This window comes from Thioalkalivibrio sp. AKL9 (assembly GCF_000377825.1).
GTDB classification, from domain to species: domain Bacteria; phylum Pseudomonadota; class Gammaproteobacteria; order Ectothiorhodospirales; family Ectothiorhodospiraceae; genus Thioalkalivibrio; species Thioalkalivibrio versutus.
The window spans coordinates 246883-303665 of sequence record NZ_KB905103.1; the positions used below are offsets into that span (position 1 = coordinate 246883).

A 56783-nucleotide genomic window follows, 5' to 3' on the forward strand; every position below is an offset into this window, starting at 1 on the left:
TCGGTCACTTTGACTCCGAGATCGCCGTGGCCGCGATGCGCAAGTACGAGTGGGAGAACATCAAGCCGCAGGTTGACCACATCATCCTGCCGAATGGCAACCGGATCATCATGCTGGCCGAAGGCCGCCTGGTGAACCTGGGCTGCGGTACCGGCCATCCGAGCTTCGTGATGTCCAACTCCTTCACCAACCAGACCCTGGCTCAGATCGAGCTGTGGACCAAGGGTGACCAGTACGACAAGAACGTCTTCGTGCTGCCGAAGCACCTGGACGAGAAGGTCGCACAGCTGCACCTGTTCAAGCTGGGCGCCAACCTGACCCGTCTTACCGACGATCAGGCGAAGTACCTGGGTATGTCGGCGGATGGCCCGTTCAAGCCGGAACACTACCGCTACTGATCGGCCAGCCTCACATTTCAATTCGTTGGTAATGTGAACGCCGAGGCGGGCCGCATGTTCGTGCGGTCCGCCTTCTTTTTGTCTGGAGGACAAACATGTCTGCACAAGAACGCGTCTACAGCGTTGAATTTTTCCCGCCCAAGGACGAGGCCGGAGCCGAACGCCTGGCCAAGGCCCGCAAGCGTCTGGGCGCACTGAATCCCGAGTTCTATTCCGTCACCTTCGGCGCCGGGGGATCCACCCGCGACCGCACCCTGGAGACGGTCCGGGACATCATCGACAACGATGGCATCCCCGCCGCCCCGCATGTCTCCTGCATTTCGTCGACCAAGGACGAGCTGCGGGACCTGCTGTCGACCTACCGCGATTCCGGGGTCAAGCGCATTGTGGCGCTGCGCGGCGACCTGCCGTCCGGCACCAAGCATTCCGGCGGTGATTTCCGTTATGCCTCCGAGCTGGTGGAGTTCGTCCGCGCCGAGTTCGGCGACCAGTTCAAGATCGAGGTCGCGGCCTATCCGGAGTTCCATCCGCAGGCACCGAATGCCGAGAAGGACCTGGAGAACTTCAAGACCAAGGTGGATGCTGGCGCCGACGCCGCGATCACCCAGTACTTCTACAATCCGGACGCCTACGTGGCCTTCATGGAACGGGTAGAGAAGATGGGCATCACAATCCCGATCATTGCCGGGATCATGCCGATCACCAACTACACCCAGATCGTGCGCTTCTCCGAGATGTGCGGCGCCGAGATCCCGCGCTACATCCGCAAGCGGATGGAGGCCTATGGCGACGACAAGGAATCGATCCGCAAATTCGGGATCGAGGTCGCCACGCGTCTGACCGACGACCTGCTCGATAACGGCGCGCCTGGAATCCACTTCTATTCGATGAACCAGGCCGGACCAACCGAACAGATCTGGAAGGCCCTGGACCTCGACAACCGGAAGTAGACGGCATGCGCTGCCCCCGGCTGCTGCTCGAATCCGAGGCACTGGCCGCGGGGCAGTCGCTCCCCGCCCCACAGGACCGGCTGCATTACGCCACCACCGTCCTGCGTCTAAAAAGCGGTGCCCCCTGCCGCGTCTTCGACGGCCTCGGCAACGAATTCGACGCGACCCTCGAACTCACCGACCGACGCCACGGCACCTTCCATCTGGGCGAACGTGCCGCCGCCCCGACCCATCCCGCGTTTCCGATCCACCTGCTGCAGGGCGTGGCCCGCGGCGACCATATGGACCTGGCCATTCAGAAGGCCGTGGAGCTCGGCGTTCAGTCCATCCGCCCGGTGCTGTGCGAGCGCTCGCGTTCGGCTGCCGCCCACAAGGGACTGGAGAAGCGCCAGCGGCACTGGCAGGGCATCCTGCAGGCCGCTGTGGAGCAATGCGGCCGCAATGAACTGCCCGCGCTACATCAACCGGCCCTGCCCGCGGCCGCACTCGCGGAATGCCCGGACAGCCTCGGGCTGCTCGCCGAGGAAGGCGCGCCCGGGCTGGACGACCGCCTGGTCGCACGCGGGCACCCGCCCGGCGCAGTGGCGCTGTATATCGGACCGGAAGGGGGGCTAACGCCTGCGGAGCGCGAGCAGGCCCGGGCAGGCGGATTTCTGGGCGTCGGCATGGGCCCGCGGACCCTGCGCACCGAGACGGCCGCAATGGCCCTGATCACCCTGGTACAGGCGCGTCTCGGGGACCTTCGAGGCTAGTCACAACAGGCGGGAACCGCCCCGGTGGGGTCGCCTCGAGTCGCCGCCACATGATCAGGCTGGCTGCGTCTCCGCAAGCTCGAGCAGACGCTGCTCGAGGGTATCCAGTCGAAGCAAGTGCGTCGTCACGCCCGAGGCCTTCACCCGCCAGGACCACGGAGTGGCGTCGACGTCCTCCAGCGCATAGATATTCTGCGCGGTGATCTGCACCGGATGCGGCGTACCGCGCACCTCCAGGGCATAAAACGGCAGGTGATCCGGCTGCATCACCGCCTGCATCACCAGAAGGCGGGTGAACCGCCGGCGATCCTCGCCGCTGTCGCGGCCCGGATCCAGCAACTGGTTCACGTTGATCACCGGCACCTGCACGTCCTGCCAGACCAGGCTGGGCTGCAGCCAGGGGACATCCGGATGCTCGGATTCCTGCTGGACGGCCCCGGCGCGGGTGGTCACCTCGAGAAAGGCGCTGCGGGGCAGCAGGATGGAGCCGCTATCCAGCTGAACGATCACCGCCTCGACGGCCTGACCCTGTGCTTCCTCGCTCATGCCAGTATCCCTTCGAGTTGCTCGCGGATCGCGTTCAGCAGGTCATTCTCCAGATACGGTTTCCCGAGATAACCGTTGACCCCGAGACGGTTGGCTCGCTCGCGGTGCTTGGTCCCGCTGCGCGAGGTGATCATGATGATGGGCACCCCCCCGAAGTCCGGATGATCGCGCACGTGGGCGGCGAACTCGAAGCCGTCCATGCGCGGCATCTCCACGTCCAGCAGGATCAGCTGCGGGGGCCGCTCGTCCAGCAGGCCCACCGCATCGAGACCGTCACGGGCCGTGACCACGTCGTAGCCGTGGCGCGTCAGCAGGCGCGCGGTGACCTTGCGAATGGTAATCGAGTCATCCACCACCATGATCCGTTTCGCGCTCGCCGTCTCGACAACAGCCTGCGGCGCCTCCGCCAGGGACGCCGTCGCGGAGGCAAACCGCACCAACATGCTCAGATCAAGAATCAGCATGACCGAACCATCGCCCTGGAGGGTGGCACCGGCCACACCCGGGATACGACTGAGGACCGGGCCCACCGACTTCACCACAACCTCCTGACTACCCAGCAGGCCGTCAATGCGCAACGCGATACGCTGATCATCGGCGCGCACGAGCAACAACGGGAACGGATGATCCGGCAAGTGTTCGACGCCCGCCTGACTCTCCACACCCATCAAGTCACCGAGCCCGCGCACTGCGTAGTCCTGACCGATGTAGTTGTAGATTGCCTCGTCGTCCCGGCGATCGATCTCCTCGGCTCGCGCGCGAACCACGCCCTCCACCGAGGCCATCGGGACGGCAAAGGTTTCTTCGCCCACCTGCACCAGCAAGGCCTGCGAGATCGCCAGGGTGAACGGCAGGCGCATGATGAAACGCGAGCCCTTGCCTGGCGTCGACTGGATCTCCAGCGTGCCGCCCAGCTGTTTCACGTCGCTGTTCACCACGTCCAGGCCAACGCCGCGCCCCGCCACCTGCGAGACTTCGGCGGCGGTGGAGAAACCGGACTGCAGGATGAGCTGCAGGGCCTGGGCATCCGTGACCTCGGCATCCGCCGCGATGAGCCCGCGCTCCGCCGCGCGCGCCCGGATCGCCTCGGCATCGATGCCCCGACCGTCATCCGTGACCTGCAACCGGATCTCGCTGCCGGACTGCTCCAGACTGACATCGATCTGGCCCTGCGCCGGCTTGTGTGCCTGTTCCCGCTCGGCAGCGCCTTCGATACCGTGCGCAATGGCATTGCGCAGCAGGTGCTCCAACGGCGACACCAGGCGTTCCAGCAGGGCACGGTCCAGCTCGGCCCCCTGGCCGGTGAACTCGACGCGGACCTGTTTGCCCAGGTCCTCGCCCGCCTGGCGTACCACCCGTCGTAGCCGCGGCGCCATACGCGCGAAACGCACCATGCGCTGACGCATCAACTGGTCCTGCAGATCGGTTCCCACGCGCCGCTGCTGCAGAAGGATGCCCCCGGCATTCTGCAACTCGTCACCGACTTCCTGCTTCAGGGCCTCGAGGTCACTGACACTCTCGGCGAGCGCGCGGGACAGCTGCTGGATGCCGGAATAGCGGTCCATTTCCAGCGGATCGAAGTCGAGGGCGTCCTCCCCACTCTCCTCCTCCACCCGGAACAGGATCTGGGTCTCGGTTTCGATCTCGAGCTTGCGCAGCTGGTCGCGCAGACGGGCGATGGTGCGCTCCAGTTCGTCGACCTGGCTCTCGACCCGCCCAACCGTCTGTTCGAAGCGGCGATGGAAGGTCGCCAGCTCGCCGGCATTGTTCACCAGGCTGTCGAGGACCTCGGCATCCATGCGCACCTGGTCCTGGATCCGCCGGCCCTCGGTCTCCGGCGTCTCGTGGCTGCGCCGGTCCGTCTCCGCTCGGGCCTCCTCGACCACCAGATCCTTCCCGGAGGTGGCTTCGGCTTCGGAGTCGTCGCTCTCAAACGTATCCGTCTCGGGCTCCGCTTCGGTCGATTCGGCGTCCGCTTCACCCCCGGCCCAGGCGCGCAGCGCGGGCAGCGATTCGCTGGCCGATTCGTCCATCTGCCAGGCCCCGACCCCGCGCTCGACCAGGCGCTGTACGTCGCTCAAGGCCCGCTCGGTAAGCTGGAAGAAGCCGTCGCGCGGCTCCAGACCGGTCTCGGTCTCCACACTCAACGCACTTTCCAGGGCGTGCGCAATGGCTCCGACCACGGTGAAACCGGCCATGCGGGCGCTGCCCTTCAGGGTGTGCACTTCGCGCTGGAAGGCATTCTGATCGGGCCCCGGGCGCCCCCCAGTCTCGCGCCAGCCATTCAGGGCCGTGAACGCAGACTCGAGGATATCGCGCGCCTCCTCGATGAAGACCTCGGCAAACTCCCAGTCGATCTCCGGTTCCGGTTCCGGCTCTGCGGTCGACTCGGCGACATCGAGGTCGTCGAAGTCGGGCGACTCTTCCTCGCTGGCATCATCTTCTGTTCGCAGCAGCTGTTCCGCGGTCGCATTATCCAGCAGGGCATAGACCTCGGGGGCCCAGGGCGGCGGGTCCAGGACCTTGAGCGGGTCCGGTGCCTCGTCGCCGACTGCATCGGCCACGTACGTCTCCAGCTGCCGCAGCAACTCGATGGCCTGCGGCAGCAGCGCCCATTCCATGTCGCGATGGATCCGGATCAGCCGTTCGAACGGTCCGCACACCGAATAAATGCCACGAATATCGGCGGTCCGGGCGCTGCCGTTCAGGGTATGCAGCGCCCGCTCGAGGTCATGATTCGGGACCCGGTCCGGGCGCCACTGGGACTCGTCCAGCCAACCACGCAGCGCGAGCAGATGGACCTGCGCCTCAGCGGCAAACACCTGCCACAGCTGGGGATCCGTGTCCATGCGAGCGGCCACAGGCTCGGACGGGAGCTCCGGCTCTTCAGCCTCGGCCTCTCCGTCGACAGGACCTTCGAGGGCGCCCTCCTCGACGGCGCCGGAATCCTCCCCGACCTCGACCCCAACATCCGGGGCCATCGTGTCGCCCTCGGTCAGCGCCTCTTCGGTCACCTCGAAGGCATCGGCGGGAAGCTCCAGGGCGTCAAGATCCAGCGGTTCAGCAGACCGCTCAGCCGCCGGCGGCTCTTCCGTCTGCCACGGCGAATCCAGGGTTCCGCCGTACTCGGACTCGGCGGATTCCGTTCTATCGGTCGCCGCTGCAAGGGCATCCGGCGGCAGATCGGGCACAAAGGCGCCCGGCTCCTGCAGGAGCTCGTCGACCGCCTCGTCCTGGTCGGGGGCTGCCGTCTCGGCGCCTGCGAACGAATCCGGTGCGTCCAGTTCGTCGAGGGTGCGCGCCAGGGCCTCGAACTCCGCGTCCGCCCCCGGCGGCGCAGCGCGCACAGCCGCCTCGTCATCTTCCGTTTCGGCCTCGTCGGGTTCCGGCTCGCCGGCGGCCAGAGCCCGCAGACGCAGGGCAATGTCCAGAACCGGCGTAACCGGCCCGGTATCGTCACGCACCTCCGCGACCAGTCCGGGCAGGACGCCGATGCCATCCTCGATGACCTGCAACGTGGCGTGGTCCGCCTCCTGGCCGGAATCCAGCTGGCGGTTGAGGAACGACTCCACGGCCCAGGCGAATTCGCCCAGACGCAAGGCGCCGGCCAACCGGCCCGACCCTTTCAGCGTGTGGAAGGAACGGCGAATGACCGAGAGGCTGTCGAGATCGGCCGGGTTGGCCTGCCAGCGCGGGAAGTGTTCGCCCAGACTGGCTACCTCCTCGTCCGCCTCCTCGAGGAAGATTTCCAGGATTTCCAGGTCCACATCGGGACCGCGGACCTGCTCCGCCAGCACGGTGTCGTCGAAAGGCAATGAATCGCGGCCGGCCGCGGGCAGCGGGCTCGCCGGCTGCACGACAGGCGCCGCAGCGGCATCGGCATCGGCATCGGCATCGGCATCGGCATCGGCATCGGCATCGGCGGCGAGCGTGTCCAATGGATCTTCGTCAGGTTCATCGCCGGGTGTGCCGAGATCGAAAACCGGAGGCTCGGCGAGGCCGGCGGGGTCCGCTTCAGCCCCGGTGTCTGCCGCCGGCGCATCCGGGGCCGCAGCCAGACGGACGGCGGCGACATCGCCGCCGCCGGAGATCGCACCAATGCGCTGCAGGGCCGCAATCCCCCGCTCGTGAACACTGTCCAGCTCACGCCAGGGCTGTCCGGAAGACTCCAGGGCGACCTCGATACTGCTAAGGACCTCGGCAAGGGCGTCGATCTCGCCTTCGTCGAGTTCGGCCGCTGCCATGCCGGCGCGGGAATCGAGATGACGGATCAGCGGGCCCAGCAGGGCGTGCAGGGCCTCGAAGCCGGACATCGACATCGCGCCCTCGATCCGGCGCAGCCCCTCGCGGGCCTCGTCGAGTCCATCGCCAGAGGCGTCCGCGCCGGCATCAAGGAATCCGAGGAAGATGTCGCGGACCCGGCGCACATCCACCAGGGCCTCCTTGTAGACGGCCGCCGCCAGCGCGCGATCGAATTCGGCCTGGGGCGAGGGGCTGGCGCTCTTGCGGCGCAGACCCGATTCCAGCAGGGACTCCAGCGCCAGCAGGTGCTCCGCCAGCACCATGTCGACCTGTTCATCCGCCGCGCCCGCGCGCTCGGGAGTAAGCGATGCCATCAGGGCGTCGGTGTGGTCCTGTCCGGCATCCAGCCCGAGAAGACTGAGTGTCGAGCCAATACGCTCGACCTGCCCGCGCAGGCTCTCGAGGTCGTCGACACCCCGCACCTGTGACCGCATCAAGACATCCAGCCGCTCGCGGACCTCGGCAAGGTCGTCTTCCAGGGCCTGGCGCAGGTTGTCGTAGACCGAACGGCCCACCCCGGTACCACCTTCCACGAGGCTCAACTGGTCGAGCCCGAATACCTCGCGCACGGCGAGGGTCTGTTCACCCTCGGAGGTTGCACAGGCAACGTGGAACAGAAGGGTCTTGATCAGGTCGGGCGATGCCTCGTATTCCGGTTCCGATCCGGCATTACCGGCCTCCACATGGGCCGACAAGGCGTTCAGATAGCGTCCGAGTTCGCGATCGACCCGGCCGACCAGTCGGCGCACGTCGGTATCGGCTTCAACACCGCCCTCGGCGACCGCCTCGAGCATCGCACCGGCGACCCAGAACAAGCGCCGGGCCTCGCCCGCCGGAACGGCCTCCTCCACCACGCGGGCAGTCGCCTGCATTCGGGCGGCTGGTTCGGTCGCATCTTCGCCGCGCACCAATTCCAGCAGATCGCGCTGAAAGCGCCGACGCGCCTGTTGCAGCAGCGGGACGCGAGATGCCGGATCGAGCACATCGCCACCCGAGCCTACACGCTCGTCGTCCACTGTCTGCGGGTCCGGCATCAATGCCGCGACATCCAGCAGCAACGAAGCGCCGCGACTGGTGCGCAACTCATTCAGCAGAGGGACAAGGATCATGGGCGACGGCAATTCGCCATCGCCCTCGTTCTCGAGGTAGTCGGGCAGCTGCAGGGCGGCCCGCAGCAGCGGCTCGGTGGCGGCCACATTCGGCTCGTCAGCGCGTTCGATCTGCCCCAGGACCTGCAACATCTCGTCGCAGATCAGGACCACGCTGTCGACCTGGACCATGACCAGGGTGTTGCGGATCTGTTCGACACGACTGCGCGCCTCGGCCAGACAATCGCTACAGCCCGGATCGTCGGAGTACCGTCGCAACGCGTCCTGGACCTCGACAAACAGCTTGTCGAGTTCGTCGCGGACCCAGTTCAGTGCGCTGGATGCCATCGGCCGCGTCCGCCGTCAGGCTCGTTGTTCGTCGGAAGAGGTCGGATCGGGGTCGGAAGCCGGCTCCCCCTCGATCGCAGCATCGACGCGTTCGGTGGTGCCGCCCGGCTCCGGCAGCTTGAAGTCCGATACCGAGGACTGCAGCTGGGCCGAGAGCTGGGCCAGGTCGCCGATCGCCGCCGCGGTGGACTGGGTCCCCTGCGTGGTCTCGGAGGTAATCTCGCGGATCTGGGCCATGATGGAGGTCACGTCCTGCGCCATCTCGGACTGCTTGCGCGCCGACGAGGAGATCCCGTCGATCAGATCCGCCAGATCACTGGAGACCTGCTCGATCTCGGACAGCGCCTCGCCCGCGGCCTGGGCCAGTTCGGCCCCCTGCACCACGTTGGCGGTACTTTGTTCCATGGAGCTCACGGCCTCGCTGGTATCGGCCTGGATGGCCTTGACCAGCCCCTCCACCTGACGGGTTGCACTGGAGGAGCGCTCCGCAAGGCGCTGGACCTCATCCGCCACCACCGCGAAGCCGCGACCGGCCTCGCCCGCGGCGGAGGCCTGGATCGCGGCATTCAGTGCGAGCACGTTGGTCTGTTCGGCGATGTCGTTGATCAGGCCGATGATGTCGCCAATCTCCTGCGACGATTCACCCAGGCGCTTGATCCGTTTCGCCGTCTCCTGGATTTGTTCGCGGATGTTGTCCATGCCCTCGATGGAACGGCGCACGGTGCCCGCCCCGCGGGATGCAATCTCCACCGAGTTACGTGCCACGGAGGCCGACTGTTCGGCATCCTGGGCGACCTTGTCGACCGAGCCCGACACCTCCTCGATCGCGTCGTCCGCGCGCTGGATCTCGCGGGCCTGTTCTTCCGACTTCTCGGCCAGCCCCAGCACCTGGGACCGCGTGGAAGCCGAGGATTCGCTGATATCGGCCGCCACCGTGTTGATGGTCGCGACCAGGGTGCGCAGGTTCTCGATCGCGTAATTCATCGAGTCCGCGATGGCCCCGGTGAAGTCCTCGGTCACCGTCGCGTTGACCGTGAGGTCGCCATCCGCAAGGTTCATCATTTCATCGAGCAGGCGCAGGATTGCCTGCTGGTTGCGTTCATTCTGCGCCTCGGTCTCGGCCAGCTCGCGCTTGGTATCGCGGTAGAGGAACAGACCCATCGCGATCAGCAGCAGCAGCGCGAGGCCACCGAAGCCGAACCCGATGAGCGCGACCAAGCCCGCGCGTTCGGCCTCAACGGTGATGGCGTTTTCGAAGTCCCCGGTGGTCTCCAGCATCGCGCCACTGCTGGCCTCGACATTGGAGGCCGCCGCATTGACCTCGAACACCTGGGTGGAGGTATCCAGAACGCCTTCCACGGCCTCGCTAAAGGCGACGAACAGCGTGGCGATCTCCATCAGCAAGGCACGCGCTTGCGGGTCATCGACCGGTTCGACCCCCAGCGGGGCGAACCCCTCGATCAGGCCGTCCAGCACGCGGCCGTACAACGTTGCATCACGCTCGAAGCGCTCGATCGCGGGGGCCGCCTCGGCGCCCCCCTGGAGCACGCGACCCAGGCTGTTGGCAATACGCTGAATCAGCATGGTCTGGCGCGCCGCCACATAGACCTGCTCCGGCGGCTCGCCGATCCGGGTCATGCGCCGCACCACATCGTCGGACAGGCGCGAGAGCTCCGGCGAAAACGCGCCCACCGCATCAGAAAATTCCGTGATCAACTGGATATCCGAACGCCCGAGGATGACGGTGTTGATGTTGTCCCGGTACGCCGACCATTCGCGATCCACTGCAGCGATATCCTCTTGCAAGGGTTCCGGAAGTGGCTGCAGACCGTCACCCCCCTGGCGGATTCGATCCAGGCGGGCCTCGAAGTCATCGCGCAGGGACTGCAGATCGCGGAATCCCTGCTCGGAGCCGGCGGCCGCCTCCAGCGAGCTGGTGGCGAGACGCTGCGACAACAGACGCAAGTCATTGGCCAGCGCGATCCGGTCACGGTACTGACTCTGCTCGTACTCGTGGTAGGTAAAGGCCCCGCCTGTCGCGACCAGGGCCAGCACCAGCAAGCCCCCGAGGACGAAGTTACGTGCGCGACGACTCGATCCCATCAGTTCATACTCCCTGTCGCAGCACCGCGAACCCCGTCATCAGACGGTAGCTGCGGACTGTTCGCTATTGGATGCACCGGCCAAACCCGTGCCGGTAAAGCGATTGTTGTCATTGAGTAGCAGGTCCAGATCCAGCACCGGGTGCAACCGGTGCCCGAGATCGAATCCGCCAGTAATAAAGGGCCGGACGGCCTCGGGTACCGAGACCTCCAGGCGCCGCTGGGAGGGGATGCAGCGGCGCATCCCCTCGACCTGGCTGACCAGAAGCCCGGCCATGCCCTGGCCCTGAGGCGCCACCACGATGCGCTGCCCGGTCGCGTCGTCCGGCAATGGCCGGTCCAGCAGCAGCCTGCCCATGTCGAAGACCGGCAGCACCAGCCCCCGCAGATTGCCCACGCCGAGCACTGCGGAATCCGCCAGCGGCACGCGGGTCAGCGCCATCGGGTCGGCGACCTCCGCGATCGAATCCATATCGACCAGGAAGCGGAAATCGCCAACCCGCAACAGGACGCCGCGCCAGCCGGTGCCGATGTCCCGCCGCAATTCGCGATTGACGCGGCGCCCTTCACGATCAAGGCTCGCAATCAGCGCAAACGGCGAGGACAGGTCGGTCTTCATGCCGACAGATATTTCCCGATGGTGGCCAGCAGGTCCTTCTCGACCACTGGCTTGGTGATGTAGTCGCGAGCCCCCTGACGCATCGCCCAGACCCGGTCGGTGGCCTGATCCTTGGTGCTGACCACAACCACCGGGACATGCGCGGTTTCATCCGCCTGGGAAAGCTGACGCGTGGCCTGGAAGCCATTCAGGCCCGGCATCACCACATCCATCAGGACCAGATCCGGCACCTGCGACTTGGCGGCGGCCACCCCATCCTCGCCACTTTCGGCGGTGGTCACCGAGTGCCCGTTTTTCTCGAGCATCGTGCGCAGGACATGGATTTCGGTCGGCGAATCGTCAACGATCAGAATGCGGGCCATGGGGTTCGTCTTTCCTTGGTTGGTGTGCAGTGGCGACGCTGTGCATCACGCCGCAGGACTGGCGTATCGGCGCATGGCGCCCAGGAGGTCATCCCGGGTAAACGGCTTGGTGAGGTAGTCTTCCGACCCCACAACGCGCCCCTTCGCCTTGTCGAACACGCTGTCCTTGCTCGACAGCATGATGATCGGCGTGGCACGGAATTCCCTGTTGTTCTTGATCAGTGCGCAGGTCTGGTAGCCATCCAGACGCGGCATCATGACGTCGATGAAGATAATGTCCGGGCGCGACTGCGCGACCTTGGACAGCGCTTCGAAGCCGTCCACGGCGGTGATGACTTCGGCCCCGTGCTTCTGCAGCAAGGATTCGGCGGTACGCCGAATGGTCTTGCTGTCATCGATCACCATGACCTTGAGCCCCTGAAACTCGGTGGCCGAGTCCGCTTCGGCAAGCGCGTTAGACACCTTTTCCCCCTGAGGTCATTTCGCCCCGAATCTAGCGGAACCGGGGCTCTGTGACAAACAGCACACAATGATATTGCATACCGGGGGCCGCAACGCGCGCGGCGCTGATCCAGCTTGCGGGGTCACCGACAGCCCCGGCGGGCATGGCATACTCCCCGGAACATCCCGTTCGTGCGAGGCAACGTGGCCCAGAACATCGCCATCCTGATGGACCCGATCGCGGGTATCAAACCGTGGAAGGACACCACCTTCGCCATGATGCTGGCAGCACAGGCCCGCGGCCATCGCCTGCACTACCTGGAGCCGGCCGACCTGTGGATCGAAGAGGGCCGGGCGGCGGCCCGGAGCCGCCCGATCGACGTGCACGACCGGCACGAGGACTTCTTCACCCTGGGCGAGCCCGTGACGGGTCCGGCGGCGCGCTTCGACCTGCTGCTGATGCGCAAGGACCCGCCGTTCGATCTGGAGTACATCTACGCGACCTACGCGCTCGAGCTCGCCGAGCGCGACGGCGTACGGGTATCGAACCGCCCGCAGGCCCTGCGCGACGTCAACGAGAAGGCCTTTACCGTCCACTTCCCCCAGTGCTGCCCGCCCACCTTGATTACCCGTGACCGGGGCCGGATCCGCGCCTTCCTCGAGGCGCAGGGAGACATCGTGGTCAAGCCACTGGACGGCATGGGCGGGGCCTCGATATTCCGTGTCCGCGAGGGCGACCCGAACACCTCGGTGATCCTCGAGACCATCACCGAGTTCGACCAGCGCAGCGTGGTCGCGCAGCGCTTCCTGCCGGAGTTCACTGCTGGGGACAAGCGCATCATCCTGATCGGTGGCGAGCCCTACGACCACGCCCTGGCCCGCATCCCGGCCGCGGGCGAAAGTCGCGCCAACCTGGCCGCCGGCGGCCGGGGCGAGGCCGTGCCCCTGACCGAACGCGATCGCTGGATCTGCCACGAAATCGCCCCGGAGCTGAAGGCCCGCGGGCTGGACTTCGTCGGCATCGACGTCATCGGGGACTCCCTGACCGAGATCAACGTCACCAGCCCCACCGGTGTCCGCGAACTGGACGCGGCAGGCGGCGACGACCTGGCCGGCCAGTACATCGACTACCTCACTCGCCCGATCGAAGGATGAGCGGCATGCGCTCCATATTGATTCGAACCCTGCCCCTGCTGCTCGCGGCCGCCCTGCTGGCCGCCTGCGGCCGCGAGGAACCGGATACGGAACAGCTTGGCTTTTACGCCTTCGGCACGCTGGTGGACCTCAGCCTTTACCCGGCCGGCGAATACGACGTGGAGGCGATCGGGACCGCAGTTCAGGAGGAACTGGAAATCCTGCATACCTCTTGGCATGCATGGGAACCCGGGTCGCTCGGGCGCACCAACGAGCTACTCGCCCTGCAGGGCGAGTTCAGCGCCCCACCCTCGGTGCTGCCGCTAATCGAGCACGGCCGCGAGATGGAGACGTTGAGCGACGGTCTGTTCAACCCCGCACTGGGCAAGCTGGTCGCCGCCTGGGGCTTCCATCAGGACGAACCCGCCGGCCCACCCCCGGACGAGGCCACCCTGGCCGAGCTGCTGGACGACCCGCCCCGCATGCAGGACATCGAACGCAACGGCGTACGCCTGCGCGGGACGCACCCGGACCTGCAGCTCGACTTCGGCGGGCTGGCCAAGGGCCTGGCGGTGGAGCGCGTACTGGAGCTGCTGGCGGAACACGGCGTCGAGGCCGCGATCTTCAACGCCGGCGGCGACCTGATGACCCTGGGCCGACCCAGCGAACGGCCCTGGCGGGTGGGCATCCGTCATCCGCATGGCGGCGTGCTTGGCAGCATCGAACTGGACGCCGGCGAGGCCCTGTTCACCTCCGGCGACTACGAGCGCGGCTACGAGTGGGAAGGCGAGCGCATCCACCACGTCATCGACCCACGCAGCGGCCGGCCGAGCCAGGGAATCGACAGCGCCACGGTGCTCCACCACGACCCGGCGCTGGCCGATGCCGCCGCCACCACGCTGATGATCGCCGGGCCCGACGCCTGGCCGGAGTACGCCCGCAAGATGGGCGTCGAGCAGGCCCTGGTGGTTCTCGGCGACCGCATCGAGGCCACGCCGGCGCTCGCCGAGCGCGTGCAACCCGGCCCCGACCGGGAGCCGTTCGTGGTGCGCGAACTGCCGTGAACCACAGGCTGCTGCGCTGGGGCGACACCCTGATCGGGGCTCTGGCTGCGGGGGTCGTAGTCGCGGCCTTCGTTTTCGCCTACAGCCCTTCGGGAGAGGCCCGGGTACTGATCATCAGCCAGGCCGGGGCCACCCCGCAGCACGAGCCACTGGATCGGGCCCGGGTCCTCGAGATCCACGGTCCGGCCGGGATCACCCACATCGAGATCGAACCGGGCCGGGCCCGCTGCGCCGACTCCCCCGGGCGCCAGAACATCTGCGAGGCCAGCGGCTGGCTGCAGGCCCACGGCGAGGTCGCCGTGAGCCTGCCCAACCGGCTGACCCTCCAGGTCCTCGGCACGGAACCGGGCTTCGACAGCCTGCATTACTGATGCGCCCACGATGACCGGCGCCCCGCAGGCCGGGACCGACACCCGCGACCGCGCGATCGCCGCGCTGGCCGCCATTGCCATCGGGATCCAGATCCTCGAGGCCGCCATCCCCAGCCCGGTCCCGGGCATCAAGCCGGGCCTGGCCAACATCGTCACCCTGATCACCCTGCTGGTCCTCGGCTGGCGCGCGGCCGTCGCGGTCACCCTGATCCGGGTGGTCGGCAGCAGCCTGCTGCTGGGGACCCTGCTGAGCCCGGCATTCTGGCTGTCGCTGGCCGGCGCCCTGGCGAGCCTCGTCCTGCTGGCCGCCCTGCGCCCCTTCGCCCCCCGGCATGTCGGCCCGGTGGGCCTGGCCATCGCCGCCGCGATGGCTCACATCACCGGGCAGTTTCTGCTCGCCTGGGCAATCATCATCCCGCACCCCAACCTGCCGCTGGTGCTACCGCCACTGTTGCTCGCCGCCCTGATCACCGGCGGCCTGACCGGTATACTGACCGCCCACGTACTCGCCGACCCGCGAATCCAGCGCCATGTCCACAACCCCACGCCCAATGATTAGCGCCAGTCCGGCCTGCCCCACGGGCCCCGGGGCCGTGTGCGTCCGCTGTGGGCCGGAGGGGTCATGACGGCGAATACCGCTTCGAACGCCCTCGCCGGACGGCCAGCCGGCACGCCCCCACCGGAGGCGCCCCGCGTACAGGACCACCTGGGGACCATGATCTTCCTCGCGGTGGTCGCGCACGCGCTGATCATCCTGGGGATCGGCTTCGCGGTCGATCCGATCGAGGCACCCACCCGCGAGCCCCTGGACATTACCTGGGTCACCGATCCCGATGCCCCGCCACCAGAACTGGACGACGAGGTCGAGCACATCGCCACCCGCGACCAGGCTGCGAGCGGTGAAGGCGAGGAGGTCCGCGAGGCGCAGGCCCCGGATGCAGAGGATGCCGGCATCGGCGAGCCCGAGCCGGAGGGCCTCGACGCACCCTTGCCGGAGGCCGGCCCGCTGATCATGGACCCGGCGCTCCCGGAGCCCGAGCCGGAACCGGAGCAGGTCACCGCCGACACTCCGGACGAGCGCGCCACGCCCCCCGAGGTCGCCGACCCCGAGCCGCTGGAAGCCCCCGATGCCGAGGACCGGCCCTCCGCCGCGACCCTGATGAACCGAGGCCTGGAGAGCGCGCGGGCGGCACCGGCGGAAGAGCGCCAGACATTCTCCACCCGCGCCAGCCGCACCCGCTATCTAGACAGCCTGGCCGCGCGCAGCGCCCCCGAAGCCGCCTATCTGCAGGCCTGGATCAACAAGGTGGAACGCCTGGGCAACGTGAACTATCCGGACGAGGCGCGGCGCCGCGGTCTCTCCGGGACCCTGGTCCTGTCGGTCCGCCTGAACCCGGAGGGCGAACTGATCAACATCGAGGTCGCCCGCAGCTCGGGCGAGCCGGTCCTGGACCAGGCCGCCATCCGCATCGTGGAGCTGGCGGCCCCGTACGCGCCGTTCACCGAGGCGATGCGCGAGGAATACGACGAACTGGTGATTACCCGCACCTGGGCCTTCCGCCGCGACCAGATAGAACAGATCCGCTAGGGAGACACGAATTAACGGCGCCGCACACGGGATCGGGAAAACCGGCCCGGCCTTCCTTGCGACCTGCAGAGTCAGCATCGATACTGGTGGCATGAAGCCGACGCCCGCCCGTCACGAGCCCGACTGCCTGCGCGATCACTTCCTGATCGCCATGCCGAGCCTGAACGATGGCTATTTCAGCCATGCGGTCACCTATATCTGCGATCACGACGAACAAGGTGCGCTGGGCCTGGTCATCAATCAGCCCACCGAGTTCTCCCTGCGCGAGCTGCTGGAACATGTGGAGCTGGAACCCGGCGAGGATCTGCCGGAGATGCCGGTCTATCGCGGCGGCCCGGTGCAGCCGGAACACGGTTTCGTTCTGCACTCCGCCGAGCAGACCTGGCGCGGCAGCCAGCCCATCACCGACTCCATCGTGCTGACCACCTCGCGCGACATCCTCGAGGCGATCAACGCGGGCCAGGGGCCGCGCCGGGTTCTGGTCGCATTGGGGCACGCTGGCTGGGGCCCCGGCCAACTGGAAAGCGAGCTGGCCGATAACGCTTGGCTCACCGCTCGCGCCGACGCGGACATCCTGTTTGATCGCGCCAGCGCCGAGCGCTGGCGCGCCGCCGCGGAACTGATCGGCATCGACGTCAACCTGATCAGTTCGGCCTCCGGCCACGCCTGACGGTGGGACTGCTGGCCTTCGACTACGGGCGGCGCCGCATCGGGGTCGCGGTGGGCGAGGAGATCATGGGCTCGGCCCGCGGCCTGCGCACGCTCACCAGCGATGCGCCCGATCTTTGGCCCGCGATTGACACCCTGGTCGCGGAATGGGGCCCGGAGGGGTTCGTAGTCGGCTGGCCAACCCAGGCCGACGGCAAGCCCACACCACTGGCCCGACGTATCCGCGCCTTTGCCCGCACGCTCGAAGAGCGCTACGGGCAACCGGTATACTGGTGCGACGAGCACCTGACATCTCATCTGGCCCGCGAGCGACGCCGGCCGGGACGCCATGACCCGGGGCTGGACGCCCACGCCGCCGCGGTCATCCTCGAAGGCTGGTTTCTGGAGAATGCATCATGACGACACCGGACGTCCCGACCCTGCTCGACGACATGGCCGAGCAGGCCCGCCACTACCTGAAGACCCACGGGATCGCCGCACCCATCGTGGTCGGCATCCATTCCGGCGGGGTCTGGATCGCGGAGCACCTGCGCGAACGCCTGGGGGTGGAGCGCCCACTGGGCAAGCTGGACATCAGCTTCTACCGCGACGACTTCTCGCGTATAGGCATGCACCCGCAGGTGCGCCCGTCGGAACTGCCGGAAGATCTCGACGGGGAACACGTGCTGCTGGTGGATGACGTCCTGTACTCCGGCCGCACCATCCGCGCGGCGCTGAACGAGCTGTTCGACTATGGCCGCCCGGCCTCGGTGACCCTCGCGGTGCTGGTCGAGCGCGACGGGCGCGAGCTGCCGATCGCGGCGGCGATCGTTGGCGCCCACATGGAGCTCGGCAAGACCGAACAGATCAAGCTGCGCGGCCCCGAGCCACTGCGCCTGGAACGGGTGACGATCGATCCCGAGGACCTGAAGGCCTGACCCGCCGGATGCACAACGGATGACCGAGACCCAGATCGCCCACCCCGGCGCGCGGCTGCCCGAACCGGGCCCGCTGCCCAACCGCCTGCAGCTGACCGATGACGGCCAGCTGCGCCACATGCTGACCATCGAAGGGCTGAACCGGGAGCTCCTGACCGAGATCCTGGACACCGCCGAATCGTTCGCCAACATGAACGAGAAGGCGGTGAAGAAGGTCCCGCTGCTGCGCGGCAAGACCATCGTCAACCTGTTCTTCGAGGCCAGCACCCGCACCCGCACCACCTTCGAGCTGGCCGCCAAGCGCCTGTCCGCCGATGTATTGAACGTGAACATCAACACCTCTTCGGCAGTGAAGGGTGAGAGCCTGCTGGACACCCTGCGCAACATCGAGGCGATGAATGTCGACATGTTCGTCGTGCGCCACGAGGAGAGCGGGGCCGCCCATTTCATCGCTCGCCACGTAGCCCCGGGGATCAGCGTGCTGAACGCTGGCGACGGCCGCCACGCGCACCCGACCCAGGCGCTGCTGGACATGTTCACCATCCGTCGCCACAAGGGCGACTTCACCAAGCTCAAGGTCGCGATCGTCGGCGATATCCTGCATTCGCGGGTCGCGCGCTCGCAGATCCACGCGCTGAACATCCTGCAGACCGGCGAGGTCCGCGTGGTCGCGCCCTGCTCGCTGCTGCCGGCGGATGTCGACCAGCTGGGCGTACACGTCTACAACGACCTCGACGCCGGCCTGAAAGACGTCGATGTGATCATCATGCTGCGCCTGCAGCGCGAGCGCATGGAACACGCCCACCTGCCCTCCGAACACGAGTACTACCAGCTGTTCGGCCTGACCTCGCGGCGGCTTCAACTGGCGCACCCGACCTGCCTGGTCATGCACCCCGGCCCCGCCAACCGCGGGGTGGAGATCGAATCCGCCGTGGCCGACGGACCGCACTCGGTGATCCTCGAACAGGTGACCTACGGGATCTCGGTGCGCATGGCGGTGATGTCCATGGTCATGGGGGCCCACCAGGCATGAGCGTGCTGATCGAGAACGCCCGCATCCTCGATCCGGTGGACGGCTTCGACACGGTCGGGGCGCTGTGCGTGCAGGGCAGCGAGATCCTCGCCCGCGGCCAGATCCCGGACGGCTTCGAGCCGCGCCGGCGCATCGACGGCAGCGGGCTCTGGCTGATCCCCGGCCTGATCGACCTGGCCGCGCGCCTGCGCGAACCGGGCCAGGAACACAAGGCCACCGTCGCCAGCGAGACCCTGGCCGCGGCCCGCGGCGGCATTACCAGCGTGGTCGTCCCCCCGGATACCGAGCCGCCGATCGACTCGCCCGCCGAGATCGAGCTGATCAATCGCCGCGCCCGCCAGGCCTGCGGCGTACGCGTGTACGTACTCGGCGCGCTGACCCATCAGCTGGAGGGCCAGCAGCTGGCCGAGATGGCCGCCCTGATGCAAGCCGGCGCACGCGGAGTCAGCAACGCGAGCAAACCACTGGCCAGCCTGCTGGTACTGCGCCGGGCACTGGAATACGCCACCACCTTCGGGCTGACCATCGTGCTCTCGGCGCAGGACCCGGCCCTCACCGGCTCCGGTTGCATGCACGAGGGCGCAGTCTCCACCCGCCTGGGGCTGGCCGGCATTCCCGAGGCCGCCGAGACCGCGGCGCTGGGCGCCATCCTGGCGCTGGTGGAGCAGACCGGGGCGCGGGTCCACGTGGCCCGGCTGTCGACCCGCCGCGGCGCGGAGATGATCGCCAAGGCGCGTGCCGACGGTCTGCCGGTGAGCGCAGACGTGGCCGCCCACCAGCTGTTCCTGACCGAGGTCGACGTCGCCGAATACGACCCGAACTGCCACGTGATCCCGCCACTGCGCGGCCAGCGCGACCGCGACGGCCTGCGCGCGGCCGTCGCGCGCGGCGACATCAGCGCGATCTGCTCCGACCACCAGCCACATGAACCGGATGGCAAGCTGGGCCCATTCGCCAGCACCGAACCCGGCATCTCGGCGCTGGAGACCCTCCTGCCGCTGACGCTGCGCCTGGTCGAGGACGGACTCCTGAGCCTGCACGACGCACTGGCCCGGGTCACCACCGGGCCGGCGGATATCCTCGGCTTTGCCCAGGGACACCTGAGCGCGGGCGCGCGCGCCGACTTCGTGCTGTGGGACCCGGCCGCAATGCACGAGGTCCGCCGCAAAGACTGGCTGAGCGCAGGCCACAACACGCCCTTCTTCAACTGGACCTTCGCCGGACAGGTCCGCGAGACCTGGGTCGCCGGGCGCCCGGTCTGGACCCGCCCCGCCGAGGACACCGCATGAGCACGACCCAAACTGCCGACCGGAACCACCGAGGCACGATCTTCCAGGAGGAAGGCCGCATCCTGGACCACCATGACGCCGGTGCGGACCAGTGGATCCTCCGTGTCCTTGCGCCCGAGTGCGCCCGTGCGGCACAGCCCGGGCAGTTTGCCCATCTGCAATGCGCCCCGCGCCTGCTGATGCGCCGCCCGCTGTCGATCCAGCGCGTGGACCGCGAGGCCGGCTGGGTGGAGTTCCTCTACAAGGTGGTCGGTGACGGCACGCGCGCCCTGTCGCAGCAGGCAAAGGGCGACACCCTCAGCGTGCTGGGCCCGATTGGCCAGCCATTTCGCCTGAATCCGGAACGTCCGAGGCGCCTGCTGCTGGGGGGCGGGGTCGGCATCCCGCCGATGATCTTCCTCGCCCACCGCCTGCATCTTCAGGGCGAGGCGGGGAAGACCCATGCGGTGCTGGGCTCCGAGGTGCCGTTTCCCTTTCATGCCCGCCCGTCGGAGATCCTCTGGCAGGGCCTGCCGGACGGGGCAATCGCGACCCTGCCGCTGCTGGAAGACTGGGGGGTCGCCTGCCGCCTGACCTCCAAGGCCGGGCTGCCGGGCGCCTATGACGGTTTCGTCACGGACCTGGGGCGCGCCTGGCTCGCCGGACTCGCACCCGAGGAGCGCGCCCAAGTGGAAATCTTCGCCTGCGGCCCCCATCCGATGCTCGCCGCCTGTGCCGAACTGGCCGCGGAGTTCGATCTCCCCTGCCAGGTTTCGCTGGAGGAGTTCATGGCCTGCGCGGTAGGCGGCTGTGCCGGCTGCACGGTACCGGTGCGCACTCCGAATGGGGTAGCGATGAAACGGGTCTGTGTGGACGGTCCGGTGTTCGCGGCCGAGGATGTGTTCCCCGAACCGTCGCGCGCCTGAGGGGAAGGCCCGGGCTGGAAGACCCTGGCCCGGCTTTGGCAGGGGCTTCGCCGGCAAGCCGGCTCCTACTTGTCCGGCATCTTCAGTTCTTCCTCGGTCTCGTCGGCGGAGGCGACCCCGCCCCCGAAGTTCAGGCGCCACTCGAGATCGGCGCGCGAATCCGCCTTGTTCAGGGCCTCGTCCAGCATGACGTCGCCGGTCTTGAACAGCTTGACGATCGCCTGATCGAAGGTCTGCATGCCCACGGAGCTCCCCTTGGCCATGATCTCCTTGATCTCGCTGATCTTCTCGTCGCGGATCAGCTCGGAGATGTAAGGCGTGTTGACCAGGATTTCCAGCGCGGCAACGCGTCGCCCGTCCTTGGTCTGCAGCAGGCGCTGGGCGACGATCGCACGCAGGTTCAGTGACAGGTCCGACAGGATCTGCGGGCGGTTGTCCTCGGGGAACAGGTTGATCACTCGATCCAGGGCCTGGGTGGCATTGGTCGCGTGCAGGGTGGTCAGGACCAGGTGCCCGGTATCGGCATAGGTCAGCGCCGCGCGCATGGTCTCGCGCGAGCGGACCTCGCCGACCATGATCACGTCCGGGGCCTCGCGCATGCCCTCCTGCAGGGCGTGGTCGTAGCTGGGGGTATCGATCCCGACCTCGCGTTGACCGACGATGGAGCGCTTGTGGCTGAACAGAAACTCGATCGGGTCCTCGACCGTCAGGATATGCCCACTCTGGTTCGTGTTGCGGTGATCGATCATCGACGCCAGGGTGGTCGACTTCCCGGTGCCGGTGGCCCCGACAATCAGGATCAGCCCGTCGTTGTAGGCCACAAACTGCTTGAGCACCTCGGGCAACCCGAGCTGCTCGATGGTCGGGATGGAGACCCGGATGAAGCGGATCACCATCGCGACCTCGCCGCGCTGGCGATAGACGTTCACGCGAAAGCGTCCCAGGCCCTCCCGCGACAGGCCGAAGTTGACGGCCGTCTCGCGGTCGAAGATCTCCGCCTGATGCTCGCTCATCAGCTCGCGCGCAATGCTCTCGGCCTGACCGGGCGCCAGCGCCTTGCGCGAGATTGGCTGCAGCGCGCCGTCGACCTTGATACTGGCCGGCGCGCCGGTCAGAAAAAACAGGTCCGAGGCGGCCTTCTGGGCCATCAACTTCAGGTAGGGCTCGATCTGCAACTGGCTCATGTTTTCTGTTTCCCCAACGACTAGCGCAGGTTGAAGTCCTCGGCGCGCTCGTCCACGGACAGGCCTTCGCCCTCATCCGTTACGGCGGGGGCTCCGTCGTCCTGGGCTCGCTGGCTGTCGAGCTTGATGCGCAGGCGCAAGTCGTTCACCGAGTCGGCGTTGCGCAGGGCCTCGTCGTAGCTGATGTGGCGATGCTCGTAGAGGTCGAACAGGGCCTGGTCGAAGGTCTGCATGCCCTGCTCGCGGGAACGGGACATCAGCTCCTTGATCTCGTGCACCTGGCCCTTCAGGATCAGGTCGGCCATCAGCGGGGTGTTGATCAGGATCTCCACCGCCGGCACCCGGCCCTCGCCGCCTTCCTTGCGTACCAGGCGTTGCGAAATCACGGCCTTCAGGTTCAGCGACAGGTCCATCAGGAGCTGTTCGCGCCGGTCCTCGGGGAAGAAGTTAATGATGCGGTCCAGTGCCTGGTTGGTGCTGTTCGCATGCAGCGTGGACAGGCACAGATGCCCGGTCTCCGCGAAGGCGACGCCGTAGTCCATGGTCTCGCGGTCGCGGATCTCGCCGATCAGGATCACGTCCGGCGCCTGGCGCAGGGTGTTCTTCAGCGCGATCTCGTAGCTCTCGGTGTCCACCCCGACTTCACGCTGAGTGACGATGCTCATCGCGTGCTCGTGAACGAACTCGATAGGGTCCTCGATGGTGACGATGTGGTCGGCTGTCGTGCGGTTGCGATAGCCGATCATGGCCGCCAGCGAGGTCGACTTGCCCGAGCCGGTGCCGCCGACAAAGATCACCAGGCCACGACGCTCCTGGGTGATCTTCTCCAGCTGCGGCGGCATCTGGATGTCCTCGAACTTCGGGATCACGGAATTGATGGTTCGCAGCACCATGCCCGGGCTGCCACGCTGGGTGAAGACGTTTACGCGAAAACGCGACACGCCCTGCAAGCCAATCGCGAAGTTGCACTCCTGGTGGCGCTCGAACTCGGCCGACTGCTTGTCGTTCATCATCGAGCGAACCAGCGCCTGGGTATGCGAGGCCGTCAGGTTCTGTTCGGTCATCCGCACCACGCGGCCGTCGATCTTCGCCGCCGGCGGCATGCCCACCGTGATGAACAGATCCGACCCGTCCCGGTCCACCAGGGCCCGTAGCAGGTCGTGCATGTACTTGATCGCCTTGTCACGATCCATGGCGTTCTCCCTTGGTACCCGGTCCGACGGTCAAGCGCATCGGCGGCATAGTGGTCAGATGGAATCCGGGTTGCTGGCCTTGCGGCGAGCGTCCTCGCGGCTGATCACGCCCTGTGCGAGCATGTCCTTCAGGCACTGGTCCAGCGTCTGCATGCCGGAGCCGGAACTGGTCTGGATGGTCGAGTACATCTGCGCGATCTTGTTTTCGCGGATGAGGTTCCGGATCGCCGGCGTGCCAAGCATGATCTCGTGCGCCGCGACGCGCCCGCCGCCTATCTTCTTCATCAGGGTCTGAGCGATGACCGCACGCAGCGACTCCGACAGCATGGCCCGCACCATATCCTTCTCGGCCGCCGGGAACACGTCGACGATGCGGTCGATCGTCTTGGCCGCCGAACTGGTGTGCAGGGTGCCGAACACCAGGTGGCCGGTTTCGGCCGCGGTCAGGGCCAGGCGAATGGTCTCGAGATCACGCAGTTCGCCGACCAGGATGGTGTCCGGGTCCTCGCGCAGGGCCGAGCGCAGGGCCTCGCTGAAGCCGTGGGTGTCGCGGTGTACCTCGCGCTGGTTGATCAGGGACTTCTTCGATTCGTGCACGAACTCGATCGGGTCCTCGATGGTGAGAATATGCCCGTAGTCGTTTTCGTTGCGGTGGTTGACCATGCCCGCCAGCGTGGTGGACTTGCCCGAACCGGTCGGGCCGGTCACCAGCACGATGCCGCGCGGATAGTCCGAGATCTCCTCGAAGATGCGCGGGGCACCCAGCTCTTCCAGCGTCAGGACCTTGGAGGGGATGGTACGGAAGACCGCCGCTGCGCCACGGTCCTGGTTAAAGGCGTTGACACGAAAACGCGCCAGCCCCGAGATTTCGAACGAAAAGTCTGTCTCCAGGAACTCTTCGTAGTCCTTGCGCTGGCGGTCGTTCATGATGTCGTAGATCAGGCCCTGGACCTCCTTGTGGTCCATGACCGGCACGTTCACCCGGCGCATGTCGCCGTCGATACGTACCATCGGCGGCATGCCCGCGGAGATGTGCAGGTCCGAGGCCCCGTTCTTGACCGAAAAGGCCAGCAACTGCGTGATATCCATGCATCCCCCTGTTGTCGGGCGTAAGGCCGACCCGCGCCAACGCCCTGGTGGCAGCCACGACCACCACCCCCTGTCGCTTATGAAGGCCCGCGCGAAAATCCGCGGTGACCTTGTGTTCTTCCGGACTATATCATAGGGAAATGACCACACCAGACCATGCCCTGAGCACCGTTCGAGCCCGTATCGAGGCCGCCTGCCGCGAGGCCGGACGCGACCCGGATTCGGTCCGTCTATTGGCCGTCAGCAAGACCCGCGGTGCGGACGAGATCCGTGCCCTGCATGCGCTGGGACAGTCCGCCTTCGGCGAGAATTACGCCCCGGAGCTGGTGGACAAGTACGACACCCTGGAGGCCGCACCCGCGCCGCTCGGCCTCGAGTGGCACTTCATCGGCGCGCTGCAAGGCAACAAGACCCGCGCGGTGGCCGAACGCGCCGCCTGGGTGCATACCGTCGACCGCGAGCGTATCGCCCGGCGCCTGTCGGATCAGCGTCCGGAGGGCATGCCGCCGCTGCAGGTATGCCTGCAGGTCAACATCAGCGAGGAACCGCAAAAGGCCGGCGTCGCACCCGGGGAGGTCGCCGCCCTGGCCGCCGCAGTGCAGGACCTGCCCGGCCTCGCGTTGCGCGGACTGATGGCCATTCCGGCCACCGCCGACGACATCCCGCTACAGCGGGAACCCTTCGCGCGCCTGCGCGCCCTGCGCGATACCCTGAACGCACGGGGCCATTCGCTGGATACACTGTCCATGGGGATGTCGGGCGATCTCGAGGCCGCCATTCTCGAGGGGGCAACCATCGTGCGCATCGGCACCGCCCTGTTCGGCCCGCGCCAACCCAAATCCAAGGAATCCACATGACGGAACACCGCTTCGAGGTCGGCTTCGTCGGGGCCGGCAACATGGGCGAGGCCCTGCTTCAGGGGCTGGTCCAGTCCGGCCATGCCGCCGAACGCATCGCCATCGCCGACAAGGGCGCCGAGCGCGTACGCGATCTGCAGGCGCGTTACCCGGGGCTCGCCAGTGGTAGCGCCACCGAACTGGCGGCCCAGAGCGCCACCCTGGTGCTTGCGGTGAAGCCACAGACCCTGCCGGAGCTCGCCCCGACGCTGCGCGATGCGGTGCAGCAGGGTCAACCGCTGGTGATCTCGGTAGCCGCGGGCACCACCACCACCCAGCTGGCCGGGTGGCTGGGCGACGCCACACACCTGGTCCGCGCGATGCCAAACACCCCGGCCCTGGTCGGCGCCGGGGTCACCGGACTCTACGCCGCCCCCACCGCAAGCCCCGAGGATCGCGCCACGGCCACCCGGCTGCTGGAGGCGGTGGGCCGCGCGATCTGGGTGGAGGACGAAGAGCAGATGCACGCCGTGACCGCCACCTCCGGCAGCGGACCGGCCTACGTCTTCCTGATGATCGAGGCGATGCAGGAGGCCGCGAAGTCACTGGGGCTGCCGGCGGATACCGCACTGGAACTGACCCTGGGCACCCTGGCCGGGGCCACCCGTCTGGCCGCAGAGGGCGACGAGAGCGCCGCGGAGCTGCGCCATCGCGTCACCTCCCCGGGCGGCACCACCGAACGCGCCCTGCAGGTCCTGGAGGACGGCGACCTGCGCGACCTGATGCGCCGCGCCATGACCGCAGCCGCCGAACGCTCGCGCGAACTCGGCCGCTGAAACCCTGAGTCACCACGAAACGCACGAAGGAGGGCCCGGTCAAGAGCGGTTGGTGGTGGGGCAATCAGCGCAGTTCGGCCAGCAGCTGGCGGATCATGCGCTCGGCCTGGGCGCCGTAGCCGCCGCCGAACAGGTGGTCGTGGTTGAGGATGTGGTAGAGGTTGTAGAGTGTGCGCCGCACGCCATAGCCGGGGTCGATGGGCAGGATCTCCTCGTAGGCGGCGACGAAGTCCTGGCCCGGGTGACCGAACAGTTCCATCATCGCCAGATCCGCCTCGCGGTCGCCGTAGTACACCGCCGGATCGAAGATCGTCACGCTGCCATCCGCCAGGAACCCCCAGTTGCCGCTCCACAGGTCGCCGTGCAGCAGGGAGGGTACCGGCTGATAGTCGCTAAAGAAGCCGCCCAGCGAGGACTCCAGCTCCTCCAGCGCCCCGAGTAGCGATCCCGCCGCCCCACGCTCCCGCGCCAGCCGACGCTGGAAGCCCAGACGTTCATCACGGTAGAACGCCGCCCAGTCGTCGTGCTCGGTATTCGGTTGCGGCGTACTACCAATGAAATTGTCGTGATCCAGCCCGAAGCGCGGACGGGTCTTCTGGTGCATGTCGGCAATCCCGTGCCCCAGAGCCACGCCGTCGCGGGGGCCGCCCAGCGCCAGGTTCTCCAGCACCAGAAAGTGCGTGCCGCCCGCCGATCCGGTGCCGACGACAGCGGGGATTTTCAGGCGTTCGCAGCGCGCGAGTTCTTCCAGGCCGCGCGCCTCGACCGCGAACATCGCAGCGCCGTCGCCCCCACTCAGCTTGACGAAGAACGCCCGCCCGTCGCTTCCGGTGAAACGCTGCGCCTGATTGATGGAGCCCCCGGAACAGGCCTGGCTTCCTGTTGGCTCGAAGGGCGTTCCGGTATGGTCGGCAATACACTGGGCCACCGCAGCCGTCACGGCATCGGGGCCCGTTGAATCGAATTGGTTCATCCTTGGCATCCGGGTTCCATGTCAGTGTGCAGGTTACCGGCTGTCGCAGGATCCGTCAGGAGACCCCCATGGCCTTTCGCAAGCTCGAACCTCTGTGCGACAAGATCGGCGCCGAGCGCATCCGTACGGTGATCGACGACTTTTACCGCCGCCTGTCGGCCGACCCCCAGATCGGCCATCACTTCGAGCGCATTCAGGATTTTCCGGATCACGTGAAGCGCATCGCCGATTTCTGGTACATGAACCTGGGCGGGCGCCTGGAACAGCCGCCGACCATCGACATGGTCGGCAAGCACGCACCGCTGAATCTGACCGAGGCCGACCTGGCCGTCTGGATGCGCCACTTCAAGGCCACCACCGAGGAGCACCTGGAGCCACCACTGGCGGCCGAATGGCAGCAATTGGCCGACGGCATCGCCAGTCGCATGCGCGAGGACATCATCCGCGGCTGACCCGCCTTTGTTTGCACCACGAAGCACACGAAGGCACGAAGAAGGGCCAGGTTCAGGGGAAGCCGGGAGCATTGTGGCGTGGCGACGGGCGAGCCCCGTGCCTGGAGCCTTTGCGATCGCCGTTGGCGATGCCCTGCGGCGAGGGCCCGTGGCGGATGTCCGTCACCAAATCGGCTCCTGACAGGCCGTCGCGCCAGGGGTCGGCAGAGGCCTCGGCCCTCCGGGCGATCGGCCGCCTGCCGCTCTTCAAGCCTTCCGGTTGCAAACCGCCCTTGGCCTTCTTCGTGGCTTTGTGCGCTTCGCGGTCGGCGGACTAGCAGGCGTTTTCGGTGTAGCCCGGGGCGTCGCAGAAGGCGCGGCTGAGGGTGATGCCCGCCTCGCCAGGCAGGGTGGCCAGGTGGCGTTCGCGGCTCGCGGCGAGGCCATCCTGCGGCGTGACCGGATACAGCAGGGTGGCCAGCGACGGCGGCTCCTGCCCCAGGCGGACCGCGTACAGGATGCGGTAGGCAAACACACGGCGGATGTAGTCGCGGGTCTCGGAGAACGGGATCAGTTCGGCCCAGATATCCGGATCCATCGCGCGGTCCTCCGGCAGCCAGGAACTCACACGGTGGGCGCCGGCATTGTAGGCCGCGGAGGACAGCATGCTGTGGCCTCCGAAACGATCGAGATTGCGCCGCAGGTAGTAGGTGCCAAGCCGGGCATTGGTCGCCGGGTCGAGGATGTCCCAGTCGGAGTTCACGCGCACACCCGCCGCCGAGGCGATCGACCGACCCGTCGCGGGCATGACCTGCATGATACCCAGCGCCCCGGCACCGGAACGGACGTCGTAGAGGAAGGCACTCTCCTGGCGTGCGATCGCCATGGCCCAGGCCGGGTCGATACCCTGTTCACGGGCGCCGGCCACGATCAGGTCATCAAAGGCGAGCGGGAAGCGCAGCTCGATGTCGTCCCAGTTGCGGGCGCGCGCCGCGGTGAAGATCGCGCGGTCGTGCCAGCCCCAGTCGGCGAAGGTGCGCGCCGCCGCCTCCAGCTCTGCAGTATCCATGTCGGCCACGGCGTGCGTCCATTCGCGGCGGGCCTCGGCGTTACGGTCCAGGCGGACCAGTTCGCGCATGCGCTGCATGCCGGCGTGCGTGCGCATGGCGGCACGCTGCCCGTCTTCCAGCACCAGGGGCTGATGCCCGATGCGATAGGGCTGCCCCAGGCGGTCGGCCGCCAGGAAGCCGTAGAAGTTGCGTTCGCGGGCCGCGCGCTCGTAGAAGCCGCGTGCGGCCTCCAACGACTCGATCTGTTCCAGGGCACGGGCATACCAGTACTGCCACGCCGCCTCGTCGCGCACGTCGCGATCCATGGCGCGGATCGCGTCCATCACCACCTCCCAGTCGCGCTCGTACAATGCCGCGCGCACCTGCCACTGGCGCAACTGGGTGTCGAACACCTCGGGCTCCAGGGCCGCCATGAAGTCCAGCGCCTCGGGGCGATAGCGCAGCGCGAGGCGCAGGGCCAGGGCATGCTGCACGCGCCCGGCCGATTCGGAAGACAGTCCGAGATCACGCCCGTCCTTCTCCCAGCCTTCCAGGGCGGCATCCAGGTCCTGGCGGATCCAGCGGGTGAAGGCCCGCTCCATCAGCGCCTCGGCCGAGCGGTGAGCACCGGCGTCGAAGTCGGCCTCCACAACCCGTGCGGGCTGGCTGGCCAGATCCAGCCAGCGCTCCGCCCACGGGCGGTCATCGCGGTCAAGGTAGCGGCGCAAGTAACGAGCCAGACCCGTCTGTCCCGCCTCGACGGCCAGCACGAATCGATCCCAGGCGAGTTCACCGGTCAGCCCACCGGCATCGCGCCAGGCCTTCAGGGCCGGGTCGCAGGCCGAAGGGCGCGACTGCCCGTGCAGCCAGATGGACTCCACGTCCTCCAGGGCCGCATTGCGTTCTCCCGTCTCCAACAGCGCCTGGCGGCGATTGCAGTCCTGCTCGACGGACAGCGAACGGTCCGAATCGAGGAATTCGAGATACGCCCCCCACTGCTCTTCGCGCGCGAGATGCGTCAGATAGCTCCCGTGCAGCCGGGCTGCCAGCGGGGTGTCGTCATGCTCGCGTACAAAGCGGCGCACGGCATCCGGGTCGGCGCGATTGAGATTGCGCGCCAGATCGCGGTAATCCAGGTAAGGGGTCAGTGGGTAGCCGGTCAGGGTGCTGCGCGCGGCGCGGTAGGCCGTCATGTCGCCGCGGTTCAGGGCGCGCTCGGCGAGCAGGTACAGGCTGCGCTCGAAGACATAAAGGTCTTCTTCGCCAGCGGCCGCCGGCAGCGCCGCGGCCAGGACCAGCAACAGGCCGGCCAGCCCGGCGATTACGTTCCTGGATTGGAGCATGTCCCGCCCTCGTATCAATGGTTTCCTATCATCGGCCTGCACCGGGGCGCTTGCAATGAGGATCCTCCGGTTTCGCGCGACGCGGGCGGCAGTTCCGGGATTCCGGGGTTTCAAGAGCCCCTTAACCCGTCTGCAGGGTGCGAAACTCGCCCCGTGCGAGGCCATCAAGGGTCCAGGAGGCGACCCGGTAGCGCACCAGGCGCAAGGTCGGGTGACCCACCGCCGCGGTCATTCGGCGAACCTGGCGGTTGCGCCCCTCGCACAGGGTGAGCGCCAGCCAGCGGGTCGGGATATGGCGCCGAAAACGCACGGGTGGGTCGCGCTCCGGGATGTCCGGCGGGTCCATGCGCTCCACCTGCGCCGGGCGGGTCAGGCCATCCTTCAACTCGACACCCTCGCGCAGGGCATGCAACGCGGCATCGTCGGGTTCGCCCTCGACTTGAACCCAGTAGGTCTTGCTGGTCTTGTGCTGTGGCTGGGTCAGACGCGCGTTCAGACGCCCATCGTCGGTCAGGACCAGCAGGCCCTCGCTGTCACGGTCCAGACGACCGGCCGGATAGACACCGGGGATCGCGATGTAGTCGGCCAGTGTCGGACGACCCTCGGGGTCGGTGAACTGGGGCAGGACACCCCAGGGCTTGTGGAACAATATGACCCGGGCCATAACCAGTGCCTCAGTCGCAGCGCAGGGTGACGCGTTCGGCAAAGTGCCGGCCGAGGTCGTAATCCACGCTGGCGCCATAGTCCAGCGCCAGCGCGCGCGCCACCAGCGCCGGATCCGGGCGCGGCCGTTCGAGCCGGGCCTGACAGGTCGCATCCACCAGTCCGGACGCATCAAGAATCTCCGTGCCATGCGGGTCCTGATGCAGGATCTCGATGAAATACGTCGGGTCGTAGACCCGGTAGGCCAGCGGCTCGTCGGTCGGATCGACCGGTTGCTCCAGCTCCAGCCGGAAGCGGAAGTGCAGCAGCCCCGCGTCCATGGCCATCCGGGGATCGGCGGCGGCCGCGATCCCGAGCGCCTCTCCAGCCACCTCCAGGTGGCTGTACCAGCGGTACTCGTCCAGATTGTCGAGGATCTCGGTGGCAAGCCCCTGCAGGCGCGCCTCCGGCGTATCGCCGGACTGATGCTCCTGGGCATCGTCGTACAGGTACTGCCCGTAGGTCGGGTCGAAGCGCCAGTGATGGAGCATATGGGTGATCTGCCCCTCGCCGTCGCGCTCGAAGCTGATCCGCAGGTCGATCCAGGCATGCGGGTGCGCCTGTACGCCGGCCGGCAGAAGCACGAGCGCGGCCAGCACCACGCCGCCCAGGATGTGCAGGCGGCGCATCATGCCGTCTGCCTCGTATCCGTCAGGCGCCAGGCGCCGGCGGCGGCCAGGAGCGGGGCGTGGTAGGCGGGGGCAACACCTAGGTCGCGCAGCCAGGCGGACGCGTCCGGATCGGGGCCCGTCGGATGCAATTCTCCGGGCGCTGGCAGGTCCGGGATACGGTCGGCGAGGCCGGTCAGCCGGCGCGAGCGGCGCAGCCGGTCGGCCTGCCCGGCGATGGCCGCGGCTACGGCGGGCGCGCGACGGATGTTGCAACGGGTGACGGCCGGCGGGTCGGCCAGGACCGTGTCGAGGTCGCGCAACCGGCGCAGGATACGTGCGGCCGTCTTCGGTCCGACCCCGTCGATTCCGGGAATGTTGTCGCTGGCATCCCCGGCCAGGGCCAGCATGTCCGCGACTTGCTCGGGGCGGATGCGAAAGCGCTTTTCGATGGCGCGACGATCCATGTCGACCCCGCGCTCCGGGTCGTGCAGGCGATCCTGCCCGCCCAGGATGACCTGGGTCAGATCCTTGTCGGCACTCTTCACGTCGATGCGATAGCCGGCCACGCGCCCGGCGCGGGCCAGGCTGGCGATCAGGTCGTCGGCCTCGTACTCCGCGTCGGCCAGAGTCGCAAACCCCAGCCGGCCCAGCAGTTCGCGGATGCGCGCGAACTGCTCGCGCAGCTCCGGCGGGGCCGGCGGGCGATGGGCCTTGTAGGCAGGGTCAATGCGGTGACGAAAACCCCGGCGCAGGCCGGTGTCGAAACAAAAGGCCACCGGACCCGGCGCGCAGGCCGGCAACCACTGGCAGAGCGAGTGCACCAGACCGTGCAGCGCGCCGCCCGGCCGGCCCTGCGGATCCGGGTCCAGGCCACGCGCGAACCAGGCGCGAAAGACGAAGATGCTGCTGTCGACCAGGGTCAGGGTCGGCAACCGCGCATCCGGCACTGAGCCGGCGTCAGGCGAGGCGTTCAAGGTCCTTCCGTACCCCGGCGATGGACTGGTCGAAGGCGGCGCGCTCCTCGGCATTCAGTTCCAGCTCGATGGCACGCTCCATCCCGCCCTGGCCGAGGATGCAGGGCACACCCATGGCCACGTCGCGTTCGCCGTATTCGCCGTCCAGCAGGGCCACGGTCGGCAGCACCCGCCGCCGATCCAGCGCGATCGCCTCGACCATCTCGGCGATGGCCGCCGCCGGGGCGCCGTAGGCGCTGGAGGTCTGCTTCAGGGCCAGGATCTCGGCACCGCCGTGCCGGGTTCGCTCGACGATGTTGTCCAGCGTGGCCTGATCCATGAAGTGATCCAGCGGCACACCGTTGATGGACGAATAGCGCAGCATCGGGACCATGGCATCGCCATGGCCGCCCAGCACCAGCGCCTGGATGTCGTGGGTGGACAGACCGGTCTCCAGCGCGATGAAGGCCGCCATGCGCGAGGTATCCAGCACCCCGGCCTGGCCGAAGATACGGTCGCGGCTCCAGCCGGTCGTCTGCCAGGCGCGGTAGGTCAGCACATCCACCGGGTTGGAGACCACCAGGATCCGGCTCTGCGGGGCATGAACCAGGATGTCCTGCAGGATCACGTCGAGGATTTCGACGTTCTTGTCCAGCACGTCGGAGCGCGACATGCCTGGCTTGCGCGGCAACCCGGCAGTGATGATCACCAGCTCCGCTCCAGCGATCACCGACGCCTCGTGGCTACCGGTCAGTCGGGTATCGAAACGCAGCAGTGGCGCGGTCTCCTGGATATCCAGGGCGGCACCGGCCGCCGCGCCCTCGCGCACGTCCAGCAGCGCGATCTCGCGGGCGATGTCGCGGCGGGCCAGAAACTGGGCGGTGGATTCGCCGACGCGTCCGGCGCCGACAATGGCGATCTTCTGCATGCGCTGCTCCTCCTACAGGACTGGGGTTACAGGCGGGCGACCCCGCTGTCGCGGGCGGCCTGACTGATCGCCTGCGGCACGGTGTCGATCAGACGCGGATCGAACGGGGTCGGCAGGATGTAGTTCGGGCCGAATTCGAGCGTCTCCAGCCCGTAGGCATCCAGCACCACCTGCGGCACCGGCTCGCGGGCCAGTCCGGCCAGGGCGTGCACCGCGGCCACCAGCATCTCGTCATTGATCGTCCGGGCGCGCACATCCAGCGCGCCGCGGAAGATGAACGGGAAGCCGAGCACGTTGTTCACCTGGTTCGGGTAGTCCGAGCGCCCGGTGGCCATGATCAGGTCGTCGCGGGTTGCGTGCGCCAGCTCCGGACGGATCTCCGGGTCCGGGTTGGACAGGGCGAAGACAATCGGCTTCGGCGCCATGGACCGCAGCATCTCCGCGGTCAGCAGGTCCGGGCCGGACAGCCCAATGAACACGTCGGCACCGGCACAGGCATCGGCCAGGCTGCGCGCGTCGGTGTCCACCGCGAAGATCTGCTTGTATTCGTTCAGGTCATCGCGCTGGCTGTGGATCACACCCTTGCGATCCACCATGAACAGATTCTTCTTCGCCGCGCCCAGGCGGACCAGCAGCTGCATGGACGCGATCCCCGCAGCCCCTGCGCCGACACAGACGATCTTCGCCTCGCTCAGCTTCTTGCCCTGGATCTCCAGCGCATTGACCAGGCCGGCCGCGGTGATGATCGCGGTGCCGTGCTGATCGTCGTGAAAGACCGGGATATCCAGGCGTTCGGACAGGCGGCGCTCGATCTCGAAGCAGTGCGGCGCAGCAATATCTTCCAGATTGATGCCACCAAAGCCGCCGGCAATGCGCGCGACCGTGTTGATGAAGTCCTCCGGCTGCGCGGCGTCCACCTCGATATCGAACACGTCGATATTGGCGAAGGCCTTGAACAGTACGCCCTTGCCCTCCATCACCGGTTTGGACGCGAGCGCACCCACGTTACCCAGCCCCAGCACCGCGGTGCCATCGGTAATCACTGCGACCAGGTTGCCCTTGCCGGTGTAGCGATAGGCCAGCTCCGGGTCCTCGGCAATCGCCCGCACCGGCGCGGCGACGCCCGGCGAGTAGGCCAGCGACAGATCATCCTGGGTGGCGGTGGGTTTGGTGATGTGGATCGCCAGCTTCCCGGCCGGCTGCTGCTCGTGGTATTCCAGCGCGCGCTGGTTGAAATCCTTGGACATGGTGTAGCGAGGCCTTTTGTCGGACGGTTGCTTCAGAAACAGGTGCAGGCCCGGTGCGGTAGGCCCGCACCGGAAACAAAATCAGTTGACTGGGTGGGTAGGGACAGACCCGCGCCGGGCCTCGTCATACAAAGGGCGGTACTGGTCGGCCAGACGGGTGAGTTCGCGCTGGCGCGAAGCCGGTGCCGGGTGAGTGCTCAGGAATTCCGGCTGACCGCCATTGGCCTGGGCAGCCATCTTGCGCCACAGGCTGGCTGCGGCATCCGGGTTGTACCCGGCACGCGCCGCCAGCTCGATACCGATGCGGTCGGCCTCGGATTCCATGCCCCGGCTGTGCGGGAGCTGCACGGCAAGCACGGCCCCCAGTGCCGCCCCGGTCAGGGCCACCTGCGAACGGTCGCCGGAGAGGGCGTAACCCGTCAGGGCCAGATTGCTGGCCAGCGCGACCGACATCTTTTCCGCCGTATGCGCCGACAGCGCGTGGGCAATCTCGTGCCCGATGATCTGCGCGAGCTCGTCATCGGTCAGCTCCAGCTGTTCGATGATGCCCGAGTAAATCGCCATCTTGCCGCCCGCCATGGCGAAGGCGTTGACGGTATCCGGCGCCTCGATCACCGCGATCTCCCAGTCCCAGTCCGCGGTCTCGGGACGGTATTTGACCGCCTGCGAAACCACCTTTTCGGTGATGCCCTGCACCCGCGCGGTCATCGCAGGATCGGCATTGATGCGACCCTCCTCGCGCGCCGGAGCCAGCATCTCGACGTAGGCGCTGCGCGACGCATCGATCGCCTGATTCTCGGAAACCAGCATCAGCTGCGAGCGTCCGGTCACCGGATTGGTGGTACAACCGGGGATCACCACGGCCAGGCCGGCGGCGACCAGAACCGTCAGGAACAGAGAGGCCAGACGACCGCGAGCGGTCCGCCAGGACTTGGAAAGAGCACGCATTATTCCGGTACCTCTAGATCGAGCGGATGGCGTATGCGCATCCGGAGTCGGTCTCTCCAAGGATACACCTGACCGCGCACAATCACCGCCTCGCCGTTCAAGGTATCGGGCTGGAGATCGGGCCAGTGATCGCGGTCACGCCCGCGAATCAGGACGTCCAGCGGCCCGTTCAGCTCCAGCACCCAGTGACGCGACGTCTCGCGCACGGCCACCACCTCGCCCTGCACCCGCAGCCGGCCCTGGCGCAGGGCACCGGAACGCGGGTCCAGCATCCGGACCGGCAGGGCGGCCGGGCGCTCCAACCACAGACCCCGCTCCCCTGCCCGTGCTTCGGCCTCGGCCACGTAGAAGCAGGCATCCAGGCCGGCCGGCTGCGGCCCGGGGCGCGGCATCGCTTCGCCGGCGGCAATCAATTCGGCCGCCAGCAACGGCCCGCCGGGCAGCCAGGCATGCATGCGCAGGCGCCCTTCGGCGTCCCGGGCGGGACGGCCCGGGCGCAGGATCAGCCGCTGATCGACCGCGTCCAGCCGGGCGGCCAGTGCCTCGCGCAGCCCCTCGTGAAGATGCAGGGGTCGCATCGGGCCGGCCCTCTCCGGCAGCGGCGCGGCCGGGGCCAGACCAATCACCTGAACGGTCCGCCCATCGGTCAACCGCAGACTATCGAAGCCCTGGACGCGCTCCACCTCGACCTCCTGAAGCCCACGCGGATCCTGATCCGCCAGCCGGCACTCGGCCCGGGCCGCAGTGGCCAGCAGCACCAGGGCCAAGCCCACAACGCAGACGAGGGCGCCCCGCAGGACGCCCTCGTCGGGTCGGACAACGCCCGCCGCAGCAGTCACGTGTCCGTTCGCGTTGCGCGCCATCCGGCGCGCCGCAGCCTCAGAATGCGAAGCGGCGGTTGAACTTGTCGACCTGGCCGGCGGTATCAACGATCTTCTGCTTGCCGGTGTAGAACGGATGGCATTGCGAGCACACGTCCAGGTGCATCTCCTCGCCGGAGAGCGTGGAGCGGGTCTCGAACTGCGTACCGCAGCTGCAGATAACCTTGACGTTTTGGTAGTTCGGATGGATGTCGGCTTTCATGGTCGGCTCACGCAGGTTCTGGCGAAAAGTCCGATAGCATAGCGGTGCTACCCGCCCGAGCGCAAGACCAGGTTGCGACAGCAAGTGCAGAGCGCGTTTCAACTCCGGGTGACAACTGCCTGAATGACTGGGTGGTTTTACCCGTCCGGACAACCTGTGGATAACTTTGTGGACGAATTGTCGCGCCCGGAACGGAATCCACCGGAAACGTCAAGGCGGCGGCGCCGGATCCCGGCAGAGATATCACGCAAGCACCTGGTTTTTAAGCCATTTAATACCGACCCATCAGTCCGGTGTGTTGCCACGGGCCACCCCCTTGAGCCTCGAGCACCATCGCCAGGCGCTGTGCATAAGGGCCGCCGTATCTTCCTCATTGCCCCGCGTTTTCCGGGGCAATCGTGGTGTAGATGGCCGAATAATCCGCATCGGCCAGGCCCTGCTCGCGCGCCCGATCCAGCAGATCCGCCAGCAGCGGCAGCCACGGCCCCACCAGGTGGGCATCCTCCACCGCGCGTTCGGTCAGGCGCACATCCTTCAGCAAGTGCTTGACCGGAAAGTTGGCGGTACCGAAGTCACCGGAGACCATCTTGCCAAGCTTCTTGTCGAAGGTCGGGGCATACAGGGCACTGTCGCGCAGGATCTCCATGAAGGTATCCACCTCCACCCCCTCGCGCCGCACCAGCCCCAGGCTCAAGGAAAACGCCGCGGTGAGACTCGCGATCAGCTGGTTGAAGGCCAGCTTCAGCGCCGCCCCCTGCCCGACCGAACCGACATGCCGGGGTGTCTCGCCCAGAGCCGCCAGTACCGGCTGGGCCCGGGCAAAGTCGGCCTCGCGGTCGGCGCCCGCCATGATCAGCAGACGGCCATCCCGGGCCTCGGGGATGGAACCCAGCACCGGCGCCTCCAGGTAGCAGGCGCCGGCGCCCCGCACCCGTTCCGCCAGGGCCCGGCTCTCGGCCGGCAGGATGGTCGCCATCTGGATCACGCAGCGACCATCCAGCGCACCCGCCGGCAGGGCATCCAGCACGGCATGGATGGCCGCGGCATCACTGAGCATTAGCACCAGCACGTCCGCCTCCGCGACAGCCGCGGCGGGCGAACTGTGAACGGTGACCCCCTCGGCCGCCAGATCGCTCGCTCGCGCGACCGTGCGGTTGTAGGCCACCACGGGAAATCCGGCCTGCAAAAGACGCAGGCCCATGGGTTGCCCCATGAGCCCGCATCCCAGCAGCGCCACTCGGGACGCAGCCATCGTTACCCCCTACTTGATCTTGTCGTCGAGATCTTCCGTATACCCCAACAGGGTATGCGGCGGCGGGGCCTCCTTCTGGTACTTGCTCGGGGTGACCGCTTCGGTCTGATGCAGGCTCTTCCACAGGCCGAACACCATGATCAGCATGATGACCGAGAACGGCAGCCCGACACTGATCGCGGCCGCCTGCAACGCGGCAAGCCCCCCCGCCAACAGCAGGATGGACGCGACAACCCCTTCGAGGATGGCCCAGTACACGCGCTGGGTGACGGTCGGGTTGCGCACATCACCGGAGGCCAGGGTGTCGATCACCAGCGAGCCGGAGTCCGAGGAGGTCACGAAGAAGGTGACGATCAGCACCGTCGCCGCCGCCATCACAGCCACGGACAGCCAATCCCACAGCGGCATGGCCTGGAGGGTCACGAACAGCGCGGTGGACATGTTCTCCGACACGGCGCCAGTCAGGTCGACCACACCCTCGAGCTCGTAGCTCATCGCAGTGCCGCCGAACACGGCCAGCCAGACGAAGGCCGCGGCGGTCGGGGCCAGCAGCACGCCGGCGACGAACTCGCGAATGGTGCGGCCACGGGAGACCCGCGCAATGAACATGCCGACATACGGGGCCCAGGAGATCCACCAGCCCCAGTAGAAGATGGTCCAGGAGGTCGCCCAGCCGGAATCCTCGATCGTGTCGGCCCACAGGCTCATCTCGGGCAGGAACTGAACGTAGACGCCGGTGCTCTCCACCAGGAGGCGCAGGATGAACAGGGTCGGGCCCATGACCAGCAGCAGCGCGATCAGGATCACCGCCAGGCCGATATTGAAGTTCGACAGGCGCTTGATGCCCTTGTCGACGCCCAGCGCGACCGAGCCCACCGCGATCAGGGTAATGATCGCGACCAGCACGATCTGCATGTAGGTGGATTCCTCGATCCCGAACACGAAGTTCAGGCCCGAGTTGATCTGCATGACACCGAGGCCCAGCGAGGTCGCCACGCCGAACATGGTGCCGAACAGCGCCACCACATCCACCAGGTGCCCCCAGGGGCCATAGATCCGGTCGCCGATGAAGGGGTACAGCGAGGAACGGATCAGCAGCGGGAGATTGTGGCGGTAGGCGTAATACGCCAGCGACAGGCCGACGACAATGTAGATTGCCCAGGCATGCAGCCCCCAGTGGAAGAAGGTATAGCGCATCGCCTCGACAGCCGCCGCGCCGGTCTCGCCCTCGGCGTGCGGTGGGCTGAGGTAGTGGTACATCGGCTCGGCGATGCTCCAGAACAGCAGCCCGATCCCCATACCCGCGGAGAACAGCATCGCGAACCACGCGGTGTAGCTGAAGCGCGGGGCCTCGAACTGATCGCCCAGGCGCACCCCGCCGTAACGGCTGAACATCAGGTACAGGGAGAAGACCAGGAACACGGTTACGACCAGCATGTAGTACCAGCCGAGATACTCCCCGATGCCGCTTTGCAGCTGGGCAAAGACCGCTTCGGCGGTGTCCGGGAAGATCGCCCCGAACAGCACGAACAGTGCGATCACGATGCTGGCGGTGTAGAAGACCGGGCTGCAGATCACGCCAAAGCCGCCGAGGCGGGTTTGCGTCAGACCGGGGGTGGACTGCTCATCCATTCGGTTTCCCCTTGTATTCTTGTGGCGAACGCGGGCCGGCGCGGGCTTGCTCCGAACGTGCTCCGGGAGCCGCACAGGATCACGCCCGTTGGGCGTTGCCGCAGTAGGTGGGACAAAGCCACCGTAGCGAAAGACTGCTCCGACTGCAAAAACGTGAAGGGCTTCGCACCCGGCGTCATATCCTGCGCCATATCCGAGGCCATATTACGCCGCCTCGGCGACTGGAGCACGGGCCAGCAACAGGGCACGGGCCTGCCCGCCCTGACGCTCGCGCTCGATCTCCCAGCCACCCGCAGCGAGGAAATCGAGGTCCGCCTCGGACTCGATTTCCACGTAGATCCGGCTGTCCGCGTGCAGCCAGTCGTGCGCGCGAAGGGCCTCCAGCACCGGCGCCACCCGGCCCTGGCCGAATGGCGGATCCACCAGCACCAGATCGAAGGGCAACCCGCCTGGCGGTTCCCCGGCCAGCAGGCGCAGGGCGTCATCCCGGCGCACGCTCACCTGCTCGGCCCCCAGGGTCTCGCAGTTGGCCTGAAGCTGGGCCGCGGCACGGGCATCGCGCTCGACCAGCAGCACCGAGTCCGCCCCGCGCGAGGCCGCTTCCAGCCCCAGCGCCCCGGTGCCGGCGAACAGGTCGAGCACGCGCGCGCCCGGGAGTCGCGGCTGCAGCCAATTGAACAGGGTCTCGCGCAGGGCGTCCGCGGTCGGGCGCAACCCGCCGACCCCGAGCACCGGCAGCCAGCGGCGGCGCCAGGCGCCGCCGATGATGCGGATGCGCGCGGGGCGTCCGGCGGGGGCGCGCCTACTCCTGGCCACCCACGATCACCGTGACCATCGCTTCCGGGTTGATGCGCTCGCGCAGCCGCGCGTTCAGGTGATCCAGCTCGACCGCCTCCATGCGTTCGATGTAGCGTTCCAGATAATCCAGCGGCAGATCATAGAAGGCGATCATCCCGAGCAGACCGACGATGTCGCTGTTCGAGGCCAAAGACAGCGGGAAGCTGTTGACCACGTTCTCGCGCGAGGCCTCCAGCTCGTCGGCATCGATACCCTCGGCATGCCAGCGCTCGAGTTCCTCGCGCAGCGCGGTCACCGCCTCGTCCGCCTGATCGACCCCGGTCTGCATCCCGATACGGAAGGGACCCTCGACCGCCATGGGCTGAAAGCGGCTGCTGACCGAATAGGCCAGCCCGCGCGCGCTGCGAATCTCCAGGAACAGGCGCGAGATAAAGCCGCCCCCGCCGAAGGCATGGTTGGCCAGGGTCAGGGCATAGTGGTCATCCTCGCCGCGGCGCAGGGTCGGGGCCCCCATGTGGATATGGGCCTGCTCGGAAGGGAAGTCGATACGCTCCTCGACCGGGTCCTCGCGCGGTTCCACCGCGGGCAGCGGTTCCACCGCAGGCCCCTGCGGCAGGGCGGCGGAGATGCGTGCCGCCGCAGCCTCGGCCTCACTGCGGCTCAGCCCGCCCGTGATCGCCAGGGCGCCGTTGGCCGTGGTGTAGTGGCGCTCGTAGAACGCGCGGGCATCCGCGGGCTGCAACGCCTCCAGGGTCTCGCGCTCGCCGCCCGGCCAGTTGGCGTAGGGGTGATCGCCATACATCAACTCGTAGAAACGCCGGGTGGCAACGCTCCCGGGATCCTGGCGCTCGCGCTGCAGCCCCTGCAGGGCCTGGCGCCGGGCTCGATCGAAATCGGCCTCCGGGAAGGCGGGCTCGGCCAGGACTGCGGACATAGTCTCCAGCGCCGCATCCATCCAGTCCGGCTCGGTCAGGCTACGCAGACTGACGATGGCCATGTCGCGCAGTGCGGTGGTGCTGAACTGCGCGCCCACCGACTCGAAACCCTCGGCCAGCGCGTCCGCATCCATCTCCGCCGTGCCATGCTGCAGGGCGCTGCTGGTCAACGAGGCCAGGCCATTCTGGTCGCCGTCGCGCGAGGCCCCGCCGTCGAAGGTCAAGCGCAGGTCGACCATCGGCAAATCCGGCGCCGCCACGTACAGCACGCGCAGCCCCTCGTCGGTCTCCCACTCCTCGATCTCCACTGCCTGGGCCGGCAGCGGCAGCGCCAGCGCCAGCAGACCGACCAGGGCTACCAGGAATCCCGTTCGCATCATGTTGCCTCCCGTCATTACATACCCCCCGCGGTATCGCCATAGGGTTCTACCGCACCCGGATCGGGCGGGTCGTCACCATCCAGGGGCTGCGGATCGAGAATGCCGACCGTGCGTCGTTCCGGCACCAGGTACTCGCGCACCACGCGCTGCACATCCTCGGCAGTCACCGCACGCACGCGCTCGACGAAGCGATCGCCTTCCTGCCAGCCGACGCCGATGATCTGCAGCATGCCCAGCTGGAAGGCCTGGGAGCGCACCGAGTCACGCTGATACACCTCGGAGGCGATCACCCGCGCTTGCACCCGTTCCAGTTCGCTGTCGCTGACCGGCTCGTCCTTCAGCCGCTCCACCTGCTCCAGCAGGGCCGCCTCAAGCGTCTCCACATCCGTGGCCGCCGTGGGCACCGCCGCAATCATGAACAGGTCATCCAGCCGGCTGAACGGGCTGTAGCGGGCCGAGGTCGCGCCGGCCAGTTCTTCGCCCCGTACGATCTCGCGGGCAAAGCGCGAGGCCTCACCGGAATCCAGGATCCCGGCCGCCACCATCAGTGCGTAGACATCCACCGGGTCGTCCACGGTATTCAGAACCGGCGCCTTCCAGCCCATCAGCAGGTAGGGCAGCTCTGCGGGGGCCTCGACGGTGATGCGGCGCTCGCCCTTTTGCGGCGTCTCGGCGCGCGGCTTCGTCTCCGGGAGATCACCCGCCGGGATGTCCCCAAAATGCTCCCGGGCCGCCTCGATGACCCGCTCGGCATCGACATCGCCGACCACCACGACCACCGCGTTGTTCGGGTGGTAATAGCGGTCATACCACGCCTGATTGTCTTCCAGGGTGTAGGCCTCGATATCGCTCATCCAGCCGATCACCGGATTGCCATACGGATGATTGAGGAAAGCCGTGGCCATCAGCTGCTCGCGCACAAGAGAGTTGGGCTGGTCCTCCACGCGCAGACGGCGCTCTTCCTTTACCACGTTCAACTCCGGACGGAACTCGTCTTCCTGCAGCTTCAGGTGCTGCATGCGCTCCGCCTCCATCGCCATCATGGTCTCCCAGTGATCACGCCCGATGATCTGGAAGTAACCCGTGTAGTCGCGGCCGGTAAAGGCATTCTCGCGCCCGCCCAGACGCGAAACGATGCGCGAAAACTCGCCGGGCTCATACTGCTCGGTCCCGCGAAACATCATGTGCTCCAGCATGTGCGAGATGCCGGTCACGCCGCTGTGCTCGTCGGCCGACCCGACCCGGTACCAGACCATGTTGGCCACCACCGGGGCACGCCGGTCCTCCAGCACCAGGACCGTCAGGCCGTTGTCCAGCGTAGTCTCGACCACCTTCGATTCGATCTCGGGCGTCGCGGCCAGGACCCCGACGGGCCAGGCAAAGACAAACGCCGTAACGAGCACTGTGACCAGGTTTTTACCGCGCATGATTCATGAATCCTCGTGCTAGCATTGGCGAACTCTCTACTTGACCACATCGAGCATGTTCGGTTTCCGCAAAAAGAAGTCCGAAGACCCGGCCACCCCCGACGCGGAGGCACCTGGCAGCGAGCCGGAGAAGCCCGCCCGCGGCGGCTGGTTCCAGCGCCTGCGCAAGGGCCTGGCCAAGACCGGGCAGGTCCTGGGCGGCGACCTGGGGGCGCTGCTCCGGCGCAAGATCGACGACGAACTGTTCGAGGAGCTGGAAGAACGCCTGCTCCTCGCGGACGTGGGCCTGGATGCGACCCAGCGGATCATGGATCGTATCACCCGCGAGGTGAAACGCGGACAACTGGATGATGCCGAGGCCCTGATGGACGCCCTGGAGGCGGCCATGATCGAGATCCTCGAGCCGGTCTCGCGCCCCCTGGAGATCCCGGAGGCCGAACGCCCCTTCTCCATCCTCGTCGTCGGTATCAACGGCGCCGGCAAGACCACCACCATCGGCAAGCTGGCCCATCACCTGCAGGCGGACGATCGCTCGGTGCTGCTGGCGGCCGGCGACACCTTCCGCGCCGCGGCGGTGGAACAATTGCAGACCTGGGGCGAGCGCAATGGCGCTCCGGTGATCGCCCAGGGCACCGGGGCAGATTCCGCCTCGGTGGTCTACGACGGCCTGCAGGCCGCGCAGGCGCGCGGCATCGACGTGATGATTGCCGACACCGCCGGGCGCCTGCACACGCAGACCAACCTGATGGACGAGGTCCGCAAGGTGAAGCGCGTAATGGGCCGGCTGGACGAACACGCCCCGGACGAGGTCCTGCTGGTGGTCGACGGCGGCACCGGCCAGAACGCCCTGAACCAGGCCCGTCAGTTTCACGAGGCCCTGGGCCTGACCGGAATCGTCGTGACCAAGCTGGACGGCACGGCCAAGGGCGGCGTGCTGTTCGCGCTGGCCGAACAGCTGGGCATTCCGGTGCGCTTCATCGGGGTCGGGGAAAACGCCGAGGATCTACAGGTCTTCGATGCCCGCGCCTTTGTGCGCGCCCTGCTCGGCCGCGATAGCGACTGACGAGCACACCGGATGATTCGTCTGCAACGCGTCACCAAGCGATTCGGCAGCGCGTCCGAGGCGCTCAGCAACGTCAGCCTGCGCGTGGACCCGGGTGCGATGGCCTTCATCACCGGGCCCTCCGGCGCCGGCAAGAGCACCCTGCTGCGCCTGATCGCCGGGCTCGAGCGCCCGACCCGCGGGCGCATCCGGGTCAACGGCCACGACCTCGACCGCCTCTCCAACCGCGCGATTCCGGGGTTTCGCCGCAGTATCGGGCTGGTGTTCCAGGATCATCGCCTGCTGTTCGACCGCCCGGTGTTCGACAACGTCGCCCTGCCGCTGGAGATCCTCGCCTACCGCCGCCCGGAGATGCGCAAACGCGTGCGCGCAGCGCTCGACAAGGTCGGGCTGCTGCACAAGGAGGGGGTCAACCCGCGCACCCTGTCGGCGGGCGAACAACAACGCGTGGGCATTGCCCGGGCCATCGTCCACCGGCCGGTCCTGCTGCTGGCAGACGAGCCCACCGGCAACCTCGATCCGGCGTTGTCGCGCGAGATCCTGCAACTGTTCGACGACTTCAACCGGGTCGGCATGACCGCCCTGATCGCCAGCCATGACCTCGGCCTGGTCGAGCGCATGGGCAAGCCGGTCCTGCACCTGGAAGACGGACGCATCGAGGCCCGTGCGGCCGCGGGGGCCCCGGCATGAAGCCGGGCCGTCGCCTGCAGGACACCGTGCCGGCCTGGCTGGAGGCCCATCGGGATGCCGCCCGGCGCAGCCTGCAGCGCCGCCTGCAGGCCCCGGTTCTGAGCCTGATCAGCATTGCCGTGCTGGGCTTCATCCTCGCCCTGCCGGCCTACCTCTGGGTTCTGCTGGACAACGCCCGCGCCCTGTCCGCCCACGTGGACCATGACCCACGCATCGCCCTCTACCTCGACGGCGTGGAGGCGGCCACGGTCGCGGATCTGGAACGCCACCTGGAGACCGATGCCCGGGTAGAACGCTGGATCTGGATCGATGCCGACGAGGCCCTGGCCCGCTATCGCGAGGGCCTGGCCGACCCGGGCCTGCTGGACTGGCTGGACGAAAACCCGCTGCCGGACGTGGTGGATGTGATCCCCGCGACCGCGGATCCCGAGACGGTTGCGGCGCTGCGCGAGGCGCTTGCGGCCACCGTACCGGGTGCGGCGGTGGTCAGCGACGACGACTGGGTGCGGCAGTTGAACAGCCTGCACCAGCTGGGGCTGCGCATCCTGTCGGTGGTGGGCGCCCTGCTGGGGCTGGGGGCGTTGCTGATCCTGGCCCTGGCGACTGCCTCGGAGCTGCGCGAACGCCGGGAAGAGATCGCCATCTCGCGGATCAGCGGGGCCACCCACCGGTTCCTGCGTCGACCCTCCCTCTACGGTGGCGTGATGACCGGCCTGGGTGGCGGCGTTTTTGCCGGCATCCTGCTGCTCATCGGGATCGGCCTGAGCCGGGCGCCACTGGAACAGGCCGCGGGCGCGTTCGATCTCGAATTCGGGCTGTCCCTGCCCGGGGCCAACCATCTCCTGGCCCTGCTCCTGGCCGGACTCCTCCTCGGCTGGCTGGGCGCCCGGCTGGGCAGCGGCCATGCCCTGCGGGATGCCCCTTAGGGAGACGCGTCCCGGGCGAAACGTCCGGAACCTTCGCAGGGTTTAGCACTCCTATTCACAGACTGCTAATGTAGAGTCATGAATCGGGAGGAAACACCACGCATGAACCAGGCCCTGACCACTCCACGCATCGACATGCCCGTACCGGTGGGCAACCTCGATCACTACATGCAGGCCGTTGGCCGCATCGAGGTGCTGGACGCCGAGCACGAGCGTGAACTGGCCGTGGCGCTGCACGAGCGCCAGGACCTGGATGCGGCACGCCAGCTGATCCTGCACAACCTGCGGTTCGTGATCCACGTTGCGCGCGGCTACAAGGGGTACGGCCTGCCTCTGGGGGATCTGATCCAGGAAGGCAACGTGGGCCTGATGAAGGCCGTCCGCCGTTTCGACCCGAATCAGGGCGTGCGCCTGGTGTCCTTTGCCGTGCACTGGATTCGCGCCGAGATCCACGAGTTCATCCTGCGCAACTGGCGCATCGTGAAGGTCGCGACCACCAAGGCCCAGCGCAAGCTGTTCTTCAACCTGCGCAGTGCCAAGCAGCGTCTCGGCTGGCTGTCCAATGCCGAGGTCTCCGCCGTGGCGCAGGATCTGGGCGTCTCCGAAAAGGACGTCTGGGAGATGGAACGCCGCCTCTCGAGCCAGGATGCGAGTTTCGACCCGGGCCCCGAAGCCGACGATGAATACGGCTATCAGGCCCCGTCGGAACGCCTGAGCCTGGAGGACCTGAGCGACGACCCCGCCAATGTGACCGAGGACGAGGACTGGGACCGTCATTATCAGGAACGCCTTAGCGAGACCCTGGGCGAACTGGACGAGCGTTCGCGCACCATCCTGATGCGCCGCTACATGGCCGACCAGAAGGCGACACTGCACGAGCTGGCCGCGGAGTACGGCGTTTCGGCCGAGCGCATCCGCCAGATCGAGAACAGCGCGATCAAGCGCATCCGGGCCGCCTTCGACGACTGACGCTTTCGCACCCTCGCGAAACCGGGGCCCCGAACGAAAAAGGCCCCGGCATCAGCCGGGGCCTTTTTGTTGCCGGGTGCAGCGGGACCAAGCCCGGCACCCGGCACGGTTCCATGCCCGATCAGCCGAACAGGATCACCGAGAAGAAGCTAATCCAGGACCAGATGATCAGGCCGACCGTGAACGTCAGCGGAAAGTTGGGGAAAGTAAACCACTCGCGCATCTCGAAGTCCTCGGGAAATTTCAACCAGAATAAGCAAAGGGTAAGCGGGTCCGCAGCGCGGTGCAAGTTCGACCGAGGTCAGCGCTGGGACTTTTTCCGACCCCCACCGGTCGCGTCGGGAGGGGCCTCCTCGCCGGATCCGGTCGGGATACGCGGGTCATCATCGTCCATCAGGATGCGATGCGCCGGGCCCTGAAGATCGTCGTACTGCCCCGAGCGGATGGCCCAGAACAGCACCACGCCCACCACCAGGGCGAACAGCATGGCCAGCGGGATCAACAGGTAGAGGATTGACATGCTTCCAGTGTACCCAGGCGCGCGAACGGCTTAAACCGGGGGTGGCCGTGACGCCGGATCGCGCACGGCCTCTCCGGACGGCACCGACGACTCGGCGCCTGTGTCCATCACGTCGCGCCCCGGACGCAGGCGCAGCGCATTGCCAACCACCAGCAACGAGCTGAGCGACATGCCCAGCGCTGCCAGCCAGGGAGTCAGCAGCCCCGCCGCGGCCACCGGGAGGGCCACCAGGTTGTAGCCGATTGCCCAGGCGATGTTCTGCCGGATCACGCGCCGCGTGTGGCGCGCCTGGTCCAGCGCCTGCGGCAGGTGTTCCAGGCGATCCGAGAGCAGGACCAGGTCGGCCTGATTCTGCGCCAGCTGGGTGCCGCCACCCATCGCCAGCGATACGTCGGCCCCGGCCAGCACCGGGGCATCGTTGATGCCCTCGCCGGCCATCAGGACCACCCGGCCCTCTGCCTGGCGAGCGTCCACATAGGCGAGCTTCCCCTCCGGGGTCAGGCCACCCTCGGCTTCGGCGATGCCCATTTCCGCCGCGAAGGCCTGCGCGGCCTGCGGGCGGTCCCCGGTCAGCAAGACCACCCGCAACCCGCGCCGCTGCAGATCGGCGATCACGTTCCGCGCCCCGGGACGCGGAGTGTCGGCCAGCCAGAACAGGGCGACCGGTTGGTCGTCGACCACCAGCCAGACCGGGGTGGCCAGGGGATAGCCCAGGGGTGGCTCCGGGCTGGGCGTACCGCGCTGCGGCAACATCGACGATCCACCAATGGCCACACGGTGGCCCTCTATGTGGCCAACCAGGCCACGCCCGGGGAGGTTGCGAACCTCGCTAGCGACCACCGATGAGGACTTGGCCGGAGCGACCAGGGCGCGTGCCAGGGGGTGCTCGGAATGGGCCTCGAGCGCGGCGGCCCAGTTCAGCCAGTCAGCCCCCTCGGGCGCGGGCTGCAGCTCGGATTGTGCCACCAGACGCGGCATGCCGACGGTCAGGGTTCCGGTCTTGTCGAGACAGACCATATCGACGCGCGGCAAGGTCTCCAGGGCACTGCCGCGCGTAACCAGCAGACCGAGGCGCGACAACGCGCCGGTGGTGGCTGTCAGCGCGACCGGCGTCGCGAGCGCCAGGGCACAGGGGCAGGTGGCGACCAGCATGGCGACCATGACCCAGAGGGCCCGCGTCGGATCGATCCACGCATACCAGACCAGACCCGCCAGCGCTGTCAGGACCAGGACGGCACCCACAAACCAGCCGGTACCGGCCTCGGCGATCCGGGCCATCCGCGGCTTCTCGGTCTGGGCGCGATCGAGCAGCCGCTGGATCGCCGCCAGGGTCGTCTCGGCACCGACGCGCTGGACCTCGATGGCGAGTGGGCCATCGACGTTCACGGTCCCGCCGGTCACGGGATCCCCGATGCGCACCGCGTGCGGCTCGGGCTCGCCGGTCAACAGGGCACGATTGACCGTCGACTCGCCTTCGCACACCACGCCGTCCGTGGGCATGGTCTCGCCCGGGCGAACACGTACCCGATCCCCCGGCACCAGCTCGCCGACCGGGACCGCCTCGACGCGCCCGGCTGCATCCAGACGATTGGCGATGGCGGGAACCAGGCGATCCAGGCGGTCAATGGCATGGCTGGCGTGCTGGCGCGCGATCAGCTCCAGATAGCGGCTGGTGAGCAGGAAGAAGACAAACATCACGACCGATTCGAAATAGACGTGCTCGCCGGTCCCGAGGATGACCGCGTACAGGCTGGCCAGGTAGGTCACGATGATCGCCAGACTCACGGGCACGTCCATCCCCAGCTGGCGATGGCGCAGGTCGCGCCAGGCGCTTTGATAGAACGGGATCGCGGAATACAGGACGACCGGCGTGGTCAGCGCCGCCGCCACCCAGCGCATGAACTGGAGCAGGTCTTCGTGCTCGGTGTCCTCGGCGCCCAGCCAGAGCGCCACGGCCAGCATCATCACCTGCATCATCCCCAGGGCGGCAACGGCGATCCGGCGCAAGGCGAGGCCCCGTTCGCGGGCGATCGCCTGCTCGCGGGTTCCGGGGTCGTAGGGATGGGCGTGGTACCCGATGTCGCGGATCGCCTTGAGGATATCCGACAGGGCAATCCGCTCGGGGTCCCAGACGGCCTGCGCGCGATGGGTGGAGTAATTCACGCGAAAGCTCTCCACGCCCGGAAGGGCCTGGACATGACGCTCGTTCAACCATACGCAGGCCGCACAGGTAATGCCCTCGAGCATCAGGGCGGCCTCACGGCGGTCGCCCTCTGCGCCGGCGGGCGCGACGAACTGTTGCTGGACGCCGGGGTGATCGAACAGTTCGAGCTCGCGGAGCTCGTCGGGGATCAGGGGGCTGCCGGTGTCCGCCGGGGGGGCATCACGGTGATGGTAATAGGCCCCCAGGCCACGCTCGATGATCGCGCTGGCCACGGCCTGGCAGCCGGGGCAGCAGGTGGGTTCCTCGCGGCCCTCGAACGTCACCGGGTAGCAGGCGCCTACCGGTACCTCCAGGCCGCAGTGGAAACAACGGGCCTCGGCCTCGGGCGTTGCCGGGCCCTGCGAGTCGGACGCGAGCGCCACGGCGGGAGCGCGGTGGGCTAACCGGGCTGGGCGCTACGCACGCGCGTGCGTGCCTGTTGCTCCAGAAGCTGCCCATCGTGCTGGACCTGGAAGCGCAGATCCCAGCGCCCCGGTGCCGGCAGCGCCACTTCGACCTGATACATGCCCTCGCCCATCGCCTGCATCTCGAAACCCTGGTCGCGCCGTTCGTCGGCCAGCCACATGAAGAGGCCGCGGATGCTGGCATCGTCGATCGGCTCGCCGTCCGCATCGCGCACCTCGACCTGCAGGGTAGCGGTCTCGCCCTCGGTGGGTCGGTCAACCCAGCCCTGACGCACCTGCCAGCCCTTCTGTCGCTGCTCCTGCAGCTCCGAGACGCGGTGCACGGCGAGCGCTTGCTTGCGGCTCTCCATTCCGGCCACAGTGCCTGGGAAAGCGGAGGTCACGCGCTCGGCCCGGTTCTCCGGCTCCGGCAGGATCGAGCCGATGAACTGCTGCGGCATCCCGTTATGGGCGAGTGTGATCAGGACCGCCTGCACCGAGGCGACCATGGTAAAGAAACCCACCAACACCAACGGGGCCCAGTGCAGGCGCCCAATCTTGGCCTTGCCACCACTTTCGACCTCGGCCTCCTTCTGGGTGAACACGATCCCCAGGCCGTAAGGCACGATGATGTAGAGTGCCAGATGAATGGCGAAGACGTCGGCCCCCTGCCAGGTCAGGATCGAATAGGGGATAAACACGAACAGCATGAGCGCGACCACCACGGCCGAGGTGCTGTAGGCCTTGAACCGCGTGAAGCGGTAGATCAGGGCGAACAGGATGGCCAGTGCCGCACTGCCGATGCCGAGGGTAATGACGAGATTGCTCATATGCTTTTCTTCGTTTCCTGCGTGAACGCAAGCTAGGCGCTTGCGGTGTGCCGCGCGAGTTCCGGCAGCTCGGTTACTGTTTCTTCGCCGGTGGCTGACGGCAACGCTTGCTAGCGGTGACTGAACTGCGAGGTCACCTCGAGCGGTTCGATATGGCCCTCGCGGTCGGTGATCACGAAGCGGAAAGGCTGCGGCGAGGGAGTACCGGCGGGCACGTCGTGGCGCACACGCGCCACGACGGTCAGCCGCTCACCGGGCTCCAGACGGATGCGTTCCACCTGGCCCAGATCCAGTTCGGCGCCCTCCAGCCCCGCCAGGCCGATCTCGAAGTCCAGCTCCCGATCCGCGGTGTTGTTCAGGCGGATCTCGTAGCCGTTCTGGGTGCGACCATCGGACATCTGGACGTAGAGCGGCTGGCGCACCTGGTTGACGTTGGCGTCCACCGGCGGGCGCCCGAGAATACTGCCGACCAGCGCCACGACCACGATCAGCACGGCGGCCCCGTAGCCAAGGGTCTTGCCCCGCAGGACATGGGTCTTCCCGCCCTCCTGCTCGCGCTCGGAGGTATAGGTGATCAGGCCGCGGGGCCAGCCCTGCTTGTCCATGATGGTGTCGCAGGCATCGATACAAAGTGCGCAGTGGATGCACTGGAACTGCAGCCCGTCGCGGATATCGATGCCCGTCGGGCACACCTGCACGCAGTAGCCGCAGTCGATGCAGTCACCCACCCCGGCGGCCTGGCGTTCCTCGCGGGTCTTCAGACCGGCCTTGACCTTGGAGCGCCCGGCGGTACCTTCCCCGCGCGCCTCTTCATACGACACGATCATGGTGTCGCGGTCGAACATCACGCTCTGGAACCGGGCGTAGGGGCACATGAAGGTGCAGACCTGTTCGCGCGCCAATCCGGCAAAGGTGTAGGTCGTGGCCGTCAGGATGCCCGCAGTCAGGTAGGCCGCGTAGACCGCCTGACCGGTAAAGAAGTCGCTCACGATCGAGGGGGCATTCCCCCAGTACAGGATGAAACCGAGGCCGGTGGCAAAGGCCACGAGCAGCCAGGACAGGTGGGTCAACCCATACTTGAACAGCTTTTCGCCAGTCCAGGGCTGCTTGGCCAGGCGCAGGCGGGCGGGCCGTTCACCCTGGATCTTGCGCTCCAGCCACATGAAGACGTCGGTCCACAGAGTCTGGAAGCAGAAATAGCCACAGAACACCCGTCCGGCGACGCCCGTGACGAAAAACAGCAGCAAGGCGGCCACAAGCAGGAAACCGGCCAGCCAGAAGATGTCCTGCGGGTAGACGACCAGATCGAAGATGTGAAACTGCCGGCCCGGGATGTCGAACAAGACCGCCTGATTGGGGCCGTATTCGCGCTCCCAACGAATCCAGGGCAGGCCGAAAAACACACCGTAGGCGAGCAACAGGATGCCGGTCTTCAGATTGCGGAAACGCCCCTTGACCGACCGCGGATGGATCGGGATGCGTGCCTCGTACAACGGCTGGGCCTGGGACATCAAAACCTCCCGGAGTTCAATCCGGCAGAGTGGGGCGGCCGCAAGGCGCGCCCTGGGATCGGGTTCCTTCCAAAAAGCAGGGGCGCCCTCGGGCGTCAAACAACCCGGCGGGCACCCCTGTAGTTATCGCGGCGAGCGCCCGGCCCCGGGGCTCACCATACGGTCAACAGATTCGCGCTTACTGCCCGCCACCCAACGAATGCACGTAGGCCGTCAGCATCTTGATCTCGGCATCGGACAGACGGTCCCCGAACGCAGGCATCTCGCGCTGGGCGCCGTTGCGAATGAAGTTCGCCACCAGACGCTGGCGCTCGCTATCGCTTTCCGCACCGCGCACGTCCACCAGACCCCAGAGATCATTGGTCAGGTTGGGAGCCCCCTGGGACGCCAGACCCTGGCCATCCATGGCGTGACACTGGAAGCAGCCGCCGTCGGTACCGGTGAAAATGCGTTCGCCGGCGTCCGCTTCACCTTGGTCGACGCTGTAGCCGTTGAGCGACAGCACGTACGCTGCGACCTGGTTGAGCTGGTCGCCGTCGAGGGTGTCGCGGTAGCCCGGCATGTAGCCCAGGCGACCCTGGTGCAGGGTTTCCTCGATCTGCTCCACGGTGCCACCCCACTTCCAGTGGTCGTTGCGCAGGTTCGGGTACTGCCCGACCACGCCGGCACCGCCAACCTGATGGCAGGCGGCACACCAGGTGCCGAAGGAACCCTGGGCGTAGGCGTTGACGAAGCTCATGCTCTCGGCGTCCTGCAGGATGGTTTCGTAATCCTGGGCCGCCACCTGTTCAAGCATCTCGCGCTGACGCACCGCGTAGGTGCCGGTCTGCATGTCCTTGGCCAGCAGCGCACGGGTGTTCCAGTGCATCGTGCGCTCTTCGCCACCCTGCTCGAAGGTGATGGTGTTGAAGCCCTTGGTAAAGCTGTCACCGATCGGCCAGGCCGGGTAGATCAGCCAGTACACCACGGCAAACACGATCGTGGCGTAGAAACCCCACAGCCACCAGCGCGGGAGCGGGTTGTTGTATTCCTGGAGGTTCCCGTCCCAGACGTGCCCAGTGGTCTCGACCTGGTTCGGGTCCTTTTCGCGGTTGTCCTGTGTGCTCATTGCTCGTCACTCTTGGTTTTGTCACGCCGGGCCACGGGCTCCCGATGTGAATCATCGTCATCCAGAGGAATATAGCGATACGTCTCGAACTTCCGGGCGCGCTGACGGTTGGCGAACAGGAAGATCACGACCCCGATAAAGGTGCCCATGAAGAGCAACAGGGCGACCATCTTGCTATTGCCCATGTCCGTGATCCATTCCCACAGTCCCATCATGTTCGCACCCGCTCCTCCTTACCGGAACTCGGCAAAGTGTCCGTCGTCGTATTCGCTGAAGTCGACCATGGTCCCGAGCACCTGGAGATAGGCGACGATTGCATCCATCTCGGTGACCGTCCCGGGGTTGCCGTCGAAGTTCCCCGCCTGGGCCTGGCGAACCAGGTTGTCCTCGGCGTCACGGATATCGAACATCCGGGCGTGTTCTTCGCCGAAGCGCTCGACGTTGGCCTCGTATTCCTCTTCGGTGAGCGAGTACGGCACACCGACCCGCTTCAGCGCGACCATCCGGCGGTCGATATCGGAGTAGTCAAGCGGGGTTTCCGCCAGCCAGGGGTAGCCCGGCATGATCGACTCCGGTACCAGCGACTGCGGATTGATCAGGTGCTGAACCTGCCATTCGTTGGAGTACTTGCCGCCAACTCGGGCGAGGTCCGGACCGGTGCGCTTGGAGCCCCACTGGAACGGATGGTCGTACTGCGACTCGGCCGCCAGCGAGTAGTGGCCGTAGCGCAGCATCTCGTCACGGAACGGACGCACCATCTGCGAGTGGCAGGTGTAGCAGCCCTCGCGAACGTAGATGTCGCGACCACGCTGTTCCAGCGGGGTGTAGGGACGCACGCCGTCCACTTCCTCGATCGTGTCGTCGATGTAGAACAACGGCACGATCTCGACCAGGCCGCCGACGCTGATCACCGCAAGGGTGAGGATGATCAGCAGGCCGGCATTGGTTTCAACGCTTTCATGCTTCATGGATCTATTCTCTCCCTAATCAGGCCGTGCGGGCTTCGGTGGACGCAGCCTGGGCCTCGCGGGCCTCGGCCTTGATGCCCGAGCGAACGGTCATCGCGATGTTGAACGCCATGATCAGCATGCCGGCGAGGAAGAACCCGCCACCGATGGCGCGCACCACGTACGGCTTGTGCAGGAACACCACCGACTCGGTGAAGGTGTAGGCAAGGTTCCCGTACTGGTCGAAGGCACGCAGCATCAGACCCTGACCGATACCGGCCACCCACATCGCGGTGATGTACAGGACGATCCCGATGGTCGCCAGGAAGAAGTGCACGTACACCAGCTTCAGGCTGTACAGGTTCACGTTCCACAGACGCGGCATCAGGTGGTACAGGGAGCCGAAGGTGATCATCGCCACCCAGCCCAGCGCACCGGAATGCACGTGGCCCACGGTCCAGTCGGTGTAGTGCGACAGCGCGTTCACGCTCTTCAGCGACATCATCGGACCTTCGAAGGTCGACATGCCGTAGAACGCCAGCGCGGTGATCAGGAACAGCATGATCGGGTCGGTGCGCAGCTTATCCCAGGCGCCCGACAGGGTCATGATGCCGTTGATCATGCCACCCCAGGAAGGCAGCAGCAGCAGGATGGAGAAGGTCGCCGCCAGGGTGGAGACCCAGTCCGGCAGGGCCGTCCAGTGCAGGTGGTGCGCGCCCACCCACATGTACAGGAAGACCAGCGCCCAGAAGTGGATGATGGACAGCTTGTACGAGTAGATCGGACGCCCGGCCTGCTTCGGCACGAAGTAGTACATCATCCCGAGGAAGGCCGCGGTCAGGAAGAAGCCCACCGCATTATGGCCGTACCACCACTGGGTCATCGCATCCTGCACCCCGGAGAAGATGGAGTAGGAGTGCGGATGGAACAGGCCCACCGGGACCTGGATGTTGTTGAAGATGTGCAGCAACGCAGTGGCCAGGATGAAGGCCATGAAGAACCAGTTCGCGACATAGATGTGCGGCTGGTTACGGCGCAGCAGGGTCATCAGGAAGACCATGAAATAGGCCACCCAGACGACCAGGATGATGATGTCGATCTGCCAGTTGAACTCGGCGTACTCGCGGCCCTGGGTGATCCCCATCATGTAGGTGATCACGCCCAGGATCAGCGCCAGGTTCCACCCGTAGAAGGTGAAGCTCGCCATGGAGTCGCTCCACAGGCGCGTCTGGCAGGTTCGCTGAACGATGTAATAAGAAGTGGCAAACAGCGCATTACCCCCGAACCCGAAGATCACGGCCGTGGTATGGACCGGACGGAAACGCCCGAAGGTGATCTGCGCGATATCGAAATTCAGGAACGGGAACGCCAGTTGCGAGGCGATCCAGACGCCGGCGGCCATCCCGAACACGCCCCAGAGGACGGCGGCAATGGCAAACCGCTTGATGATCGCGTAATTGTACTGCTCGGAAGTCGCGACTGACGCTGCGGGTGCGGCACCCGCCGTAGTGGCTGCTTGTGACATGACTTTTCCACCTTGCTGCGGGGAACACGGATGTCCCGATGGTTCGGGGGCGTGAACTCTACCCCATTCCGGGCCCACAAAAAACCAATACCGCCTGTGTCACTCGGATATTGAGTGCGATTGGCGGAACTTTTGACCGCTTCGATAATACATCGGTCATACACCTCCAGGCGAGAGGGCGCCGGGCCGATTTCGTTGATCTGGATCAACGAATCGGCTGGACCGGGATCACCCGCCCCGCCGGGCGCGATGGCGGCGGGGCGTCCGGCACCCAGGCATGGCCGTAGACCACCTCCCAGGTTGCCGGAAGGCGACCCTCCACGCCGAAGTCGCGCGCGTAGGCCTCGGCCACCGCAACCAGGCGGCGCGGACCGAACAGTCCGGGCGACCGGCCCGACAGGGCATTGCGCACCCCAACCCCGCGCAGGTCACGAATCAACCCGGTCAGATCCGGGTAGGTCAGGGTCAGGGCCTCCTGGTCCATCACCGGATCGGCAAACCCGGCGCGCACCAGCGCATCGCCAATGTCGTGCATATCCATGAAGGCGTTCACATGCGTCCCCGCCCCACCGTCCACCGTCGCGAAGGCGGCCCGCAGCTCACGCAGGGTGTCAGGACCGAAGGTGGTGAACATCCACAGCCCGCCCGGGCGCAGGATACGCCGCACCTCCATGAAGGCCTGATCCAGGCTGGCGCACCACTGCAGGGCGGAACTGGAAACCGCCAGGTCGAAGGATTGCTCCGCCAGCGGCAGCGCCTCGAGATCGCCGCAGACCACCTGCGGCCGGCGCAGCCAGCGCCCGCGGCGGCGCGCCCGCGCGACCATCTCCGGGGCGAAATCGACCCCGGCCAGGCGGGCTTTGCGGTAGCGGCGGCTCAAGTGGTCCAGGGCCTCGCCGATGCCGCAGCCGAGATCCACAACCTGTTCCGGCTGCATGCGAACCCAGTCCAGCCGCCCCAGCATTCGCTCCTGCACCTCGCGCTGCAGGACTGCGTGCTCCTCGTAGGTGGAGGCCGCCCGCGCGAAGGCCTCGCGGACCCGCGCCTTGTCGAGATCGAAACTGTCGGGTCGGCTCATGCGGATTTCCCTGCGCTGCACTGATTCAAGAACTCGACGACCAAACCGGCCAAGGATTGCGGGCGCGCGAACCACTCCGCGTGGCCGCCCACGCCGCGGACGATCCGACTGGCGGGTCGCAGCCCGTGCAGATCCTCCGCCACGGCGGCCGGCACCAGCGCATCGCCCGCCTCCAGCCAGGCTGCCGCCGGCGCCTCCAGGCCCGCCCAGACGGACCGAAGATCCGCCGCATCCAGTAGCGCGAGGCCGGCCTCCAGGCCCTCGGGCGAGGCTGGAGCGGCCTGTAACTGCACCACCAGCC

Annotated in this window: 55 protein-coding genes (2 of these 55 only partly in view); 21 read left to right on the forward strand and 34 right to left on the reverse strand. The window is 67.1% G+C overall.

The genetic code is table 11. From position 1 onward, the window contains the following. The 3 genes from ahcY to D573_RS0101285 form a co-directional block, all read left to right on the forward strand. On the forward strand, positions 1-398 hold the end of the coding sequence (gene ahcY / locus D573_RS0101275) for an adenosylhomocysteinase (RefSeq protein WP_018937383.1). It extends 1015 nt beyond the left edge of the window; only the last 398 of its 1413 coding nucleotides appear in the window; its start codon lies off the left edge, out of view; its stop codon occupies positions 396-398. Between the two features lie 95 nt (positions 399-493). Beyond that, positions 494-1348: a methylenetetrahydrofolate reductase [NAD(P)H] gene (metF, locus tag D573_RS0101280; protein ID WP_018145135.1), complete on the forward strand. Its 855-nt coding sequence runs from the start codon at positions 494-496 to the stop codon at positions 1346-1348. Positions 1349-1353: 5 nt separating this feature from the next. Next, positions 1354-2100, forward strand: coding sequence for a 16S rRNA (uracil(1498)-N(3))-methyltransferase (locus D573_RS0101285; RefSeq protein ID WP_018145134.1), 747 nt, complete (start codon positions 1354-1356; stop codon positions 2098-2100). A gap of 54 nt (positions 2101-2154) precedes the next feature. Here D573_RS0101285 and D573_RS0101290 read toward each other — a convergent pair whose 3' ends face one another. From D573_RS0101290 to pilG, 6 genes are read right to left on the reverse strand one after another with little or no spacing between them, the layout of a single operon-like run. Then, positions 2155-2646: a hypothetical protein gene (locus D573_RS0101290; protein WP_018168944.1), complete on the reverse strand. Its 492-nt coding sequence runs from the start codon at positions 2644-2646 to the stop codon at positions 2155-2157. Next, positions 2643-8384 (reverse strand): Hpt domain-containing protein, encoded by a 5742-nt coding sequence (locus D573_RS0101295; protein WP_018937384.1) that lies wholly within the window; start codon positions 8382-8384, stop codon positions 2643-2645. The genes D573_RS0101290 and D573_RS0101295 overlap by 4 nt, the downstream gene beginning before the upstream one ends. A 15-nt stretch (positions 8385-8399) precedes the next feature. Next, complete coding sequence (locus D573_RS0101300) at positions 8400-10487, reverse strand: methyl-accepting chemotaxis protein (protein WP_026287885.1); 2088 nt, start codon at positions 10485-10487, stop codon at positions 8400-8402. A 39-nt stretch (positions 10488-10526) separates the two neighbouring features. After that, on the reverse strand, positions 10527-11105 hold the full coding sequence (locus tag D573_RS0101305) for a chemotaxis protein CheW (RefSeq protein ID WP_018145130.1): 579 nt from the start codon (positions 11103-11105) through the stop codon (positions 10527-10529). Next, the gene (locus D573_RS0101310; protein WP_018145129.1) at positions 11102-11467 is read right to left on the reverse strand and encodes a PleD family two-component system response regulator; all 366 of its coding nucleotides are present in this window, start codon (positions 11465-11467) and stop codon (positions 11102-11104) included. Before D573_RS0101310 ends, D573_RS0101305 begins: the two co-directional genes overlap by 4 nt. A gap of 45 nt (positions 11468-11512) precedes the next feature. Further along, positions 11513-11929, reverse strand: coding sequence for a twitching motility response regulator PilG (pilG, locus tag D573_RS0101315; RefSeq protein ID WP_018175663.1), 417 nt, complete (start codon positions 11927-11929; stop codon positions 11513-11515). Positions 11930-12112: 183 nt separating this feature from the next. Between pilG and gshB the strand changes: the two genes are divergently transcribed. From gshB to D573_RS0101370, 11 genes are all read left to right on the forward strand, one after another. Next, positions 12113-13063: a glutathione synthase gene (gene gshB, locus D573_RS0101320; protein ID WP_038038014.1), complete on the forward strand. Its 951-nt coding sequence runs from the start codon at positions 12113-12115 to the stop codon at positions 13061-13063. A gap of 5 nt (positions 13064-13068) precedes the next feature. Then, positions 13069-14106, forward strand: coding sequence for an FAD:protein FMN transferase (locus D573_RS0101325; RefSeq protein ID WP_018937387.1), 1038 nt, complete (start codon positions 13069-13071; stop codon positions 14104-14106). Further along, positions 14103-14477, forward strand: coding sequence for a NusG domain II-containing protein (locus D573_RS0101330; protein WP_018937388.1), 375 nt, complete (start codon positions 14103-14105; stop codon positions 14475-14477). The genes D573_RS0101325 and D573_RS0101330 overlap by 4 nt, the downstream gene beginning before the upstream one ends. 10 nt (positions 14478-14487) lie before the next feature. Then, a complete protein-coding gene (locus D573_RS0101335; RefSeq protein WP_018937389.1) occupies positions 14488-15036 on the forward strand; it encodes a Gx transporter family protein in 549 nt (182 codons plus the stop codon). 156 nt (positions 15037-15192) lie between these two features. Further along, positions 15193-16065: an energy transducer TonB gene (locus D573_RS0101340; protein ID WP_018937390.1), complete on the forward strand. Its 873-nt coding sequence runs from the start codon at positions 15193-15195 to the stop codon at positions 16063-16065. A 91-nt stretch (positions 16066-16156) separates the two neighbouring features. After that, positions 16157-16735, forward strand: coding sequence for a YqgE/AlgH family protein (locus D573_RS0101345; RefSeq protein ID WP_018937391.1), 579 nt, complete (start codon positions 16157-16159; stop codon positions 16733-16735). Positions 16736-16737: 2 nt separating this feature from the next. Beyond that, positions 16738-17133 carry a Holliday junction resolvase RuvX gene (gene ruvX, locus D573_RS0101350; protein WP_018168934.1) on the forward strand — a complete coding sequence of 132 codons (396 nt, stop codon included), beginning with the start codon at positions 16738-16740 and terminating at the stop codon, positions 17131-17133. Next, positions 17130-17651 carry a bifunctional pyr operon transcriptional regulator/uracil phosphoribosyltransferase PyrR gene (pyrR, locus tag D573_RS0101355; protein WP_018145120.1) on the forward strand — a complete coding sequence of 174 codons (522 nt, stop codon included), beginning with the start codon at positions 17130-17132 and terminating at the stop codon, positions 17649-17651. Before ruvX ends, pyrR begins: the two co-directional genes overlap by 4 nt. Positions 17652-17670: 19 nt before the next feature. Next, the gene (locus D573_RS0101360) at positions 17671-18684 is read left to right on the forward strand and encodes an aspartate carbamoyltransferase catalytic subunit (RefSeq protein WP_018145119.1); all 1014 of its coding nucleotides are present in this window, start codon (positions 17671-17673) and stop codon (positions 18682-18684) included. Next, positions 18681-19973: a dihydroorotase gene (locus tag D573_RS0101365; RefSeq protein ID WP_018937392.1), complete on the forward strand. Its 1293-nt coding sequence runs from the start codon at positions 18681-18683 to the stop codon at positions 19971-19973. The genes D573_RS0101360 and D573_RS0101365 overlap by 4 nt, the downstream gene beginning before the upstream one ends. After that, on the forward strand, positions 19970-20878 hold the full coding sequence (locus D573_RS0101370) for a dihydroorotate dehydrogenase electron transfer subunit (protein ID WP_018937393.1): 909 nt from the start codon (positions 19970-19972) through the stop codon (positions 20876-20878). Before D573_RS0101365 ends, D573_RS0101370 begins: the two co-directional genes overlap by 4 nt. A gap of 65 nt (positions 20879-20943) precedes the next feature. Here D573_RS0101370 and D573_RS0101375 read toward each other — a convergent pair whose 3' ends face one another. The 3 genes from D573_RS0101375 to D573_RS0101385 are packed head-to-tail and all read right to left on the reverse strand — an operon-like array spanning position 20944 to position 24344. Then, positions 20944-22062: a PilT/PilU family type 4a pilus ATPase gene (locus D573_RS0101375; RefSeq protein WP_018937394.1), complete on the reverse strand. Its 1119-nt coding sequence runs from the start codon at positions 22060-22062 to the stop codon at positions 20944-20946. A gap of 20 nt (positions 22063-22082) precedes the next feature. Further along, complete coding sequence (locus tag D573_RS0101380) at positions 22083-23255, reverse strand: PilT/PilU family type 4a pilus ATPase (protein ID WP_018937395.1); 1173 nt, start codon at positions 23253-23255, stop codon at positions 22083-22085. 54 nt (positions 23256-23309) lie between these two features. After that, a complete protein-coding gene (locus D573_RS0101385) occupies positions 23310-24344 on the reverse strand; it encodes a type IV pilus twitching motility protein PilT (protein ID WP_018145114.1) in 1035 nt (344 codons plus the stop codon). A gap of 140 nt (positions 24345-24484) precedes the next feature. Between D573_RS0101385 and D573_RS0101390 the strand changes: the two genes are divergently transcribed. Together D573_RS0101390 and proC are read left to right on the forward strand one after the other, a co-directional pair. Continuing rightward, complete coding sequence (locus tag D573_RS0101390) at positions 24485-25201, forward strand: YggS family pyridoxal phosphate-dependent enzyme (protein WP_018937396.1); 717 nt, start codon at positions 24485-24487, stop codon at positions 25199-25201. Further along, positions 25198-26016, forward strand: coding sequence for a pyrroline-5-carboxylate reductase (gene proC / locus D573_RS0101395; protein ID WP_018937397.1), 819 nt, complete (start codon positions 25198-25200; stop codon positions 26014-26016). Before D573_RS0101390 ends, proC begins: the two co-directional genes overlap by 4 nt. A gap of 64 nt (positions 26017-26080) precedes the next feature. On the opposite strand, the gene D573_RS0101400 is transcribed toward proC, so the two are convergent. After that, complete coding sequence (locus D573_RS0101400) at positions 26081-26989, reverse strand: fructosamine kinase family protein (protein ID WP_018937398.1); 909 nt, start codon at positions 26987-26989, stop codon at positions 26081-26083. 68 nt (positions 26990-27057) lie between these two features. On the opposite strand from D573_RS0101400, the gene D573_RS0101405 reads away from it, so the two are divergent. Beyond that, entirely contained in the window at positions 27058-27441 is a 384-nt protein-coding gene (locus tag D573_RS0101405; protein ID WP_018937399.1) for a group III truncated hemoglobin, read from the forward strand. Between the two features lie 313 nt (positions 27442-27754). Here D573_RS0101405 and D573_RS0101415 read toward each other — a convergent pair whose 3' ends face one another. The 14 genes from D573_RS0101415 to D573_RS0101480 all read right to left on the reverse strand — a co-directional run bounded on the left by D573_RS0101415 (position 27755) and on the right by D573_RS0101480 (position 42708). Further along, positions 27755-29812: a transglycosylase SLT domain-containing protein gene (locus D573_RS0101415; protein WP_018937401.1), complete on the reverse strand. Its 2058-nt coding sequence runs from the start codon at positions 29810-29812 to the stop codon at positions 27755-27757. A gap of 121 nt (positions 29813-29933) precedes the next feature. After that, positions 29934-30476 (reverse strand): pseudouridine synthase, encoded by a 543-nt coding sequence (locus D573_RS0101420; protein WP_018937402.1) that lies wholly within the window; start codon positions 30474-30476, stop codon positions 29934-29936. 10 nt (positions 30477-30486) lie between these two features. Then, entirely contained in the window at positions 30487-31146 is a 660-nt protein-coding gene (locus D573_RS0101425; protein WP_018175984.1) for a DUF1007 family protein, read from the reverse strand. Next, positions 31143-32099, reverse strand: coding sequence for a 5'-3' exonuclease H3TH domain-containing protein (locus D573_RS0101430; protein ID WP_196800916.1), 957 nt, complete (start codon positions 32097-32099; stop codon positions 31143-31145). The genes D573_RS0101425 and D573_RS0101430 overlap by 4 nt, the downstream gene beginning before the upstream one ends. After that, a complete protein-coding gene (gene mdh, locus D573_RS0101435; protein ID WP_018937404.1) occupies positions 32083-33006 on the reverse strand; it encodes a malate dehydrogenase in 924 nt (307 codons plus the stop codon). The genes D573_RS0101430 and mdh overlap by 17 nt, the downstream gene beginning before the upstream one ends. Before the next feature lie 26 nt (positions 33007-33032). Beyond that, positions 33033-34253 carry a malic enzyme-like NAD(P)-binding protein gene (locus tag D573_RS0101440; RefSeq protein ID WP_018168921.1) on the reverse strand — a complete coding sequence of 407 codons (1221 nt, stop codon included), beginning with the start codon at positions 34251-34253 and terminating at the stop codon, positions 33033-33035. Positions 34254-34334: 81 nt separating this feature from the next. Then, on the reverse strand, positions 34335-35201 hold the full coding sequence (locus tag D573_RS0101445; protein ID WP_018937405.1) for a M48 family metallopeptidase: 867 nt from the start codon (positions 35199-35201) through the stop codon (positions 34335-34337). Continuing rightward, positions 35201-36064, reverse strand: a complete 864-nt coding sequence (locus D573_RS0101450) for a thermonuclease family protein (protein WP_018937406.1) — start codon at positions 36062-36064, stop codon at positions 35201-35203. Before D573_RS0101450 ends, D573_RS0101445 begins: the two co-directional genes overlap by 1 nt. Positions 36065-36080: 16 nt before the next feature. Then, the gene (gene rpmE / locus D573_RS0101455) at positions 36081-36284 is read right to left on the reverse strand and encodes a 50S ribosomal protein L31 (protein WP_018937407.1); all 204 of its coding nucleotides are present in this window, start codon (positions 36282-36284) and stop codon (positions 36081-36083) included. A gap of 370 nt (positions 36285-36654) precedes the next feature. After that, a complete protein-coding gene (locus D573_RS0101460; protein WP_081618715.1) occupies positions 36655-37536 on the reverse strand; it encodes an NAD(P)-dependent oxidoreductase in 882 nt (293 codons plus the stop codon). A 9-nt stretch (positions 37537-37545) separates the two neighbouring features. Continuing rightward, positions 37546-39168, reverse strand: coding sequence for a BCCT family transporter (locus tag D573_RS0101465; RefSeq protein ID WP_018937409.1), 1623 nt, complete (start codon positions 39166-39168; stop codon positions 37546-37548). A 204-nt stretch (positions 39169-39372) separates the two neighbouring features. Beyond that, positions 39373-39984 carry a 16S rRNA (guanine(966)-N(2))-methyltransferase RsmD gene (rsmD, locus tag D573_RS0101470; RefSeq protein ID WP_018937410.1) on the reverse strand — a complete coding sequence of 204 codons (612 nt, stop codon included), beginning with the start codon at positions 39982-39984 and terminating at the stop codon, positions 39373-39375. After that, entirely contained in the window at positions 39971-41281 is a 1311-nt protein-coding gene (locus D573_RS0101475; protein WP_018937411.1) for a pitrilysin family protein, read from the reverse strand. The genes rsmD and D573_RS0101475 overlap by 14 nt, the downstream gene beginning before the upstream one ends. A gap of 14 nt (positions 41282-41295) precedes the next feature. Next, a complete protein-coding gene (locus D573_RS0101480; protein ID WP_018937412.1) occupies positions 41296-42708 on the reverse strand; it encodes a pitrilysin family protein in 1413 nt (470 codons plus the stop codon). A gap of 55 nt (positions 42709-42763) precedes the next feature. Here D573_RS0101480 and ftsY point away from each other — a divergent pair, with 55 nt between their 5' ends. The 4 genes from ftsY (at position 42764) to rpoH (ending at position 46356) form a co-directional block, all read left to right on the forward strand. Continuing rightward, positions 42764-43771, forward strand: coding sequence for a signal recognition particle-docking protein FtsY (ftsY, locus tag D573_RS0101485; RefSeq protein ID WP_018937413.1), 1008 nt, complete (start codon positions 42764-42766; stop codon positions 43769-43771). A 12-nt stretch (positions 43772-43783) separates the two neighbouring features. After that, entirely contained in the window at positions 43784-44461 is a 678-nt protein-coding gene (ftsE, locus tag D573_RS0101490) for a cell division ATP-binding protein FtsE (RefSeq protein WP_018145094.1), read from the forward strand. Further along, on the forward strand, positions 44458-45387 hold the full coding sequence (locus D573_RS0101495) for an ABC transporter permease (RefSeq protein WP_018937414.1): 930 nt from the start codon (positions 44458-44460) through the stop codon (positions 45385-45387). The genes ftsE and D573_RS0101495 overlap by 4 nt, the downstream gene beginning before the upstream one ends. A gap of 102 nt (positions 45388-45489) precedes the next feature. Further along, positions 45490-46356, forward strand: coding sequence for an RNA polymerase sigma factor RpoH (gene rpoH / locus D573_RS0101500; RefSeq protein ID WP_018145092.1), 867 nt, complete (start codon positions 45490-45492; stop codon positions 46354-46356). Between the two features lie 301 nt (positions 46357-46657). Here rpoH and ccoS read toward each other — a convergent pair whose 3' ends face one another. From ccoS to D573_RS0101555, 10 genes are all read right to left on the reverse strand, one after another. Beyond that, positions 46658-46876 carry a cbb3-type cytochrome oxidase assembly protein CcoS gene (ccoS, locus tag D573_RS0101510; protein WP_018937415.1) on the reverse strand — a complete coding sequence of 73 codons (219 nt, stop codon included), beginning with the start codon at positions 46874-46876 and terminating at the stop codon, positions 46658-46660. Between the two features lie 30 nt (positions 46877-46906). Further along, on the reverse strand, positions 46907-49462 hold the full coding sequence (locus D573_RS0101515) for a heavy metal translocating P-type ATPase (protein WP_018937416.1): 2556 nt from the start codon (positions 49460-49462) through the stop codon (positions 46907-46909). Positions 49463-49479: 17 nt separating this feature from the next. Next, positions 49480-50313: a FixH family protein gene (locus D573_RS0101520; protein ID WP_018168910.1), complete on the reverse strand. Its 834-nt coding sequence runs from the start codon at positions 50311-50313 to the stop codon at positions 49480-49482. Positions 50314-50423: 110 nt separating this feature from the next. Then, positions 50424-51824 carry a cytochrome c oxidase accessory protein CcoG gene (ccoG, locus tag D573_RS0101525; RefSeq protein ID WP_018937417.1) on the reverse strand — a complete coding sequence of 467 codons (1401 nt, stop codon included), beginning with the start codon at positions 51822-51824 and terminating at the stop codon, positions 50424-50426. A gap of 178 nt (positions 51825-52002) precedes the next feature. After that, entirely contained in the window at positions 52003-52932 is a 930-nt protein-coding gene (gene ccoP, locus D573_RS0101530) for a cytochrome-c oxidase, cbb3-type subunit III (RefSeq protein ID WP_018937418.1), read from the reverse strand. Next, on the reverse strand, positions 52929-53147 hold the full coding sequence (locus D573_RS0101535; protein WP_018145085.1) for a cbb3-type cytochrome c oxidase subunit 3: 219 nt from the start codon (positions 53145-53147) through the stop codon (positions 52929-52931). The genes ccoP and D573_RS0101535 overlap by 4 nt, the downstream gene beginning before the upstream one ends. 18 nt (positions 53148-53165) lie before the next feature. After that, entirely contained in the window at positions 53166-53900 is a 735-nt protein-coding gene (gene ccoO / locus D573_RS0101540; protein WP_018937419.1) for a cytochrome-c oxidase, cbb3-type subunit II, read from the reverse strand. A gap of 19 nt (positions 53901-53919) precedes the next feature. Next, positions 53920-55404, reverse strand: coding sequence for a cytochrome-c oxidase, cbb3-type subunit I (ccoN, locus tag D573_RS0101545; protein WP_018939160.1), 1485 nt, complete (start codon positions 55402-55404; stop codon positions 53920-53922). A gap of 205 nt (positions 55405-55609) precedes the next feature. Beyond that, positions 55610-56482 (reverse strand): malonyl-ACP O-methyltransferase BioC, encoded by an 873-nt coding sequence (gene bioC, locus D573_RS0101550; protein WP_018168905.1) that lies wholly within the window; start codon positions 56480-56482, stop codon positions 55610-55612. Further along, on the reverse strand, positions 56479-56783 hold the 3' portion of the coding sequence (locus D573_RS0101555) for an alpha/beta fold hydrolase (RefSeq protein ID WP_018937421.1). It continues 520 nt past the right edge of the window; 305 of the gene's 825 nt are visible here — the last part of the coding sequence; its start codon lies off the right edge, out of view — the gene reads right to left on this strand; the stop codon is at positions 56479-56481. The genes bioC and D573_RS0101555 overlap by 4 nt, the downstream gene beginning before the upstream one ends.

Coding starts and splice junctions, on each gene's coding strand:
- metF (WP_018145135.1), top strand. CDS start 494: ATGTCTGCACAAGAACGCGTCTACAGCGTTGAATTTTTCCCGCCCAAG.
- D573_RS0101285 (WP_018145134.1), top strand. CDS start 1,354: ATGCGCTGCCCCCGGCTGCTGCTCGAATCCGAGGCACTGGCCGCGGGG.
- D573_RS0101290 (WP_018168944.1), bottom strand. CDS start 2,646: ATGAGCGAGGAAGCACAGGGTCAGGCCGTCGAGGCGGTGATCGTTCAG.
- D573_RS0101295 (WP_018937384.1), bottom strand. CDS start 8,384: ATGGCATCCAGCGCACTGAACTGGGTCCGCGACGAACTCGACAAGCTG.
- D573_RS0101300 (WP_026287885.1), bottom strand. CDS start 10,487: ATGGGATCGAGTCGTCGCGCACGTAACTTCGTCCTCGGGGGCTTGCTG.
- D573_RS0101305 (WP_018145130.1), bottom strand. CDS start 11,105: ATGAAGACCGACCTGTCCTCGCCGTTTGCGCTGATTGCGAGCCTTGAT.
- D573_RS0101310 (WP_018145129.1), bottom strand. CDS start 11,467: ATGGCCCGCATTCTGATCGTTGACGATTCGCCGACCGAAATCCATGTC.
- D573_RS0101325 (WP_018937387.1), top strand. CDS start 13,069: ATGCGCTCCATATTGATTCGAACCCTGCCCCTGCTGCTCGCGGCCGCC.
- D573_RS0101335 (WP_018937389.1), top strand. CDS start 14,488: ATGACCGGCGCCCCGCAGGCCGGGACCGACACCCGCGACCGCGCGATC.
- D573_RS0101340 (WP_018937390.1), top strand. CDS start 15,193: ATGATCTTCCTCGCGGTGGTCGCGCACGCGCTGATCATCCTGGGGATC.
- D573_RS0101345 (WP_018937391.1), top strand. CDS start 16,157: ATGAAGCCGACGCCCGCCCGTCACGAGCCCGACTGCCTGCGCGATCAC.
- pyrR (WP_018145120.1), top strand. CDS start 17,130: ATGACGACACCGGACGTCCCGACCCTGCTCGACGACATGGCCGAGCAG.
- D573_RS0101360 (WP_018145119.1), top strand. CDS start 17,671: ATGACCGAGACCCAGATCGCCCACCCCGGCGCGCGGCTGCCCGAACCG.
- D573_RS0101365 (WP_018937392.1), top strand. CDS start 18,681: ATGAGCGTGCTGATCGAGAACGCCCGCATCCTCGATCCGGTGGACGGC.
- D573_RS0101370 (WP_018937393.1), top strand. CDS start 19,970: ATGAGCACGACCCAAACTGCCGACCGGAACCACCGAGGCACGATCTTC.
- D573_RS0101375 (WP_018937394.1), bottom strand. CDS start 22,062: ATGAGCCAGTTGCAGATCGAGCCCTACCTGAAGTTGATGGCCCAGAAG.
- D573_RS0101380 (WP_018937395.1), bottom strand. CDS start 23,255: ATGGATCGTGACAAGGCGATCAAGTACATGCACGACCTGCTACGGGCC.
- D573_RS0101385 (WP_018145114.1), bottom strand. CDS start 24,344: ATGGATATCACGCAGTTGCTGGCCTTTTCGGTCAAGAACGGGGCCTCG.
- D573_RS0101390 (WP_018937396.1), top strand. CDS start 24,485: ATGACCACACCAGACCATGCCCTGAGCACCGTTCGAGCCCGTATCGAG.
- proC (WP_018937397.1), top strand. CDS start 25,198: ATGACGGAACACCGCTTCGAGGTCGGCTTCGTCGGGGCCGGCAACATG.
- D573_RS0101400 (WP_018937398.1), bottom strand. CDS start 26,989: ATGAACCAATTCGATTCAACGGGCCCCGATGCCGTGACGGCTGCGGTG.
- D573_RS0101405 (WP_018937399.1), top strand. CDS start 27,058: ATGGCCTTTCGCAAGCTCGAACCTCTGTGCGACAAGATCGGCGCCGAG.
- D573_RS0101415 (WP_018937401.1), bottom strand. CDS start 29,812: ATGCTCCAATCCAGGAACGTAATCGCCGGGCTGGCCGGCCTGTTGCTG.
- D573_RS0101420 (WP_018937402.1), bottom strand. CDS start 30,476: ATGGCCCGGGTCATATTGTTCCACAAGCCCTGGGGTGTCCTGCCCCAG.
- D573_RS0101425 (WP_018175984.1), bottom strand. CDS start 31,146: ATGATGCGCCGCCTGCACATCCTGGGCGGCGTGGTGCTGGCCGCGCTC.
- mdh (WP_018937404.1), bottom strand. CDS start 33,006: ATGCAGAAGATCGCCATTGTCGGCGCCGGACGCGTCGGCGAATCCACC.
- D573_RS0101440 (WP_018168921.1), bottom strand. CDS start 34,253: ATGTCCAAGGATTTCAACCAGCGCGCGCTGGAATACCACGAGCAGCAG.
- D573_RS0101445 (WP_018937405.1), bottom strand. CDS start 35,201: ATGCGTGCTCTTTCCAAGTCCTGGCGGACCGCTCGCGGTCGTCTGGCC.
- D573_RS0101450 (WP_018937406.1), bottom strand. CDS start 36,064: ATGGCGCGCAACGCGAACGGACACGTGACTGCTGCGGCGGGCGTTGTC.
- rpmE (WP_018937407.1), bottom strand. CDS start 36,284: ATGAAAGCCGACATCCATCCGAACTACCAAAACGTCAAGGTTATCTGC.
- D573_RS0101460 (WP_081618715.1), bottom strand. CDS start 37,536: ATGGCTGCGTCCCGAGTGGCGCTGCTGGGATGCGGGCTCATGGGGCAA.
- D573_RS0101465 (WP_018937409.1), bottom strand. CDS start 39,168: ATGGATGAGCAGTCCACCCCCGGTCTGACGCAAACCCGCCTCGGCGGC.
- D573_RS0101475 (WP_018937411.1), bottom strand. CDS start 41,281: ATGATGCGAACGGGATTCCTGGTAGCCCTGGTCGGTCTGCTGGCGCTG.
- D573_RS0101480 (WP_018937412.1), bottom strand. CDS start 42,708: ATGCGCGGTAAAAACCTGGTCACAGTGCTCGTTACGGCGTTTGTCTTT.
- ftsY (WP_018937413.1), top strand. CDS start 42,764: ATGTTCGGTTTCCGCAAAAAGAAGTCCGAAGACCCGGCCACCCCCGAC.
- ftsE (WP_018145094.1), top strand. CDS start 43,784: ATGATTCGTCTGCAACGCGTCACCAAGCGATTCGGCAGCGCGTCCGAG.
- D573_RS0101495 (WP_018937414.1), top strand. CDS start 44,458: ATGAAGCCGGGCCGTCGCCTGCAGGACACCGTGCCGGCCTGGCTGGAG.
- rpoH (WP_018145092.1), top strand. CDS start 45,490: ATGAACCAGGCCCTGACCACTCCACGCATCGACATGCCCGTACCGGTG.
- ccoS (WP_018937415.1), bottom strand. CDS start 46,876: ATGTCAATCCTCTACCTGTTGATCCCGCTGGCCATGCTGTTCGCCCTG.
- D573_RS0101520 (WP_018168910.1), bottom strand. CDS start 50,313: ATGAGCAATCTCGTCATTACCCTCGGCATCGGCAGTGCGGCACTGGCC.
- ccoG (WP_018937417.1), bottom strand. CDS start 51,824: ATGTCCCAGGCCCAGCCGTTGTACGAGGCACGCATCCCGATCCATCCG.
- ccoP (WP_018937418.1), bottom strand. CDS start 52,932: ATGAGCACACAGGACAACCGCGAAAAGGACCCGAACCAGGTCGAGACC.
- D573_RS0101535 (WP_018145085.1), bottom strand. CDS start 53,147: ATGATGGGACTGTGGGAATGGATCACGGACATGGGCAATAGCAAGATG.
- ccoO (WP_018937419.1), bottom strand. CDS start 53,900: ATGAAGCATGAAAGCGTTGAAACCAATGCCGGCCTGCTGATCATCCTC.
- ccoN (WP_018939160.1), bottom strand. CDS start 55,404: ATGTCACAAGCAGCCACTACGGCGGGTGCCGCACCCGCAGCGTCAGTC.
- bioC (WP_018168905.1), bottom strand. CDS start 56,482: ATGAGCCGACCCGACAGTTTCGATCTCGACAAGGCGCGGGTCCGCGAG.